Consider the following 57671-nt stretch of genomic DNA (forward strand, 5'->3'; position numbering starts at 1 on the left):
AAATACCGGCGCGACGTAAACAGTAGCGCGACGCCATAGATACCGACGCCGGCAGATTTTTAAGCCATATATCCAGACCAGTCTTCCGAAAGACTGCTGGCAATATCCGGGTGTAGTTGGGAATCTGTTTCCGTGAGCACCGCTGCCTCATTCGGGCGGTCTTTGAGCACATTCTCAATATAAGATTGCACGGCTTCCGGCAATGAAATATCGTGCCCCGCATTCTCGGCGATGAACCAGCGGTGGTCAAGTATTTCGTGGAAAAGTTGCGCGGGCTGTAATTTTCCGCGTAATTCGCGCGGAATAGCTCGTACCGTCGGCTCGTAGACTTTTGCCAACCACTGATGAGCTACCACCGAGAGAGGTTGCCCCTGATTCTCGGGCAGCATCCGGAACTGCTCCATATTATTCATCATGCGCCGCGCCTGTTTTTCTTCTACATCCAAGCCGGTGAGGCGCATTAATTTCCGTGAATAATGCCCAGCATCTACCACTTTCGGGCGGATAGAGAGGAAAGTGCCGTTTCTATCGGTCTTCATAGCTAATTCGCCTACGTCGAATCCCAGCTCATTAAGGCGGCGGATTCTATTATCTACCCGCCACCGCTCCGTGAGGGCAAAGGATTCTTCTGAAGTGAGTTCGTTCCAGAGGGAAGAATACTGAGCTTGGAGGCGATTACCGATAGCAATTGCGTCGAATTCGGTATCGAGAATTCCTCCCGCCTGCAGATCTAGCAGTTCTCCAACTATATTCGTCCGCGCAATATCTACATCGTTTTCCCGCCGGCCGGCAGAGAGAGTAGCCTGCAATGATCCGGTTTCTGCGTCTACTAAATAGGCAGCAAATTCTCCGGCGTCTCTCCGGAAAAGAGTATTTGAAAGAGAAATATCTCCCCAGTAGTAGCCATGCAGATGCAAACGCACAATCAGTACGGCCAAGGCGTCAATAAGTCTATCCACAGTCGAGTGGCGAATAGCTGCCTGCCCGAATACGGCTCGGTAGGGCAAAGAATAGGGAAGATGATGGGTAATAAGTACTGAATTCAGAGCCTCACCACTGGCGGTGAAGCGGTGGGAGATGACGGCGAGTGGCTCTACGCAGGGAGCATTTAGCCGGTTGAGCTGGCGCAACATATCATATTCATGGCGCGCTAAAGCCTCATCTATTTCTTTTACTGCCAAAATCTGGCCATCTAATTTTACAAAACGCACCATGTGGCGTGAGATACCGCGCGGGAGAGCAGCAATTAGTTCCTCTGGCCATTCCCGCAAGGGTAGCTGCCACGGCAAATCTAAGAGAGCGGGAAGCACTTCGGCAGAGGTAATTTCGAGAGCTTCTTCCATCAGGTTCCCTTCCCAAAAATAGAGCAACGGAGGGGCACGCACTGTACCCCTCCGTCTATATTAAAGAGTATTTTCGAGAAAATGCGCACGGACGCGTATTTTCGAAAAGTACTTAGTCGCCGATTCGCTTTCCACTCTTGGCAGAGAAGTAGTGAATATGGGCGGCGTCTGGGCAAATATATGCCGTTTCACCAGTGGCAGGATGTACCTCGGGGGATACTCGTACCGTCATCGTTTCGGATTTATCACCGGAACCGAAAAGATGCGTTTCGTTTTCTGCTCCCACAATGGTGCCGTATACATAGGAATCCGATCCCAGGTGTTCCACAAAGGTGACGCGCAGCGGAATCGCATTTTCGGTCTCGGCACTTACCAGATTAAAGGCTTCTGGGCGGACGCCTACGATTACTTCGGTAGCATTTTCGCCAGTGAGCGCAGAACGTACCGGCGCCGGCAGATTAATGCGCGCTTCTCCGAAGGCGGCCTGCATGCCATCTATTCTCCAGGTGCCCAGATTCATAGCAGGAGATCCAATGAACCCAGCTACGAAAGCATTGGCGGGACGGGCGAACATTTCATCTGGGGAAGCTACCTGCTGCAAAATACCGTCTTTCAAAACGGCAATACGATCTCCCATGGTGAGAGCTTCCGTCTGATCGTGGGTCACATATACGGTGGTGACGCCCAGATTTCTTTGCAGAGCAGCAATCTGAGTACGTGTTTGTACACGCAGTTTCGCATCCAGATTAGAGAGAGGCTCATCCATCAAGAATACTTGCGGTTTTCGTACGATTGCCCGCCCCATCGCTACGCGCTGGCGCTGCCCACCGGATAGTGCCTTGGGCTTCCGGTCTAAGTACTCAGTTAAATCTAATACGGCGGCGGCTTCTTCTACCCGCTTCCGGATAGTTTCTTTATCTACGCCCGCAATTTTCAGAGCAAAGCCCATATTATCGGCCACCGTCATATGCGGATAAAGAGCATAGTTCTGGAAAACCATCGCAATATCGCGATCTTTCGGGCTTACATTGGTCACGTCGCGCTCTCCGATATAGATATTTCCGGAGGTTACGTCTTCTAATCCGGCCAACATACGGAGGGAAGTGGATTTTCCACAACCAGAAGGCCCTACTAATACCAAAAATTCTCCGTCTTTAATTTCGAGATTTAAGGCATTGACCGCGGGATTTTCTGCTCCCGGGTATACTAAAGTGGCGTTTTTGAATGTAACGGTAGCCATCGTTATTCCCTTCACCGGCAGGTACGTGCCGGACGATCCGAGTGAAAGGTGCATGAATGGTTAGAATCAGCACGATAAATACATCGGTGTATTTACTAAGCTTAAGTTTACATATTTGCTTATAGTTGTAAATGCCGCTTTGCGACTTTGCAAGATTTTCGAAAAAATTTGGGGCAGAGAGCGGTGATTTTTGCCGGGTGCTGGAGTGAAAAAGCCACGGTAGAATAAAAGAAAATGACGGGAAAAATCTCGGTGAAAAATAGCGAGTAAGCAACTGGAAAATTATGCAAGTATATGGCTATGAGCTGGTAAAACGTATTGGGCGTGGCGGGGTATCTACCGTCTATGAAGCCCTAGATCCAGCTGGGCGGCGAGTGGCTTTTAAGCGCCTCCATCCGGCGGTGGCAGCAGATCCAGAGGCGCGGGCGCGGCTACGGCGAGAAATAGCAATGTTGCAAAGAATTTCCGGTTCTGGCGTCGCACAAATTATCGATGCGGAGATTGCAGCCGATGAAGTATTTATCGTCACGGAGTTGGTGGAGGGCTTAACTCTAGAAAAAGATGTGGAGATAAACGGCATCTACACAGAAGAAGATTTACTGCGACTCGGGCAGGAGTTGCAGCAGATTTTAGAAAATGTGCATCGCGCCGGCGTCTTACATCGAGATATTAAACCCGCCAATGTGATGATAGGGAAAGCGGGGCCGGTATTAATTGATTTCGGTATTTCCCAGCTAGGAGAAGATACCCGCCTCACGCAGCAAGGATTTTTAGCGCATACTCCGGGATATTGCGATCCGCAGGTATTGCAGGGAGCTTCTCCAGATAAAGAAGCTGATTGGTGGGCGCTAGCTGCCGTGCTCGCCTATGCCGCCACCGGCAGTGCTCCTTTCGGAAAAGGAAATGCCTCAGCCATTATGCAGCGGGTGCTGCATTCGCCACCCTACCTGCCGGGGCTTTCTTCTACTCTGCAAGCCGCTTTCTGCCAAGCTCTGGCAGTAGATTTTACCCAGCGTATTTCCTATGCCGAGCTGCTGGAAATAATTGCCGATCCGCACCAAGCTGCCACATTGCTCACGCCGCTAAAGGCGCCGCAAAAGGTGGAGCAGCCAGCCGTGGCTCCTACTTTGGTGGCGGAAACTGCTCCTAACTGGGGAGCTAGCGAGGATTACGGCACAGACTCCACGGAGTATGCCGGAAACGCTGGTGGAGAATATGGCGAGGAGTATGGCAATAATTACGATGATTCGTACGGCGATACAGGCACTGATGCCTATGGTGCGCCGGATTTACCCGCGACTCTCCGCAGCGAAGCTGCATTAGTACCGCCCGGGGGAGCTAACGCGGCGCCCCGCGCAGAGAATTCGCCCGCAAGAGAGAATTGGCTAATGGCCGGGAACTCCGGAGCAGATAATTTACTAATACAACCTGGTATGGCACTGGCAGAAAACTATTTACCTGCCCTTCCACACTGCCGTCTACAAATACTATTACTGGGGGTAGTCAGCGTCTTTGTGGGGGCAGCTGCGCCGATACCAGGAGGAGCAGCATTCCTAGTGATACTTCTGCTGCTAGATATGATTGGTACTTTCTACCAGAAAAATGTGCGCTATTTTGTGAAGAAAGGCCGGCGGCGAGATGGCTGGGGATGGATAGTCATGCAGCTTCCTATTTCTTTACCGGGGATAATAGTGCGCAGCGTATTCTTTGGGGCGGTTGCCGCCGGTATTTTTTGGGTGCTGAGCTGGTTCTTTTCTACCTATGTGCTCGATTTACAGAACGCAGTACTAATCGGAATAGCTAGCGCCTTAGCGGTTTCTTGGAATTTACCTTTTAATGCGCGGGCCCGGCTAGGATCGCGGTGGCTTTGGCAAGAAATAGCCCCAGAATTCCGCTACCAACTTCTTTGGTGGATAATTGGGGGCGCGCTTGCGGGGGCTGCCTATATTTTCTGGCAGAACGCTCCAGAATTTAATTGGCTGCAATTTCTGAATCTGCCGAGTTAATTTACTATATTTAGAGCGAAAGTAGGAAAACGCTTAAAGTATATTTGTAGTACGGAAAAGCGAGCGAAAAGAAAATTATGAGCGAGAGCAATAAGCTTACGAAGAAAGAACGCCGCGCTGCTACGCGGGAAAAAATGCAGGCATTGCGGGAGCAGGAGCGGAAAAGAGCGAAGCGCAATCGCCTTATAGCTGTAGGTACAGTGGCGTTAGTGCTGGTAATTTCCCTAGTAGTGATTATAAAAATAGTGGGAGCTCATAAAGAAGAAAATTACACCGGTACAGCGCGCGCGGCTGAATTGCAGAATGTGACTGCAGATTACGGGATACCTTTTGGGAAAGACGGGAAAGCAACTGCTGTGCAAGAAGGGTTGCCGCAGGTGGGAATCTATGCCGACTATATGTGCAGCCATTGCACCGTGCTCCATCACGAAGCGAAAGAAGCTTATAAGGAGCATGAAAATGCCGGAGATGTGCAGCTAATTCAGCATCCGGTAGCAATTATGCGTACCGAATTTTCTGAGTTAGGAGCGGCGGCAGTTTTCTATGTTGCCACCTATGCGCCAGATAGTTTCGGAGATTTTAATGATGCACTTTTCGCTAAGTCTTACGACATTATGAGTGAGAAGAGTGAGCCACCGAGCGCAGAAGAGATAGCGCGTATTGCAGCTAAGGCGGGTGTGCCGAAAGATGTAGCAGCTGACCTTCCAGCTTCTATTACGTCTGAAGCGTGGAAGAAAGTAGTGGCCGAATCCAATAAAGTATTTTCCGACCACAACTATAAAGGCACCCCTACGGTTACAGTAAACGGCGAAGAGATAAGCGGCTGGAGTAAAGTAGGAATGCCAGAATTCTTAAAGCAGGTGGCAGCTTTAAAGAAGTAGAGTGATTCCACTTTTGGTAGTCAAGCGGCATTTATAGCTCAGTTATAACGGTTTATAGCTAACGTATAGCTAAGTGGCATTTTTGCGTGGGCTTCTGGCATAATGAAGTGCGCAGGAATGCCGGAGTGGAAAACTGCTCGCTTCTTGCCGATGCCTCCTTAGCTCAGTTGGTAGAGCGCCGCTCTTGTAAAGCGAAGGTCGTCAGTTCGAGTCTGACAGGGGGCTCCACTTTCACGTCGGATTTGATAAGTAGCGTTTGCGTTAGCGAGTACGCCCCAAGGGGGTGTGGAAAACCGTCTGCGTTAGCGGATACAGATTCTTCTACTTTGCCAGTGTTCAATGAGCCATCGGTCGTGGCTCGCGATGATCAATGTGCCCGTCCATTTTGTTAATGCTTCCTCAAGGGCTTCCATGGAGGCTAGATCGAGGTAGTTAGTTGGTTCGTCGATGATGAGGATGGCAGGGGTCGAGGCAATAGCTACTGCGATTTGGGCTCGGCGTTGGTTACCTGCCGATAATTTTGGGATGGACGTGGACCACATTGACGGGTGCAAGATGCCTTTGCCAGCTTCGCCGATTCCGTTGAACCAGGCATCGGTGGTAAGACCAGGGTCGTTTTCTTTGGGTAGTCGCTGGGGAACCAAGCTGACAGGTTTGCCGCGCGTGATCGTCCCGCTTGTCTCAGCCTCCACAGGTGGCTGTGCGGTGTAAATCCAGTTCAATAACGTACTTTTCCCAGATCCGTTTGGACCGGTGACAAGCAAGTGCTCGCCGTAAGCGAGATCGAAACTGACAGCTGCAAGCCGTTGCTTTACCGTTGCTTGCCTGGCGGATACCGCGATCCCTGCGCGATCTGATGGTTGTTCAAACTGGAACGACAAGTCATAGTTGCGAGGTTTGCGCACCTCTTGGCTGGCTAAGGCCTGCAGCCTCTTGTCGTCGTTACGCATCCGGCGTTCAGCCGTCGCGGCTGCACGGTCTGCAAAAAACTTCTTTGCTTTCCCCTCAGCTTTGGCTAGCCGCCCGCCGCCAGAAGCAATCTTTCTGGCTTCCTGCTTGTGTTTTCGTAACTTACGTTTTTCGGCTTGTTGAAGTGCATGTATATCGGCGTATTTGCGTTGGGCTTCTGATTTCTCGGATAAATAGTTGGAATAGTTTCCCGCGCACCGATAAAGGCCTTTTACTTCGCCGCTTCCGTCAGCTTTAGCCAGCGCATCCCACACCTGCGCGTCCATGTCGTAAATAACCGTTGCGGTGTCTTCGATGAAAGCCCGATCATGGCTGCTCATCAGTACCGGGCCGTTCCAGCTAGTGATTGTTTTTGCAAGGAAGCCGATTGCTTCGCCGTCGAGATGGTTGGTGGGCTCATCTAAAATCAACGCTTTAGGTTTCATGATGAGAGTGGCTGCCAGTTCAAGGCGAGCACGTTGGCCAGGAGACAGTGTGCCCAGACTACGCATTGACCCCATGAATAGCCCTAGACCGATTCCGTCCATAACCTCAGAGACCCGAGCATCTAGCGTCCAAATGTCGAGGCTTGCCATTTGGGCAAACAATCGGTCATATTCCCGGCTCACCTCATCAGGAGCAAAATCGCTCTCCAGTCGGGTAGAGGCAGCATAAAACTGGGTAGCAATAGTTCGCAGCGAACTAAGTGCAGAATCGAGATAGTCTTCGACCGTTCCGTTGAATTCTTCAATAACCGGAACGCGGAAAAGCTCGGGCTCCACACCGTCGAATTTGACTGTTCCTGTCTCCGGCATCAGGTCGCCTGATGCGATGCGAAGCAGCGTGGTTTTGCCACACCCGTTGGGCCCGATCAGGCAGGCACGTTCGCCGTCACCGACATGCAAACTGATGTGATCTAACAGCGGTACAGATGAGTAAGAAAAAGAAATATTATCGAGGTTGATTGCAGACATAATGATCTCCAGGACGCAACGGTAGATGGGTAGCGTCTCAGCAGGGCTGAGTAGAGATCACAAAGTCATCGGAATATAACCCCTCGATGCTAAAAAAACGACTGGCGTCAAGCACGCCGCTTTCACTAATTCTAACGGACTCGTTGTTTGGTAGCCACAGAACCGCAGTTACGCCACTCTTTTCTCAAGCCTTAATCAAATAGCTGAAATATCCAGCGCTCGGATAATTCCAATTGCACGTTGAAAAATTGATATAAACCACCTGATCTGTCATCTCTCAAAACACCGTGCTCGTAAACTACAAAACACCGTGGCTCGTAAACTACAAAACACCGTGGCTCGTAAACTACAAAACACCGTGGCTCGTAAACTACAAAACACCGTGGCTCGTAAACTACAAAACACCGTGGCTCGTAAACTACAAAACACCGTGGCTCGTAAACTATAATTATTGGTAAATGCGCTGCGATTCGGATGCTGACTAGCTACTGCAAATCGCCTAGTGGTCGATCTCATCACTCGTGCGGAAGGGAGCGTCATGGCCACAGAAGACAATAGTCGAACTGACGAGCCCAATAGACAGATGCTGATCTACCAGAGCCCAGAGGACACTGTACGTATCGAGGTCCGACTTGAGGGTGAGACGGTTTGGCTTACGCAGCAGCAGATGGCGGAGCTTTTTCAAAGTTCAAGGTCTAACATTGTCGAGCACATTGGAAACATCTACGCTGAGGGTGAACTTGATGAGGAGGCAACCTGTCGGGATTTCCGACAGGTTCGCCGTGAGGGTAGCCGCAACGTGGCGAGGACGCTGCCTCACTACAACCTAGACATGATTATTTCCCTGGGATATCGGGTTAAATCCAAGACTGCTACGCAATTTAGACGTTGGGCAACCGAGAGACTGAAAGAGTACCTCATCAAGGGCTTCACCCTAGATGATGAGCGACTTAAGAACCTTGGTGGTGGATCGTATTGGTACGAGCTTCTCGAGCGGATCCGCGATATCCGTTCGTCGGAGAAAGTGATGTACCGACAAGTGCTGGATCTATACGCAACTAGTGTTGACTATGACCCGAAGAGCGCGGAATCGGTCGCTTTTTTCAAGATGGTTCAGAACAAGTTGCATTACGCTACTCACGGACACACAGCGGCGGAAATCATTTATAGCCGAGCCGATGCTTCCAAACCTTTCATGGGCTTAACGACTTTCAAGGGCAATCAGCCTACTCTTGCAGAGACCAAGGTGGCCAAGAACTATTTGACGGAAGACGAATTAAAGGTGCTAAATCGTCTAGTTTCTGGTTACTTCGATTTTGCTGAAGTGCAGGCTATGAATCACCATCCGATGTACATGAGCGACTACGTCGAGCATCTTGACAATATCCTGGCAGCAACTGGGCAACAGCAGCTTCAAGGGGCAGGAAAAGTTAGCCACCAGAAAGCGATTGACAAGGCAACTGCTGAGTACCGTAAATATCAGGTACAGACACCTTCACAGGTCGAGAAGGACTATCTGGAAACCATTAAAGGGCTTGAATCAAGAGCCAAAAAGGCCGAGCATGACATTCCTGATTCCGACGGATAAGCCGAATTCAAGAAGACGTGAAGACAGATAACTCGTTGACATTGTCTGCACCCCCTAGTGTCGAAATAGCTGGCGGAAGGCAAGAATCGCCCCCGCTAGCCAAAACGTGCTTCGGAATCCGAAAGAAGAGAATTACCCGTGATGGGGTAATGAGGCCCACAAAACTTGCCGAATTGATCTTGAAAACAAAAACCTCCTACTCAGCGGAAGGTTCTCGTTCTCACGTAACAGTTATCAAATCCGACGTCTTTGTCTCCGCTAGAATGTTAATTTTGCTACAAGTACGTGATCATCTTGAGTACGATTCTGTTCGTCGATGCTGCCGGCACGGTTCACGTCAACCGGGATAATGGCTCCCCTCTTGGCCTGGTGAAAGGGGTTAATTATGGCAGTTCGTCTAGGTGAAAGTATTGGGTTAATACCCAAAATATGTTAGTCTCTTCCTAAGAAGATCCACTGATTTTGGAGGAAAATTGAGGACAAGCACGAAAAGAGCGATTAGCCTCTTGATTACCTCGTTGGTGTTTTTGGGGATGATGGTCACTGCCATGATAACCCCCCCTTAAGCGCTAGCGCACAAGAGCAAGCAAGACAAAACGGCAGCGCACAAAAGCAGGTAAGAATCGAAATTTTACCGGAGATTTTCATAAACGAGCAGACGAAGGCCTTCTTCGATTCGCCGCAGGACGTTATCGGGGTAGACCGTACGCTTAACGTTTATGGTGGAAAGCCGCCGGCTAAGGTTCTTGAGACCTGGAAGAATATTGCTTTTCATGTTTACGATGGCGACGGGAACCTGGTTGAGACGACCAAGGGAACCGTCGGGGATCCTGTTCGTTGGAGCGGAACAAAGTATCTAGGCCCATACCCGCAGGGCAAGACCTACACCGTAAAGGTTGACAATTCGACTGTTCCAGAGGGCTACCATTCCTGGTTCACCGCTGAAGCTTCAAAATATACACCTGACCCGACTCCAACCGACGTGATGACCGTAGGCGCTGACAACTATTCGGCTACCAACCCNTAATTATTGGTAAATGCGCTGCGATTCGGATGCTGACTAGCTACTGCAAATCGCCTAGTGGTCGATCTCATCACTCGTGCGGAAGGGAGCGTCATGGCCACAGAAGACAATAGTCGAACTGACGAGCCCAATAGACAGATGCTGATCTACCAGAGCCCAGAGGACACTGTACGTATCGAGGTCCGACTTGAGGGTGAGACGGTTTGGCTTACGCAGCAGCAGATGGCGGAGCTTTTTCAAAGTTCAAGGTCTAACATTGTCGAGCACATTGGAAACATCTACGCTGAGGGTGAACTTGATGAGGAGGCAACCTGTCGGGATTTCCGACAGGTTCGCCGTGAGGGTAGCCGCAACGTGGCGAGGACGCTGCCTCACTACAACCTAGACATGATTATTTCCCTGGGATATCGGGTTAAATCCAAGACTGCTACGCAATTTAGACGTTGGGCAACCGAGAGACTGAAAGAGTACCTCATCAAGGGCTTCACCCTAGATGATGAGCGACTTAAGAACCTTGGTGGTGGATCGTATTGGTACGAGCTTCTCGAGCGGATCCGCGATATCCGTTCGTCGGAGAAAGTGATGTACCGACAAGTGCTGGATCTATACGCAACTAGTGTTGACTATGACCCGAAGAGCGCGGAATCGGTCGCTTTTTTCAAGATGGTTCAGAACAAGTTGCATTACGCTACTCACGGACACACAGCGGCGGAAATCATTTATAGCCGAGCCGATGCTTCCAAACCTTTCATGGGCTTAACGACTTTCAAGGGCAATCAGCCTACTCTTGCAGAGACCAAGGTGGCCAAGAACTATTTGACGGAAGACGAATTAAAGGTGCTAAATCGTCTAGTTTCTGGTTACTTCGATTTTGCTGAAGTGCAGGCTATGAATCACCATCCGATGTACATGAGCGACTACGTCGAGCATCTTGACAATATCCTGGCAGCAACTGGGCAACAGCAGCTTCAAGGGGCAGGAAAAGTTAGCCACCAGAAAGCGATTGACAAGGCAACTGCTGAGTACCGTAAATATCAGGTACAGACACCTTCACAGGTCGAGAAGGACTATCTGGAAACCATTAAAGGGCTTGAATCAAGAGCCAAAAAGGCCGAGCATGACATTCCTGATTCCGACGGATAAGCCGAATTCAAGAAGACGTGAAGACAGATAACTCGTTGACATTGTCTGCACCCCCTAGTGTCGAAATAGCTGGCGGAAGGCAAGAATCGCCCCCGCTAGCCAAAACGTGCTTCGGAATCCGAAAGAAGAGAATTACCCGTGATGGGGTAATGAGGCCCACAAAACTTGCCGAATTGATCTTGAAAACAAAAACCTCCTACTCAGCGGAAGGTTCTCGTTCTCACGTAACAGTTATCAAATCCGACGTCTTTGTCTCCGCTAGAATGTTAATTTTGCTACAAGTACGTGATCATCTTGAGTACGATTCTGTTCGTCGATGCTGCCGGCACGGTTCACGTCAACCGGGATAATGGCTCCCCTCTTGGCCTGGTGAAAGGGGTTAATTATGGCAGTTCGTCTAGGTGAAAGTATTGGGTTAATACCCAAAATATGTTAGTCTCTTCCTAAGAAGATCCACTGATTTTGGAGGAAAATTGAGGACAAGCACGAAAAGAGCGATTAGCCTCTTGATTACCTCGTTGGTGTTTTTGGGGATGATGGTCACTGCCATGATAACCCCCCCTTAAGCGCTAGCGCACAAGAGCAAGCAAGACAAAACGGCAGCGCACAAAAGCAGGTAAGAATCGAAATTTTACCGGAGATTTTCATAAACGAGCAGACGAAGGCCTTCTTCGATTCGCCGCAGGACGTTATCGGGGTAGACCGTACGCTTAACGTTTATGGTGGAAAGCCGCCGGCTAAGGTTCTTGAGACCTGGAAGAATATTGCTTTTCATGTTTACGATGGCGACGGGAACCTGGTTGAGACGACCAAGGGAACCGTCGGGGATCCTGTTCGTTGGAGCGGAACAAAGTATCTAGGCCCATACCCGCAGGGCAAGACCTACACCGTAAAGGTTGACAATTCGACTGTTCCAGAGGGCTACCATTCCTGGTTCACCGCTGAAGCTTCAAAATATACACCTGACCCGACTCCAACCGACGTGATGACCGTAGGCGCTGACAACTATTCGGCTACCAACCCGAAGGAAAACGTAAACCCCATAGCTGAAACGCGTTTCCACCTTGATATAGCCAACGTCGCCTACGCGAAGAACGCGGACGTGGCCAAGGATCTTTTCGTGGTTGAAAACGACAAGGTCACCGGGATAAATACCAAGTACACCGAAGGCACTGACTACGTCATAAAGGCAGTTGCTAAAGACGGAGCAGTGCCCCAGCCGACTCAGGCGGAAGTGGCGAAGCTTACCGATGAGGGCAACATGCCGGCGTACTTCTACTTCATGTACAAAGATAAGAAGTCTTCGCTTAAGAACATCCGCGCAATCGAAGGCAACTTTTCGTACCTCAAGTGGTGGGAAGGAAACGATGGGGTCAACACTTTTGAAAAGTTCAAGTCTTCTAGCGTTTTCGTCGCCACTTTGAACCAGCGTGTTCCAAAAGTTACGTTCTACAAGGCCGCTAACGAGGGCGCTGAGCCCGAGATGCTGGCCTCGATGCAGGTTTATTACGGGCATTCGGCAGCGCAAAACTGCCTGAGCGATGGTACAACCTGCCTGCCAAAGGAGCTTCCTGCCGCACCGGCCAAAGCGGGGTACGCGTTTAAGGAATGGAACACCAAGGCTGACGGCTCTGGCGATGTCTTCGACGCCGACACGGTGGTTAAGGGAGATTTGGCGGTATACCCGATTTATGTCGTCAATACCCCGCCCATGCTTGAGGTGAAGGACGCGACGATTACTGCCGGCGAACAGCTGGATCTGCGCTCACTGATAACCAAGGCAGCTGATGAGCAGGACGGAGCAAACCTGGCCGATAAGGTCGTCATAGAGCAAGGAAATTTCGATAGCTCTAAGGCGGGGGTCTACGAGGTTAAGTACACGCTTACCGACTCTAACGGGGAAAGCGTAACCGCTATCGCAAAGATTACGGTTAAGGAGGCGGCGGCGACAAAACCGACAAAACCGACTAAGCAGGAACAGGCCACCGTCAAGGAGAGCAAAGGCAACTTGCCGACGACCGGTTTTGCTGGAGCTGGGTTGTTGGGGGCTGCGCTTGCTTGTGGACTAGCCGGTGTTGCTATGTCAATGCGGGCGAAAAGAAACAGCTAGTCAAGATATATCCGCTTGATATCAACTAAGTATGGGGTTGGACGCTTCGTTCTGCGACGTCCAACCCCATATTTGTTTTATAAATCTTCGGGTTCTTTTTGCAATCGGGGTTTAAGAATTTTAGCCATTAACCCAAGAATTCTTTGAAAATAGTTGCTGACTAGGGCAAATGCGACTGGATAAACGCATAAACCTATTGGCTGTATGTACATAACAAAACAACAAGCCGGAAGAAGCCGAGATGAACAGTAAAGGTACCCCTACGGTTACTGTAAACGGCGAAGAGATAAGTGGCTGGAGCAAAGTAGGAATGCCGGAGTGAAAAGCTGCTCGCTTCTTGCCGATGCTTCCTTAGCTCAGTTGGTAGAGCGCCGCTCTTTAGAAAATTTAGTTGTAGAAATATAAAGTTTTTTAAGATATCGTGAGCAGAGGTACTTTAAATTTCTACAAATGGGGGCTTCATGGTTCCACGCTTGCCACGGACGGGTACATTTCTTTCCCGTTTTTCCATCTTTTTATTAGCTATTCTTCTTATCATGGGATTGGGTGGAGTTAATGCTACGCCAGCAGCTGCAGCCCCCACAAATGTGTCGATTACTGTAGATAGCGATGCCTATGCAGTAGATAATGCGGGGCAGATCACCAGCGATAATGAGTTTCTCTACGATTCTTCAAAGGGTGAGACTGCCACTGATGCTTATCAGATTGCCTATCGAGGTACCCTCGACATGAAAGGTGTTTGGAATAGCTACAATGCCTTTAAGCTTGGGTGGCTGTTCAGAAATGGTTTTGATAAAACGCGCTACGCGGGAAAAACTTTCAGTGGTGAGTGGGATATTTCTTTCACTGTTGATCCAACGGTCGTATCTGCAAACCCCGATTTCGTCAGCTGTGCGACTGTGCAGGCTGAAATGGAGAAGCAGAATGCTCCCTCTAAATTTGGCGATATTATGCGATGCGAGACTGCTGCATATGATGCAGGCACCGGGAAGTTTACTGCGCATTTCAAATTGCAGCACGCAGATGGCTCGAAGGTGACAGGAGGGGATCTTGAGAAGAGTGAGTATCAGCCTGCCAAACTCGTCCTCACTACCCCTAAGAATGCTCTTTACGTTCCGCAATCTAAATTTGTGGCTGGTAAAACCTTTAAGATGGTGGATCCTACGGTAAGTGGCAAGATGGCAATGGATTATTTCTACGTTGGTATGCCCTTACTTTTTAAGGACACTGCTGATCCGGTTGCATTGACTATGGTTGCTACTAATGACGCCAAGTTTACTTTCGCCAGCCGTGATTCCAGTCGTCAGTTACCGGAGGATATTCTTAAACTTACCCCTGCAGCCGTTACGATGCTGCGCACTGGCGATAAGGTTTCGGCTCCAGAATTAGCACAAACCAGTGTTAAGGAAGACCAAGGTACTTGGAATTTTGAAGGTTGGACTCCTACGGAGGCCACCGTCGATGGAAAGGACCTAAACTTTATTGGGTACTGGAGCTACACTATGAATTCTGCTCCATCTCAGCCTGCGCCTACGCCTAAGCCTGCAGCACAAAAGTTGCCGAATACGGGTAGTTATACTGCTGCACTCATATTATTAGCAGGAGTTCTTGTCCTCTTTGGAGTTGGCGGAATATATAAGCGCCGCCGTAACAACTAGGTAGTTAAATATAACTAAATAAAATTGCTTTGCGGGTCTTCCTCTGCCTGGGGGAAGATCCGCAAATTAATATAGAAGCTTCTTTTTATCTGGTTTGCAGTGCCCAACTCGCCTAATATAGATGTTATGAAGTATAGACGGTTAGGTGATTCTGGTCTTAGCGTTTCAGTCTTGGGATACGGCGCAAATAATTTGGGGCGTAAAGGTTCCGCTTCGGAAGATATTGCGGGTGCCAAGAAAGTTGTGGATGCTGCTCTGAGCGTAGGTGTGACGTATTTTGATACAGCTAACGTTTACGGCTACGAACCTGGGCTATCGGAGAGGCTGCTGGGCGAAGCGTTAGGTAATCGCCGGGATGACGTTGTGATTGCAACGAAATTCGGATTGCCCGTCGCCGGTGAACCGAAAGAATTAGCGCGCGGATCGCGCCGTTATATTATGAAGCAATGCGAAGCATCTTTGCAGCGGCTCGGCACGGATTGGATCGATCTTTATTACTACCATTCTCCAGACCCGCTGACCCCCATTGCGGAGACGATGGACGCGCTGGATACTTTGGTGGACCAAGGAAAAATTCGTTATTACGGAGTATCTAATACTACGGGCTGGCAATTGGCGGACGCTTGGCATCATTCTCGCCTCGGGCGTTTCGTAGCTACCCAAAATCACTATAATCTTCTCGATCGCCGAGCTGAACAGGAAATTGTGCCGGCAGCAGCGCATTTCGGTTTAGGTTTGGTGCCTTATTATCCGCTGGCAGCTGGTATCTTGACCGGTAAATATACGCAGGGAGTGCCGAAAGATGCGCGTTTGCAGCCAGGAGATCCGAAACTAGCGGCCGTTAATATGGAAGATTTGCGCATATACCAAGAGTTTTGCGCCGAACGTAATATGCAACAGGCGGAGGTGGCAATCGCTTGGTTAGCTGCGCAAGCTCCCGTGGCGTCTATCATCGCCGGTGCTACGCGCCCGGAGCAGATACGTGCCAATGCGCAAGCCGTTGAACTGGAATTGAGTGCAGATGATTTAGCGGCCTTAGATGAGATTTTTCCTCGCCCAGAAAAGGTGGCCTTGTTCTAATGGACGATAAGATTGAAGCTAAGCTCTCCGCTCCGCCTTCAAAACAGGATTTGCGGCGAGACGCCATTACCGAGCGCGTCTTAGAAATTGGATCTGTGCGCATAGATACGCTGGTGGACGAATTAGATGTATCGCGCATGACTGTTCATCGCGATTTAGACGCCTTAGAAGCTCGGGGTGTGCTGCGGAAATCTCGTGGAGTAGTGACGGCAGTCGCTTCGAGCCTATTCGAAGCATCAACTGATTATCGTTTGCGCCAGCAGTCGGCAGAAAAACGTGCGATTGCTAAATTGGCATTTGATTTGATCGAGCCCGGAGAAGCGATTGTGCTAGATGATTCCACGACTGGCTTGAATCTAGCTGAGTTATTGCCGCAGAAAGAACCGTTGACGGTTATTACTAACTTTGGGCGCGTGCTCGATATGCTCTACGGCAAAAGAGGCATTTCGCTTATTTCCACGGGTGGAGAGTACTACCAATTGTGCGATGCCTACAAAGGAAATTTAGCGCTTTCGGCTTTGAATCAGCTGAGCGCCGATACGTACCTTATGTCTACTCCGGCCGTCAGCAACGGGGTGTGCTTCCACCAGCAGCCGGAGTTGATTCAAGTTAAGCGAGCTATGTTCCAGTGTGCGAAGAAACGGGTATTAATCGCCGACCATACGAAATTTAGTAAACGGGCCTTGTACTCAATGATGCCGATACATGAATTTGATGTCGTGATTTCCGATTCGAGATTAAGCCGGGAACACGTAACGGAGATTCGGCGCAGTGGCGTGCAACTAATAATTGCAAAAACGCATCCGGGAAAAACTGAAATCAGTTAATCCCGAATGCGCCTGCTTTTGATTCTAAGGAATCGCTATTACAGAGTCGTCAACTTATCGTTGAGAATCTTGTCGGAGAAATTGTTGTATTTCCCAATCTCCCATTCGCCGTTGATCATATCCCAAACTATGGTGTTTAAAAGATCTGCGAATTCTTCATCCAAGATATGGTGATCGGTCCAGATAAGATCTACCACACTCGTATCAACTTTCGACCACATCCGCTTCAACATGGCAGTTGCGCGGCGGGACCATTGTGGATACTTCTCATCGGGCTCCCAAACTGGGCCGTCGCCGTTTCCTTCTGCCCAGCCGCGCTCCCGCGTGCACAGGGCAGCTTCTTGATCATAAGCGGACCAGCCACGCATAGGAATTACGAATGCGCAGGGCCCCTTAGAACCATTCAAAGTGTCGGCGAGAAAATCGGAGAGTTCGATAATTTCCGGAATGGTCGGAACCATCTCAGTTACGTTCTCGTTATGAATATAAGGTTTACCAGTATCGCGGAAACCTTTACGTTTACCGGTACGGAAATCCTCTATATATTCTTCCTTCATTGTGGCGAAGGCACCGTAAGCGCACTGATCTAGGCCTCCAGGTACAACTACATTGGGGATACCCATATCTGGTGCGGCAGTCATACGCACACCAGTCCAAGTCTTCGGCGTCCCGTATACGGAGTCATACATATTGTTGGTCAATTCACCAGGCGTCATATCGACAACAGCAGTGATATCACCGGAGCGAATTAGATCTTCCATCGTGGCGCCCACTCCCACCGCGTGGAAAGTCGAGCAATCCCAGCCGTTCTTGTTGAAGAAGTTAGTAATTCGCATCTGGGTAGGAGTAGTCGTTCCGTAGCTGGTGACAGCAGCAAGCGGCCGATCAATCGGTGAATCTTCCACCTTGGCCATGGCCACAATGCCTGCACAAGCTTGGGTGACAATCTTCGAGGTTACCGCGGTAATACCTTGCTCAGCGGTTGGCGAAACGATGAAAATATCTTTATTGCCTAACCATCCCGATACGTCCGAGGAGGCCATATCGGTCATGAGAATTTTCGGAATACCGAATGGCAGCGCCCGCATCACAATAGATACGGTGGTGGATCCTACGGAACCGGCCCAGCTGATAATACCGTCGCAGCGCCCTTCTTCGTGTAACTTGAGAGCCATCTGTGCGCCGGCTCCTCCCAGTTTTTTAATTGCGTCTGCGCGCGGGCCAGCAAAGACTTCGTCCATATCCAGAGAAGCTAATTTGCCGACTTCGTAGTTGGAAATGTCCGCGAAATCTACGCTGCCACCAAGCGAAAGATCCATAATTATGGGTTCGCCGCCATTGGCACGTACCTGCTTGGCTAGGAATTGAATTTCCGTGCCTTTCGTATTGCACATTCCCACGCATAAAATTACGGGTTTACCATCTTTATTCATCTGTTACTCCTTCGTTACAGGTGACTATTAGTCGTTGAGTATGTTTTTGTATTCATTAGTAATTGCCAAAATTGCTTTTTCAATCGGCATGCGCTCCGCAGCAGAACCGCCGATGAAACCATGCGCAGAAGTATTTTTAATTACGTGCGCTGCTTCGGCAGGGCCTTCGATGGGGCCGCCGTGTGCGAATAGGATGACATCCGGATTCTCTTGGAGAGCCGCATCGAACATTTCCTGGCTGCGTTCGGTGGCTTCTTCGAGCGTCATATCAGATGCGGCGCCTTTAAGCCCACCGACTGTAGAACCGAAGTGTGTGGCGATGGAATGGGCACCGACGCTGGCCATCACTTTTGCCTCTTCAGGCGTAAACGCATAAGCGAGGGTAAACATATCCATCTTTACAGCTGTTTCAATGAATTCGACTTCGCGCTTCCAGCCAATGCCAATCTTATCCATCTGCGCTACGGTTTCATCGCCGTAAATCTTAATCATGAACGGGTTGATTCCGCTCACGCCGGCATCCCGCAGCCGTTCCAGATGCTCTTTATGCGGCAGCAGCGGATTGAAAGCTCCCGACAGAGTCAAAACTGGGGCCTCGGAAACATTGGCGACGATTTCGGGAAGTAGATCGAAAAGAATCTGGTTGATATCGCTGTTTGGCATGAGCGCGGCGAGAGATCCTTGCCCCTTCATCCGCCAATAGCTCGTGGCGGAGGCGATAATCAAATCAGCTCCTCCCATTTCCTGTAGTTTCGCAGATAGTCCGAATCCACAGTTCGGTGCGAATAACGGCCTGCCCGCGTCAATCTCTGCGCGTAAACGGGAGGTAACTTCTTTTGCCGTGTAGAGTTTTGCCATTGCATTCTCCTTTGAATAATCGGGACCGGTTCTTGGATTCCGGTCAGAGTTGGTAGCGATTCAAAAATGCGGACGAATTGGCGTCACGGATTGCGACGACGTCGTCTATTGAAATCACAGGATCGGGGGTCTCCTGCAACTCCGCAATAAGCAAGTCGAGGTTACCCAGTGTTTTTTCGTAACTATATAGGGGCATATCGGATCCGAATAGAATTCGATCAACCGCCCCCGCCCACGTCTTGACCTTCGTAATGAGATCGCGCAAGGGGTAGGTCTGGAAGTTCGGATCGCGTCCAATTACTGAACTGATATCTACATATACATTGGAGTGTTTCCGCAGTAATCCTGCCGTTCGAGAAAAGTCGATACGCCCCGCATGCCCCAAGATGGCCGGCAGTTGCGGAAAATCGCAAAATACTGAGTCAAAGCGATTGACGCTCGTGTACTGATCATTGAGCGGAAGGACGCCGATATCACCCGAGTGAAAAAGGACGGGTTTCTGTGCTTCTTCCAGAACTTTATAAATTGGCCACAGCTGCGGATCGTTTACACCCATATTTTGAAATGCGCCGTGGAATTTTAAACCCTTATGGCCGTTCGCCAGTGCTTCCGCTACAATTTTCGCCGCCTGCGGGCTGCGCGGATTTACACAACAAAAAGGAATCAAACGCTCAGGATATTTGTTACATTCGCGTAAAACAAAATCATTGATGCGTCTAATATGTGCATCAGACAAATCTGGTTCATAGGCAAGAGCCACCGCAATAGATAAATCAATGCTGTTTTTATCCATAGCAGCGATTAACGCATCGGCATCGCAGGAAAGCGAACGGCTGGAATCATAGCCGCTAATCTGCGGTGGAATATCCGATTTATCCCAAATGTGGGTATGGACGTCGACGCGTTTGCTCATTTAACTACTCCAAATACATCTAAAGCGGTTGCTAATTCACTATGCTCGCGAGCTGCTTCTTCTAGTGATATCCCTTCCATATAGGAGTCAATCGCTTGATACATTGCCCGCACGCCGGCAGCTGGCCCTTGCGGATGTCCTTGAATAGCTCCGCCGGCGGCTAAGACGATGTCGGTGCCGAGGTCCTCTAAGTATCTGTGGACAACCCCGGGTTTAACTCCGCCGCCAACGATGGGGAATGCAGGCTTTAAGCCACTCGTTGGCGTGAGCATTTTACGGGCAGTAGCTAGATACGCCGCTTTCCGCATCGGATAGCCGCTGTAAGGCGTATTGATAACTGCCATATCGGCTCCTACAACTCGGGGGAAGAATCCGAGCGCTAAAGCGGCAGACATGCCAGAGGAAGCGTTTTCGTAATAGGTATTAGCCGAGGCATAGTGGCCGAGAATCGGCACATCAAACTTTTCTCGCAATTCGATGACACTGCCGTAACCGACCGCCGCATAGCACACCATGAGTGCGCGCGCTCCAGCGTCGATAGCGCGCTGGGCATTTTCGAATAGGGCCGTGCCTTGCGCAGTGATATTAGGTACGTAGATGGTGCGATGGCCAGTTTCCGCAAAAGCCTGCTCAGCAGCTTTGTTATAAGCGGCTACGCGTTTATCAATCGGGGAAAATTCGGGATCTCCCATGAGCTCGTCGTCTTTGATTAAATCCGGAGCGCCCATGGCAGTTTCGCGGAAGATTTCACTTCCTTGGGCGGGAGTGAGGCCAGTACATGGTTTAATCATATTGAGCAGCAGGGGGCGGGATTCTACGCCGAGAAGTTTTCGCAGTCCTGCTACACCATGCTTAGGGCCGGGGAACTTATCCGTCATCGATGCGGGAAGTTGAATATCGGTGAGTTTTGCCGCCATAGAAGTTGAAGCGTCATTGCCGAGCAGCGAGGTGAAAAGGCGGGGCATATCAGCTCCAATACTCACAGCTGGTAGGGAAAGAGTCGCAGCGTACGTTGCGATATCTTCCTCATCGCTCACCAAATCGCTGGAATCTAAGGCTTTAATATCGACGACTTCACCTTGGTAAGCGTCAATCATTTCTTCTGTTAAACCAGGTACGGCTACCCAAGTTCCAATAGTTTGCCCCACGGCGAAGGCGCGAACTTTCTCTAGCGGATCCACATTAGCGGGGATAGAAAAGGTATATGTCGCGAGGATCGCGTCATTCTTATTATATTCCGGGGACATATTGCTCCTTCTCGTCATTGGGAATGTTACATACGATAATACATTAATCACCGTTCATGTGATAATGATACATGAAAAATGTTATGTCTTGGTAATAAGTTCATTTTAAGTAGTTTTGTGTTAGATCCATTATAAGCGGAGGATAAGACTTATGATAAGACTTATGCGAAAGATTGATACTCGTATTATTTTGCTTGGTACGGCTGGCGGCGCAGTCACTTGGGGGGCTCCGGATGCGGAATCGCCCTGCCGTTATGGGACCTCCACGGCGTTAGTAGTCGATGGAAAAATTTACGTAGTCGATTTTGGTATGGGGGTGGCGCGGCAGCTAACGCGGGCAAATCCACTAGAGCGCCCGGAAGCGAAAATTTTTGCCGATCTGCAGACCTTGTTTATCACCCATATGCATTCCGACCACACTTTGGATTTATCGAATCTGCTGTTGTGTGGATATAACCAAGGGTGGCCGGAGCACCGAGTCGAAGTATACGGCCCGTGGGAAAGGACTCTTAGCCCGTATTTTTATGCGAATTTGCCAGAGCCGGATATACAGACGCCCGGTGCGAAAAAATTTGTGGAAAATCTTTTGGCCGCATTCGAAGCCGAAACTTTAGATAGAGTCTACGGCGCAAATAAACGCGCTCCGCAAGACATGATTGTGGGAGTTGATATTCAGCGTCCGGAAATAATCGGGCGCGATGCTTATGGGGAGTTTTGCCAGTCCGGGGGAGCTGATTCGCAGAGTGAGCGCGCTCAGCAACCGGTAGAGCCGTTCTTCGTATATGAAGATGATCGAGTGCATGTGAGCGCCACCTTGGCGGAACATGGAACTATGTATCCGGCTTTTGCCTACCGCTTTGATACCGACGCTGGTTCGGTAGTCTTTTCCGGCGATACCGGGCCTTCTGAGAATATAATTCGCCTCGCCACCGGCGCAGATGTATTGGTACACGAAGTAGTAGATTCCAATTTTGCTCGTTGGCAATTCGGAAATCCTCCCTATACCCCCAAGCAGCAGCGAGCACTGGATGTGGTATTCCAGAAACACTGCTCGGTAGAAACTGTGGGCTCGATTGCCCAACGCTGTGCAGTGCGCACATTGGTGCTCAACCACTTTGTTCCGGGTCATCTACCTCAAGGATATTGGGCAGCGAAAGTGACGGGTTTCGATGGGCGCGTCATCGAAGGCCGCGATTTAGACACCGTGTATCTTGCGCAAGCTTAGCCAGGTATAGCGCATATAGTGCCGAGCTTCCCGCGTAGAGCCACTTATCGCTTTTGTAGTACCTCTTATAGGCGGCGCCTGCTAAAGAATCTGATCTGTTGCGGAAGCTCTTTTTAATACTAGATGTTCACTAGTTGTCCATAACTTGTATAGACAAGTTGAGAAGAATGTGTAACACTAGTAACAGAAATGAGCAATGAAGCTGACGGGAGGGAATATGGCGCCGAAAAAGCTCAAGCATGAACAAGTAGCTGAGCATATCGAAGCGCTTATCTACGCCGGAGAAATCGCGCCGGGCGATGCACTCCCCAGTGAGTATGTGCTGGCAGAAGAGTTCGCCGTTTCCCGAGGCACAGTCCGCAAGGCACTCTCTAAGTTAAAGAATCGCAAATTAGTGCGCTCTGATCAGGGGCGTGGTTCCTTTGTAACTTTTCATAACCAGCGGATTGATGATCGGCAGGGCTGGGCAGAGGCGCTTTCTTCTGCGGGAGCGGAGATGACGGTGCAAACATTGAGTATCTCCCAAGTTAAAGAACCTGCACTTGCTGCCTATGCGGGTGGTAATGCCGATTTCGTGAAAGTGGTGCGCACTCGTACTCTGCCATCCGGAACGATAGCTTCTTTGGAAACTTCTCTGCTTCCGGCTACGGAATTTATTAGTACCGTGCCCACGCAAGGTTTGGTAGATGGTTCAATTACAAAAACCCTCTATCGGGCAGGATTATTTGTAGAACACGGAGAAGAGCTAGTGGACGTAGTAGTTTTAGATCCCACTAGTGCCGCATTGCTGGGCAGAGAACCTGGTAAAGCGTTTATGCGAGTAGTACGGCGCGCGCTAACTTCGCAAAACTTTTTAGCGGAGCAAGTGACTAGTCTGCTCGACCCAGATCATTTCCGATTCCGCAATGTATTTAATCGCCAGAAAGAAAGGGAAGAGGGATGAAAGATATCACCACCGAAAAAGAAAAACTGGCTCGTGCTCAGCTCTGCCTGCAAACTACTGCCTATGCCGATGCGCTGGGTATGCCAACTCAAGACCTCACTCGGCAAAGCATCGAAGCTGAGTATGGGTTTGTGGATACTTTAGTGGCGGCCGGGCCGGCGCAAGAAATAGCGCACGGTGCCCCGGCGGGCATGGTTACCGATGACACCGAACAAACCTTTATGTTGGCGAAAATTTTGATAGAACACGGCGCAGTACCACCGCTGGAATTTGCCCACGGGTTGCTGGAGTGGGAAAAAGATATGATTGCGCGCGGTTCTCTCGATTTGCTTGGACCCTCTACTAAGCGAGCTATTTCAGCTTTAGAAGATGGCGTGCCTCCCAGCGAAACGGGTAAATACGGTACCACGAACGGTGCAGCGATGCGTATCTCCCCAGTGGGGATAGCCTTCGATCTTGCCGATCGGCAGCGGTTTATGGCGGCAGTGGTACAAGCTTCGCAAGTCACCCACAACACTAATGTAGCTTTACAAGGGGCGATGCTGGTGGCGGGAGCAGTAAGCGCGGGAATTGCGGGTGCCTCTCGGCCGGAGGCATTGGAGATAGGGCTCGACTTAGCGCGCGAAGCTGCTACTTTTGGCAATCAGGTATGCGCTCCCGATATTTATTTGCGTTCCCGTTGGGCTATCCAACTCCTCAAGAAATGCACTTCCCGCGAGGAAATTTTAGATACGCTGTTCAACCAAATCTGCACTTCCTGTGCTTCGCATGAGTCAATTCCGGCTGTAGCGGCCTTGTGTGCTCTAGACGTCAGTGCCAATGAAGTACTTTTGTTGGCGGCAAACGCCGGCGGAGATACGGATACGGTGGGGGCAATGGCCGGAGCAATTCTCGGCGCTTGCGGCGACTCTGCCAAAATCCCACCTGAATCATTAGAACTAGTCACTACTTTAAATTCACTACCGATAGTACAAACTGCAGCAAATCTAGTATCGCTGCGAATTTCTAAGGAGAAATAATGTCTAATACGGAAGCGCCTGCCGAAGGTTGGCGTTCATTACTCGAAGTTGAAGATCGGGGAATTGAACCAATTCCCGCCTCGGAGCAGACTAGCGGCCCGGCCGAACTATTTTGGATTTGGTTTGCTGGAAATATTTCCATCCTCGGTATCCCATTGGGAATCTGGGTAGTAGCTGGAGAGCTGAATTTTTGGCAGGCGCTAATAGCCGGAGCAGTGGGAGCGGTAGCCTCTTTCGCTATCGTGGGTATCGTATCAATCACCGGCCAGCGGGGCGGTGCACCCACTTTGACGCTTTCGCGTGCCACTTTCGGCACGCGCGGCAACTATCTTCCCACCTTTGTAGCCATTCTTTCCCGCTGGGGTTGGGAGACGGTAAATACTGTGACGGCGGCCTTTGCGGCAATTTCCATCGGCACCGTCATTGTGGGTTCGGAGCTCACTCCGCGTAGCCATCCGTGGATTGCAATTGTGGCAGTACTCCTATTCCTCGCCCTCACCTTGGCGGTATCCGGAGTAGGGCATCAGATGCTCGCTGCATTCCAAAAGTGGGCCACCTACATTTTTGGTGTGCTCACCCTAGTGGTAGTTGGCTTCATCGTGGCGAAAGTGGATTGGAGTATGGTGCTGAGCGCGGAAGCTGGCTCTTGGGGCACGGTACTAATGGGTATTGGCGTGGTCGCTTCTGGCACCGGTATTGCCTGGGCTAACTCGGGCGCTGATATTGGGCGTTACCAATCCAAGAAAGTATCTCCGGCTACTCTAATCCTCACCTGTGCAGCTGGTGCTGGTATTCCGCTAATTATTATGATTGGCACTGGCTCGCTGATTGCTATTACCAATCCAGAGTTTGACGCTGGTAACCCACTGGCTTCGATTCCGGCTCTGCTGCCAGCCTGGATGTCAATCCCCTTCTTGATTTCTGCCTTTGCTGGGCTGCTGCTTTCCAACAATATCTCGGTGTACTCTTCTGGTTTAACCCTATTGACTATGGGCATGAAAGTGCGCCGCATCGTAGCCGTAGCTGCTGATTTAATGGTCAGCCTAGTTGGTTCGATGGTATTCCTCTTCCTCTTTGAAAGTTTCTACGACGCTTTCATCGGCTTCATCACCTTGTTGGCAATTCCGCTCACTGCCTGGCTGGGAGTGTTCTTGGTAGACATGATTAAGCGCACTACCTATAGTTCCGACGACTTATTGGATATGACTTCTCGCTCTGCCTACTGGTATAAAGGTGGCTTTGAAGTGCGCGTGCTGGTTTCGTGGCTGGTGGCTTTGGGTGCCGGCTTCCTATTCAAATTCGCACTTCCCGATTCCTTCATTGCCCAGCAGGGGCTGGAGTGGCTGGTAGCCTTGTTGCTTTCTGGTTTGCTTTATCTGGCATTGGGCGGAGCTAAAGGCGCAGGTGTAAAAGAATGAGAATGATCAATACGGGCAGCGTAATCGTAGATCAGGTGATTCGCCTGCCGAAAATGCCGGAGCCGGGCGGGGATGTAATCGCCAACAGTACAGAGCTGGTGGCGGGTGGCGGCCTCAACTCCATGCTAGGAGCAGCGCGCTACGGCATGAAAGTAGTGTACTGCGGCCTGGTCGGTACGGGACCATTCGCCGATATTATTGGGCAGGCGCTGGAAAAAGACGGTATTTCCTCTATTTTTCCGCGCGTACCTGATGCCGATAACGGCTACTGCGTGGCGTTCGTAGAAGATTCTGCAGAACGCACCTTCGTAACTACGCTCGGAGTAGAAGGCGATTTTGGCTATGAACACTTAGCAGCGATTCAGCTAGAGCCGGGTGATTTAATCTATATCTCTGGCTATAGCTTGGCTACTGAATCCAATGCGGTGGGCTTGGCTAAATGGCTCGCGGAGATTCCAGCGGATATTCCGGTGGTGGTGGATCCTTCGCCGTTGATTTCGGAATTGCCGCGCGAGCTCTACGCGCCGCTACTTGCACGTGCCGATATTTGGTCTTGCAACGAGCGCGAAGCGGAAATCTTGGGAGAATCCGGCTCCGATGCCGCTAATGCAACTGCAATCAAGAAATTGCTCAAGAAAGACGCTGCCGTGGTGGTGCGTGCTGGCAATGATCCCACAGTGGTAATTACCGGTGTGGGGGAAGTGGTGGCGGTGCCAACCTTCCCGACCGTAGTGCGCGATACCAACGGCGCTGGTGATACTCACGTAGGAGTAATGATGGCGGCGCTCGCGGAGGGGCATGATCTGGTGGAGGCCGTTCGGCGCGGAAATGCGGCGGCGGCAATTATGATTTCCCGGCCGGGGCCAAATACTGCTCCACAACAGGAGGAAATTAACCGGGTGCTAGCCGGGGCGCCGATAGCGTAAAATGCCGAAGCAGGATTGGTTGCTGAGCGAGTCGGTTTGGTTAGCGCTCCAATCCATTGGATCCGAAGTTGGCCTGATTCCTCGGGCTAGCGGCGGCCTTTGGTATTGATAAGTGCGTCGTTTTCTGTCATTTTGAGGTAGGACTTGAGGAGGGTTTCGAGGCGTTCTTCGTTTGAGTTGAATGGTTTTGGGCGGAAGGCCCGGTCTACTGCTTTGTCTAGTTTGCGGTGTGCGGCTAGGAGCTGCGGGCTCATTGCGAGTGGGTTGTAGTGGTCTGCTAGACAGCGTTCGGGGTGTAGGTTGCGGGCGTCGAGGACGGCTTGGCCGCCAGCGATGATTTCGGCGCGGAGCTTTGCAGAGACTTCCGGTAGCGGGAAGTTATTCCACACCACGGTGTTTGAGAAGCGAAGACGAGATTCTAGTCTGCCGCCGATGGCTTTCTGCCAGGTGATGAACATTGATGAAGAAACTATTCCGAACAGGTAGCCGTCCGGATCTTCAGCGGTGAAGTTTGCATTTCCCGAGATGACATCTGCCCCGAATCTCTGAGTTAGAAAGAATAGGCGTGTTTCCGAAACGTGAGATGGTATGCAAAGGTAGGGTCGCGTGGGTTGCCTACGTTCAGCAAATAAATGTGGACTATCTGCCAGATCTGTTGTCGCCTGTTTTTTGCTGTTGAGCCGAAACTCTCGAACAGCATCCAACCTGTCACGTAAAATACCTGAGTGTTGAATATCTGCTGGAGTGGCGTCTTCTAGCCAGAGGCACCAACGGTCTGCACCATGGAGCAGCTCGCGAGCACCCACATATCTACGTAGGTACTTAGAGGCAATAGAGTCTGCTTTCACTTCGGGGTACTCGTCAACCTCTACAATTAAATTTCCGCCGTCCGTTGGTTGTGATCCTTTGGTCACCTTAGGCACCCACTTTGATAGTGGGGTCGAACGTTTCTTCACAAATAGATTGGGTGCGTCCACCAAGTAGGCATTAATGTTCTTGGCGGGAACTGCGGTGGGTTCGCCTTTAATGTCGGCATAGGTGTAGAGGGTTGCGCTGGTGCGGCGTTTTTTGTCCATGCCAATGATTACGCAGTGTACGGCGGCGGCGTCAGCAGCTTCGGAACTCCATGAGAAGGTTTGGTGCGTAAACTTTATGCGCCAACCATTGCCAAACAGTGGGCCAAATAGAGATGGTACCGGTTGGCCTTGCGTGATCGAATTGGTGGAGACAAAAGCGAACTGACCGTCGCCAACAAACCGGAAGTAGTCTGCCGCCTTTTTATACCAGCCGGTAACGTAGTCAAGGTAGCCGTCGTAGAGGTCACCCCACACCAGTTTCATGTCTTCAGTTTGGTCTACCCCTTGCAGGTACTGGCCGACAAATGGCGGGTTTCCTACAATGCGCACGTGGTCTGAAGGCGGGAAAACTTGCTCCCAGTTGGTGCGTAGAGAGTTGCCCACGTGGATGCATTCAACTTTGTCGAGCGGCAGTGTTTTTGGGGGAGCCCCCAGTGACATTGCGAGTTTCTGATTTGCTTGGTGATCCACCAAGTACAAAGCTGTTTGTGCGATGCGGGCAGGCCATTCCTCAATTTCTATGCCCGCAAAGTTTTCCAGTTTGACGTTGAGATTTTCGCGCTCAAAGAAGAGAGTTCCCCCCCCCCGCACTTGGGTCTAGTTCTTCTAGGCGTTTGAGAATTTCTAGGTCAAGCTGGCGTAGCTCACGGTATGCAACCACCAAGAAGTTTCCACAGCCACACGCGGGGTCCATGATTTGTAGCTGGCCGATTTCGTCGCGCAGTTTTTCGAGTCGTTTTACGTCATGGTAGTAGGTCTTGAACTCTGTGCGGAGTTCGTCAAGAAACAGCGGCTCAATGGTTTTAAGAATGTTGATTTCAGTCGTGTAATGCTCACCTAGTTGCCGCCGGGCTTTCGCGCTTTTCACGGATTGGAATAGTGAGCCGAAAATTGCGGGGCTAATCTCTGACCAGTTGAACATGCAGGCTGCAAGCAAAAGCTCCCGCATTTTTGAATCAAAGTAGGGAATGGAGGTGGATTCTCCAAAAATTCCGCCATTTACGTACGGGAAGCGAGAAAGTAGCGAATCCATGTTCGCGGGCCTGGCGGCCTCCGGCTGATTCATAATCTGGAACAGCATTACTAGCTGTGCACCGAGGTCTGTGCCGTCCTCGCGCGTTCGCTTTTCTAAGAACTCGTAAAAGAGGTCGCGCTCCCACATGCCTGAATCGTCACCATAAAGAGCAAACAGTAAGCGGATTAGGAATACGGAGGATTCGTGCTCAGAGTACCCGGTTTTCTCCAGTTCTGAATAGAGGCGCCCCATGATTTGCGCGGCCCGAATGGAGGCTTTTTCTTGCTCTACTGAGCCGAAAGCACGGGTTTGGAAACCAGCGAGGAACGCCAAATCCTCTGCGTGCAAAGGCAGTTCCTCTAGCGGAAATTGGACGGTGTCGGTACCGTCCTCGGCTTTAATATCGAGAATTCGAATCGTTTTGAAATCGGAAGTAATCACGCGGCTGGGGCGCTCAATATCGCCTAGAGCTTCCATGTAGTCCAGAGCTTGAGCTTCAGCAGCCTCAAGATCCTTCCCCGCGGATTTCATCTCAATCAGAGCTAGGCCCGGTATCAACGCATCAATGAAACCTTGCCTGCCGGTTGAGGTTCGTTTCGCGCGCTTTTCGTACAAAGCTGCCTTGGTTTGCGTAATCCCGAATGCTTCCAGCAAGTCTCTGATAAACGACTGCGCTTGCTGGCGCTCATCCCCCGGCTCGTCAATCCAATCTGCAACAACCTTTGTGCAGCGCCTGCGGATCTCATCGAGTGAAAGTGCGGTAGCCACATTGCCTCCCTAATTGTCTAACGCAATACTAGCCGGGGTCACGAATAATAATAACGCAATATTAGCCGGGGCCCCGGACAATAATTTGGAAGCGGAGCAAGGCAGGCGCGCCTGCGCACGTGCCCGCGAGAACCTCTCACAAGCTTTCCACTCAACTTCTCAAAGTGTTATGTTGAGTGGGAAGTTAAGTGGGAAGCTAAATGGGAAGTTGAAGACGCTTCCCAGCTAGAGTTTTCCATCTCGCTGAGCGTTTCTAACCTCCGGCCAAACGAGGTTGTTATAGACGAAATCGAGTTGGCCGCTACGAACGCGGCCTTGTTTACGCGGGTGACCTCCACATAGGCTGTCGCCTGGTGATGGTAGTGGGCGAGAACCGAATTTGATAGGAGATTGGCTGATGCAGCGGAACCTCACATTTGAGAGTGGCTTGCCGCGCGATGGTGCGGAACCCGTGGAAGAGAACCCTGCCGCCGTAAAGCCGGAGCGCAGTGTGCCGCAAGCAGTCCCTGAGGACTCGCTGCTACCCGCCGCGCTCAAACTGCCACAAGACCCCGACGCGGACGAATGGCTGGATTTCTTCCATACACTCTCGGAGAAAACGAAAACCGAAAGGCGTGACCAGCTGATGGTGGAAGGGCTCCGCGCTGGTCTGACCCTCCAAGCATTGGGAGACCTGTACGGTGTGTCTAGGGAGAGAGTACGGCAGATTGCGGCGAGCCAAGGCGTCAAAACTCGGCAGTTGCGTGAGGAAGCAAAACAGCAGCGAGATCGGCATTGGCGCCGCGTGGAGCGACATATTTATGCTGTCTCGTTGGCGCATCCGGAGCTCACCATCGAGGAACTTGCCGAGTGGGCAGAATCCGACGAAGCCTCTGTCCGTAAGGCGTTGGGGCATCGCCGGGCTGTACATGAAGTCGCCTACCATGACTGGGGCGGCGGAGTCACCGACGAGGAGCTCATAGACGGGCTGCAGCGCTGGGCCACGGAGAGCTACATCCACACGGGCGATTCGTTCAGCGAATGGGCCCTAGAGCATGGGCTACCGAGCAAGCAGATTCCGATGATGCGCTTCGGTAGCTGGAATAACGCCCTGCGGCGTGCCGGACTAGATCATCTTGTGCAAGACCGTGGTGGCCCTCGTCCCACCATTTCTGACGAAGTGTTGTGGGCAGCGATGCTGCAGTTCTTCTGTGACGATGTCGAGAAATACACGTTTTCGGGGTATGAGGAGTATTGGAAATCGCGCGGTCTGCCGTCGGCGAGTACCATTCGCGTCCGCCTTGGAAGTTGGAGCGACGTGAAGACTCGCGTGCGCCAGCTTATGCGGTACGCCGTTGCGCCAGATGGTACGTGGGGATGGGGCGAAGCTGTGCTCGCCATTCACCCTGAGCAGCATCCCCGCACTGTGGTGTCCAAGGAAATGGTGCTAGACGCGCTCCGCGAGGTGGCGGCATATACGACGGGGCCATTAACTGTCGCGCTCTATGAGGAGCATCGTGCCCCTACTCATCCGAGTGCGGCGGCGGTGCAGTCGCGCTGTGGCTTCTGGGTAGATGCGCTGCACGACGCAGGGCTGCGGGACCGCATGTCTACTCGAGCTCGGCGTAATTGGAATGCGCGAAAAGGTTCGAAGGATTGCGAAAATAGCTGAGGGGCTGTCCGCGGGTTGAATTATTTAGCGTATGAAAGCATATTTTATATATCGGCCAATCCACCGCTATCTAATCTAAACCTTAATCTACCTGTGGTTTGAAAATAAACTGTTTAGTGCCGTCGTCTTCTACTTCTAGTGCAGTCACTCCGTAGACGTCTTTAATGAGCTCGGGGGTGAGGATTTCTTTCGGTACACCTTGAGTGTAGAGATGCCCGTCTTTAAGAATAATTGCCTGATCGCAGTAGCGAGCCACCAGGTTGAGGTCGTGCAAAATTATCACTGCAGTATCGCTGACTTTTTTGATAATGCTCAGAATTTGATGCTGATATTTTATATCAAGATGGTTGGTAGGTTCGTCTAAAAGTATGCATTTACACTGCTGAGATAGGGCGCGAGCAATAAGTACGCGCTGGCGTTCTCCCCCGGAGAGAGTATCTATATAGCGATTTTGGGCATAGTCCATACCGACTGCGGTGAGAGCCTCTTCCGCAATTTTTCGATCTGCCGCTGAGTAGCCTTGGACGTCTTTCCGATGCGGTGCACGGCCGAGCAAGACGATGTCGAATACGCGCGCTCTATCCATATCGTGTTCAAATTGGGAGACGACGGCAAGGCGTCTAGCGACTTGCCCGGGGCGCAGTTTTTTCAATTCCTGGCCATTGAGGATGATTCTCCCCTCCGATAGAGGTTGAGCTGCAAACATAGCTCGCATAAGGGTCGTTTTTCCCGAACCGTTCGGCCCAGCGATACCTAAAATTTGCCCTGGAGGTACCGCAAAAGTGATATTCGCAAGGACTTGGGTGTTTTCAAAACGAACCCCAGCGTTTTCTATCTGGAGGGGAGAATCATGCATGAGTTTATTTCCCTAATTCTTTCAGCTGCTTAGCAAGCTCAAAGGTGCCGTAAATCGCGGTTGGTGAAGCGTAAGCCACAGCTGATTCCGCATAGATAATGTGGTTGTTCTTGACTGCTTTCATATCTTTGTAACCCGGAATCTTGGCCAGCCGCTCTAAGGTGCTTTCTTTGGTAGCTCCGCCCATACCGGTGAGCACAATTATCACATCTGGATCAGACTTGACGAAGGCTTCCGGAGCAATAGGCCCTTGATGCGGGTGGTAATTCGGGTCGATAGCGGTGACGAGATCGAGAGTTTTATTGATTTCTCCCATTACTCCCTTATTGCCGTAGCTAAACAACTCGGCGTCATCTCCGTAGTAGTAGGCGTAGGCCACTTTGCGCCCTTTCCCAATTTTCTCTTTACTTATCTGATCTAGCTGAGATTTTAGTTCCGCAACGTTCGCATCGGCTTTCTTCGAAGTGCCGGCAATCTTTCCTAGTTGGGTTACTTCATTCAAAATCGTGTCAAAAGATTCGTTCTCCGGCTGTTCGGGATAGAAATAGGAGCATTCAGCGGCATCTACTACGGCCGGAATTCCTTTTTCAGCTACGGCGGCCGGATTGGTATTTTCAGAGCTAAATCCACCACCGTAGGCCAAATCGGGCTGCAGTTTCATAAGTGCTTCCATTGAGATTGACTCATCGGAGAGCACCTGAATGCCGTCTGCCTTTTTCCCAATCCAAGCGGGTGCTGCTTCTCCCCATTCGTTGGCACGGGCAATAATGGAATCTTCTGCTCCGGCGGCAAACAGATAAGCTAAGCCAGTCACGCCCATTGAGACGATTTTCTGGGGGTGCTTCTGGAAAGTAGTTTCTACGCCGCAGTTTTTAATGGTAATAGCGCCGTCTGCTTCGTTATTATCGGCGTTATTGGTACCGGAACAGGCGCAGAGTACGCTGGCGGCAAGAGTAAAACCTATGGCACTAGTGAGTATCTTATTTTTCATTTTCTGATTTTCCTTTCTTATTTGGAATATTTCTTGATTAAGCTCATCAGCATTGGGGTACCGACTAGGGCAGTCAGAATTCCAATCGGCAGTTCGGCGGGTCTAATTACTACGCGCGTGCAGGTATCGGCAACCACGATTAACAAGGCTCCGCACAGAGCAGCTACCGGCAGGGCGGCGCGAGTAGTGGCACCTACCAGTTGTTTAGCTATATGGGGGACAACTAGCCCTACGAATCCGATTGCTCCAGATAGAGATACCAAGATCGCTACGGTAAAAGCCACGACGAGGAAGAGAAGATTCCGATAGAGGCGCGGGCTGGTGCCTAGCGAGATTGCTGCATCGTCGCCCAGATTGAGAATATCTACGCGCCTGCCCCAGACTAAGAAGCAGAAGAAAGCACCGAGGACGGCACTGGTAGCTAAAGCGACGTCGTGCCAGGTGGCATTGGATAGCGATCCAAGGGTCCAAAATAGTACCGATTTAGTGCCGGCAGCGTTTTTTGCCATTAGGGTTATCAGGCTGGTCAGCGCCGAAAAGAGGTAGGTCACGGCCATGCCGGCAAAGATTATCCGCGCGGGGGTGATTCTGCCACCTGCCGAAGCCAGAATAGTCACTAAAGTGATGGCGCTCAGTGCGCCCAAAAAAGCGCCGAGTGTGATTCCCAATGCGGAGAGGAAGGTGTTTGCCGTCCCTAAAACGATTACAGTGGCGGCGCCGGCGGAAGCGCCCGAAGAAATACCGAGAATATAGGGATCTCCGAGGGGGTTACGTAGGAGCGACTGGGTAATTAACCCGCATATTCCTAATCCGGCACCGATAACCGCGCCTAGCATTGCGCGGGGGAAGCGCACCTGGCTAATAATTTTCAAATCGACGTTATCAGCGATGTTATTAGTAAGGGTGGCTTGGATTCCTTTTAAGGCTGCCGAGAGAGGAATATCGGTAGCTCCCACAATAATTCCTGCTATGAGGGCACAAATCAGGAGCAGAAAGAGGGTTATTTCTAATAGAAAACGTTGCCGAGAAGTGGTCAGCATGGTGCAACTATTTCTCCTAATTTTCCTTTTTCACTTAGATGGCAAATACTTCGTGCGTGCCGGGAACTGGACATCTGGCCCACCACATCTCCTTGTAAAACGTAAAAGTGCGGAATGAGTCCGCAGCTAATAACCGAGAAAAATTTATTAGGCAAGCCTAACCTTACGTAATATAATGTATATTAGTCAATGAAAATTAGGTGTTGAATTGAGAATCGGCGCAGAGAAAAGGTAGAAAGCTATGCTCACCAAGCAGAGATTAGTGATGCGAGCTGCAGGATTGTCGATATGGTTGCTAGTTCCAGCTATTTTGGCGGGGCTCATCGTCTCGGCGTTATACATCGCTGCAGCGATATGCAATGCATTGCTTTTTACGGAATTACTCGGTGCTCGCTATATGCCTAAAATGGTGGGCTTAATTGCAGCCATCGTCGTACTGCTTTTAGTCCGCCCTTTATTCGAAGTTTGCGGCCAGCTCTTACAAAATCGAGCTGGCTTAGTTGTGAAAAGTAAGTTGCGGCAGGCACTTCTAGCTGAATTAGAAGCTCGCGGGCCGATGCGCGCCGGTTTAGGGCGTTCCGGGCAAATCCAATCAGTGCTTAGCGATGGAGTCGAAGCAATAGAGCCCTATTTTATAAAGTATTTCACCCAGCTAGCTGTCACGGTAGTGACGGCGGTAGTTTTGACCTGCGTCATTGCCACTATTAGTCCCCTAATAGCTGGAATTTTACTGGCATGTGGGGTGGCAATTATTGCAATTCCACGCCTCTGGGATAAGGCGCTGGCGAGCCGAGGGCGCTCGCATTGGATCGCTTATGAGAACCTCAATGCCGATTTCGTGGATGCAATGATGGGGATGTCTACTCTCAAATCATTCGGAGCAGCGCAAAATCACGGCCAGAAATTGGAGCGGCAATCCCGCCAACTTCTTTCTTCAACTATGGGGCAGCTCCGCCTTTCTTTAGGAGAAACGGGCTTATCGGGAATGATGAAAGTGCTCGGGCCGGCTTTGGGCTTGGTGGTAGCATTCGCTTTAATTAGAGCCGGCTCTATGCCGCTGTATTCACTATTCCTGATTACGCTGCTATCTATTGAACTGTTTCGCCCTTTTACAGCGCTTTCTTCCTGCTGGCATGAAGCATTCTTCGGAATTTCGGCGCTCCCGGCGATGAGCGCACTTTTTGAACGGACGGTTTGCGCTCCTGCGAGGGCAGAGTCGGTGGCTGTATTGGCTAAAACGGCTGTATCGGCTAAAACGACTGGCCTTACGCGCGCGGGAGAATCAGCAGCATCGCCTGCAGTGATGCGGCGCAGTCAGATAGGAGATCTTCCGCAAAGCAGTACCGTAGCTTTTATTAACGCCAGTTACACCTATCTCGGAGCTACTGAGCCAGCTCTCAAAGAGGTCAATTTTGCAGCTTTTGCTGGGCAAACTACCGCTCTAGTTGGCCTATCTGGTTCGGGAAAATCTACCGCTTTGGGTTTGCTTATGGGTTTTGATCGCCCCAGCAGCGGCACAGTCATGATTGGAGGTATTCTAGCTGCAAATTTAGATATTGCTCAGACTGTGACGCTCGTGCCGCAAGACCCCATAATTTTCCCCGGCACAGTCAGATCAATTCTCGCAGAAGCTAATCCACACGCCGATGCGGCGGATATGATGAAAGCACTGACTTTGGCCTGCGCCACGAATCTCCATCGCGAAAATTCTGCCACTTTAGCGGAAGATAGTGTGCTTGATTTAAATATTACGGAAAATGCGCGCAATTTATCGGGAGGGCAAAAGCAGCGTTTAGCAATCGCGCGGGCACTTATCCGCCAGTGCCCGCTGCTGGTACTCGATGAATCAACTTCCGCACTCGATACCCAGACCGAGACTTTAGTTTTAAGTAATATTCGCCAAGCCTACCCAGATTTAACTTTAATTTTCGTCACTCATCGCATTGATACTGCTGCGCAAGCAGATCAAGTAGTGGTGATGGGGAGCGGGCAAGTGCTTTGTGCCGGTGAGCCAAGGCTATTGGCACAGGGTAATAATGCTTGGGCAGAGCTAATTGCCGCACAGTTAGGAGTACAGCAATGAGTTCCCCAATCTTTCGCGATTTTTTTGCATTGTTGAAAAGACTCCGTGAGTGTCTCCCGCTTTTTTTGGCCTCCACTATCGTCACTGCTTTGGCGCAAATAAGTGTAGTGGGGGTGGCAATTGGTTCAGTCTGGGCCTCTACGCAGTTCATTCTCAATCAAAATGCCTCTTTAACTCCCGTATTGATTTTAGTGTTTACCCTAGTGGCTGTGCATGCGGTGAGTACCTTATTCGAAGTCTGGTGGTCACATGAGGTCGCCTATCGAATTCTGCACACATTTCGAGTGCATATTTACAGCGCTATTGAGAGAATTGCCCCGCTCGGATTGCAAGGAAAACGTACCGGCGATATCGCATCGGCAGCTATGAACGATGCAGAGCAACTAGAATGGTTCTATGCGCATACTGCTTCTACCGCAATATGCGCAGTTTTCAGCCCCACGATATTTATAGCTTTCTTAGTTGCTTTAATTGGCCCCTTGGGGTTAATAATGGTCATTCCGGTGGCGGCTATGATTATATTTCCTTTTTTCCTCATGCCTCTACAACGCCGGCAAGGTAAAGAGCTCCGCACTCAATTAGTGCAGTTGCGAATTGCAGTACTGGATTCCATTCAAGGCCAGCGCGAATTGCGCTCGCTCGGGATGGTGCCGAAGCAGAATCAATTGATACTCGATTTGACGCGCCGGATTCAAACTATAAAAAATGCGCAAGCTATGCGTAAAGCGGGAGAATCAGCTTTCGCTATGATTGCCACTACCGTGGGCTCCACGATATTGCTCGTAGTGCTAACTGGCTGGGTGCTCGCTGGGAGTTTAAATCCCGCTTTGCTACCAGTAGCGGTGGTTTTGGCGGGATTGACGCCTACCCCTGCGAATACATTAGTAGGGATGCTGGGGCGGGTAGGAGAAATTGGTGCTTGCGCACATCGCATAAATACGATTCTCAATGCCGAAGATCCGATTCCGGCCATTGCGGAGCAGGAATATGATTCCTATCCGCACGAAGAAAATCACTTAGTGGTCGATAAAGCAGTATTTTCCTATCAGGAAAATAATCCCGTGATTGATGGGGTGAGCTGCACCGCCACTCCGGCCCGTTCGATTGCGATTGTAGGGAAATCTGGAGCGGGGAAGACTACTCTGGCCAACTTAGCTATGCGCTATCTTGACCCGCAGGCGGGAATGCTGCGTTTCGATGGAAAAAATCTGCGCGCTTATGCGCCTAATGAATATCGGGAGCACCTAGCGCTTGTGCCGCAAGATTGCCATATTTTTGCCGGAACCGTGCGAGATAATTTAGTGCTAGCTAATCCGCAAGCTACTGACGCTGATATTTGGCAAGCCTTGGATGAAGCAGATATTGCCGAATTGATTAGAGAGCTTGGTGGCCTAGAAGCGAAAATTGGCGATCGGGGCACCACCCTTTCCGGGGGAGAACGCCAGCGTATCGGGATAGCCCGCGCCTTTTTGCGCAACCCCGATATGCTTATTCTCGATGAACCTCTGGCTAATATCGATCCTTTCTTAGAGATATCTATTGCCGAGAATATTCGCCGTGCGCGGGCGGAGCGCACCACCGTAGTTATTGCACACCGTTTAGCTTCTATTCTTATCGCCGATTACATAATCATGCTGGACGATGGAAAAATAATAGCCCAAGGTACACAGCAAGAGCTGAGAAATAATCCGGCCTATAGGCGTCTGCTCGGCCAGCAAATTGCGTGAATCGGGGAGATAGTTTTATTGCTTTTTAAGCAATCTTTTTATTGCGAGTTAGTTATCTTCCTCGTCATCGAGAATAATCGTGGGGCTAGATACGGCAGATTTGAAATTTAAGAGTTCACTGGGAATCGGATGCCAGATACCGGGAGTAGATATATATCGGTGAATTGCCGACCAAGCTGCTCCGAAGCTAGGTGCATTACTTCCGGAAATTGAGCACTCGACGCGGAGCGGAGAAAGCCGTTCGCGCAGGCAGCTGCGGTTTAATTCCTTAATGAAAGAGTGCTTAAAATAAGGGAAAAGGGCGCGTAGATAGCCGCCGACAAGAATTTCGGTAGTGTCTACTAAATTCACGTAATTAGAAACAGCTCTTCCTAGTAAGGTGCCGGTAGTGTGTAGAGCGGCAACTGCATTTTTATCTTTTCGAGCGAGCGCTGCCTGGAGATGGCCATCGGTGGAATTGGGCGGTAATCCCGCGAGTTCGATAATAGCCATTCGCCCGGCATAGGCTTCTAGGCAGCCGGCGCGCCCGCAAGTGCAGATTTTTCCGCTGTCGCTCACAAAAGTATGCCCTAATTCTCCTCCCCAGCTGGTGGGATGATCTGGGAATTTTCCTTGTGCCATGTGGGTGGCACCTATACCGTTTTGCCCGCCAATATAGATGAAATCTCCATTTACAATTCCATCTTTTTGCCGGAAGTATTGTTCGGCTATTCCGGCGGCCGTAGCGGAATTAAGAAGGGTAATGGGGGTGTGGGTAGTGTGGCATAAATCTTCGAACTGCGCAGCTATATTAGTAGCTGGCCAGTTCAGGCTGGGAGTATCCACTATACTCGTGCCTTCGCTGTTTATTAGCCCTGGCATGGCAAGCGTAATTCCGACTAAGTTAATTTGGGCGTGCTGAATTTGCTCCACAGCAGTTTTTATAATGTGGTGAGTGGTTTCTAGGATTTTCGTAAAATCATTGCTTGAGTATTCAATATAATTTTCAGCAATTACTAGCCCAGCTAAATCGACGGCTTGTAGATTAATAGAAGTGCGATCCAGTTCAATGCCGATTGCAGTATGAGTGCGTTGAGCTGGTGCAAGTGGTATAGCGGGCCTTCCAGCTCCATTTACTACTAGTTCTTGCTCCGTGACCATTCCGCATTCAATTAGGTAATCCACTAAGCGAGTGACTGTAGAGCGATTTAATCCAGTGATCTGGGATAGGCGGGCACGGGAAAGTGATTCATTTCCCGTGATTACGTGTTTTAGCAGCAGACTTAAATTGAAATCTCGTAGCGAGGTAGAGCGAACCCCACTTCCCACTCGTTGTTTTTCTCGTTTAGGGGCTTTGATTGAATTTGTGGAGTTACTTTGCCCAAAATAATCATCGGCGATCGAATCTCGCTGCTTCACCATGCTTAAAGTATAGCGTATGGCGCGGGAGAGCTTAGGCCGCACTTAAATATCCTATAAGTTGCCTTAAACAACAATAGATCGATTTGTTTTTGCAATAATGAGTTTTTATTTTTAGAAAATTTTGTCGCCTTAGATAAAAAAGTGCACGTCAAAACGGGTTTTATAAAAATTTTCTGAATTTTAAATTGATGTATAAAAGTAATTGACAGTTTCCTTCTCGGCTAGTATGTTGTTTAGTAATACAAAATGTCAGTGTTGACAGGAGGCGCAGTTAATGTCAGTAAAACTTGTAGCTGGTGTTGATTCTTCAACGCAAGCTTGCAAAATTATGATTCGTGATTTGTATACTGGCAAACTTGTTCGCTCTGGTATTGCGCGCCATCGAGCCGGGACGGAAATCAGCCCGGATATGTGGCTAGTAGCTTTTCGTTCCGCTCTGGAGCAAGCTGGTGGCTTGCAGGATGTAGTAGCTTTATCAATTGGCGGGCAGCAGCACGGTATGGTTGCCCTCGATGAATATGGGCAGACAGTTCGGGATGCGATTCTTTGGAATGATACTCGTTCTGCAGCAGATGCATGCGATTTAATTAAAGAAGTTGCCCCTACAGAAGCTGAAGGGCGAGAGTTCTGGGCACGAGAAGTCGGCACAGTACCGGTCGCTTCTTTAACCGTTTCAAAATTGCGCTGGATGGCACGAGAAGAGCCGCAAAATATAGCGAAAACACGCGCAATCGCTTTGCCGCACGATTGGCTTATGTGGAAGATTACTGGGCAGACGGAATTAGATGAACTGTACACCGATCGCTCGGAGGCGTCGGGGACGGGATACTTCTCGCCGGTAGATAATTCTTATAAGCCGGAGATACTGAAATTGGCAGCGGGAAATCATGCCGAAAATATTTCTCTTCCGAAAGTGGCAAAACCCAACCAAGTAATTCGGGAAGCCAAAATAGCCAGTTATAAAGTATTGGTTGGCCCAGGATGCGGCGATAATGCAGGAGCAGCCCTTGGGCTGGGGCTGGAACCAGGTGAAGTGGCGATGTCCCTCGGTACTTCGGGCGTAGTATCCACTATTTCTAATAAACCTACACAGGATATTACGGGCTATGTATGTGGATTTGCCGATGCTACCGGGCGAGCGTTGCCGCTGGCGTGCACGCTCAATGCTTCACGGGTAATTGATCATTTCCGTAATATCTTGGGGCTTTCTTATGAAGAATTTTCTAGTGCTGCTTTAGCGGCTCCGCCTGGAGCAGAGGGATTAATCGTCATTCCATATTTTGCGGGCGAACGTACTCCGAATTTCCCTACCGCTACTGGATCCCTTTTGGGAATTAATTCGCGAAATCTTACTAAAGAAAATATCGCGCGTGCTGCCATTGAGGGAGTTTTATGTGGTGTGGGTGCTGGTATTAACGCCATGCGCAATATCGGAGTAGCAGTGGAAAGAATTACCTTAATAGGAGGTTCTTCTCAAGGAGAAGCAATTCGTAAAATTGCTCCGGCGGTGCTCGGGCTTCCAGTCAATGTGCCGGAATTTGGGGAGTATGTGGCGGACGGAGCGGCAAAGCAGGCGGCATGGATTTATGCCGGAGATGAATATGCTGCGGCGTGGGCGCCACTTCTCACTTCGGAATATTCTAGTGCGCATATTCCTTTCGTGATGGAGCGCTACGAGGAAGCTAGAAATAATTTTGTGTGTGAGGAGCGAGAAATCTATTTATAAATTTTTTGAATGATGCAGGTAGGTGTCAGCATCATTCAGTATCAACCATTGAAATATTCAAAGGAGAAGACAGTGGAGATTCCTAAAACTATGCGGGCCAGCGTATTGCGCGAAGTAGGCGTAATTGAAATTGAAGAACGCCCTGTACCGAAACCCCAGGCAAATGAAGTGTTAGTTAAGGTAGCGCAAGTGGGCGTATGCGGCTCCGATGTGCATTATTACCAGCATGGGCGTATTGGTGATTTTGTGGTGGAGCAGCCGCTTATTTTAGGTCATGAAGCCAGCGGAGTGATTGTAGCGGTCGGCTCGGGAGTAAATCCGGAGAGAATCGGGGAGCGTGTATCGATAGAGCCGCAGCGTTCGTGCCGGAAGTGTGAATTTTGCCGATCTGGGCATTACAACTTATGCCCTGATATGGAGTTTTATGCCACTCCACCTATTGATGGAGCTTTCTGCGAGTATGTGACGATTGAAGAAGATTTCGCTTTTGCATTGCCAGATAATATATCGGATGCGGCAGGTGCCATGATGGAACCGCTGTCGGTAGGTATATCTGCTTGTCAAAAGGGCGGTATTAAAGTAAATGATACTGTCTTGATTGCAGGAGCTGGCCCGATTGGTATTATGACCCTACAATGCGCTTTGGCCTTCGGTGCTGGGCGAGTAGTGGTATCTGATATTAGTGAAAACCGGCGGCAAATGGCTCTATCTTATGGAGCTACCGAGGCGGTAGATCCCCGCACCCACAACCTTGATGATCTTGGAGCAGAAGTATTCATTGATTGCTCGGGCGCGGAAGCGGCAATTACGGCTGGTATTCGTGCTACCCGTTCGGGTGGAACAGTAGTATTTGTAGGCTCAGCAGATGTGATTCCGCTTTCGGTACCGGAAGTGGCTATGCGAGAGCTCAATGTGACCGGTATTTTCCGTTATACCCAAACTTGGCCGATTGCTCGGCATCTTCTCGCTTCCGGAAAAGTAGATGTAGATTCACTCGTCACTCATGCATTTGGTTTAGATGAAGTGGAGTTAGCTCTTCAGCCCGAATCCACACCTAACTCTTTGAAGCGGGTAGTTATTCCATCCGTGAGGACGGTTGAAAATCATGAAAGATAAATCCCCTGCTAGTGTTCCCATCCTTTCGGTACGCCATATCTATAAAGGATTTTCTGGCGTGCAGGCGCTTGCAGATGTAGATTTCGACGTAGAGCGGGGTAGTGTGCACGCGCTATGTGGAGAGAACGGTGCCGGAAAATCTACCTTGATGAAGTGTATCAATGGGCTTTATAAAGCTGATTCGGGTGAAATTCACGTCAACGGTAAAGAGGTGCATATTAAAAATCCTCTGGAGGCGCGGGAATTAGGTATTGCCATGATTCCACAGGAGCTTAATTTCGTGCCAGATATGTCGATTGCCGAATTCTTCTTTCTAGGGCGGTTGCCGAAAAAAGGGATGTGGATAGATTGGCGATATATTAACGCGGAAGCGCGGAAGATTCTAGCGGAAGAAGGCTTGGCATATGCGCCGAGTAAAAAGCTAAAAGATCTCACTATCGCCGAGATTCAGATTCTGGAAATTGCGCGTTCGGTGTATCACAACGCCGATGTAATTATAATGGATGAGCCTACTTCGGCTATTGCAGAAAAAGAAGTAGCAGCACTGTTCCAAAAGATTGCCCACCTCAAAGAAAACGGTAAATCAGTCATCTATATTTCGCACAAAATGGATGAAGTATTTACGATTTCGGATCATATTACGATTTTGCGTGATGGTTCAGTTGTGAGTACGCAGCCAGCGGAAGACATCGATCTAGATACCGTGATTTCACAGATGGTAGGGCGGGAGATTGATCGTAACGCTTACCCGAAGAGTCATATTCCTTCTGATGAATTGCTTCTGGAAGTGGAAGACCTCTGCTCTGATCGCCTTTTTAAGGATGTGTCGTTAAAGGTACATAAAGGTGAAGTAGTCGGTTTAGCCGGTCTAGTCGGTGCAGGGCGTACGGAAGTGTTGGAAGCAATTTTCGGTATGGCTGGTACAAGTAGCGGCACTATAAAAGTGCACGGCAAAGAATTCACTGCGATGACGCCGAAAAAATCGATTGGAAACAATATCGGACTTTTGACCGAAGATCGCCGTTTACAAGGTATCGTGCCGAAAATGAGCTTGCGGGAAAATACCACGCTTGCCAAGCTGAAGCAGTTTATTTATGGCGGGCTGGCTCGCATTAAGAAAGAGCGGGAAGTTACTAGTCGTTTATTTACGGCTATGAACGTCAAAGCACCCCATATGGATGTGGCAATAGATACGCTCAGTGGCGGTAACCAACAAAAGGTATTGCTGGCGCGCTGGCTTGCAGCTGATTCTCAACTTTTGCTCCTCGATGAGCCGACGCGGGGAATTGATGTGGCAGCAAAATTTGAAATTTACTCAATTATCGACAACCTTGCCGCGGAAGGGCGGGGAATTCTTGTGGTCTCTTCAGAGTTGCCAGAACTTATTGGGTTATGTGATCGCATTTATGTGATGGCAGCGGGGCGGGTTCAGGCAGAACTCCATGCAGACGACGGATTTGATCAAGAAACAATTCTTAGTTACGCCATGAATCGGGGAAAATAAAATGAAAGAAAAATTAAGGCATTTTACGAGCGGAAAATACACGATTTTCTTAGTGCTGATAGTTTTCGTAATTATCGCATCACTTTTGAATGAAAACTTCCTGGCACCGAATAACGTAACGAATATTCTGCGGCAAGTATCGGTGATTACGATTATGGCGCTGGGAGCTATGGGTCTGATTATTGGCGGCATGATTGATCTTTCCGCCGGATCCGTAATGGCTTTTTCCGGTGTAGTGGCAGTAATGGTCTACAAAGCGACCGGCAGTATGCTGCTGGCTATTTTGGCGGGAATCGTGGTAGGTGCCGCCTGTAATTTAGTGAGCGCATTCTTTGTGGCTACCTTCGACACCCCAGCATTTATTGTAACGCTGGGAATGATGATGGTGGCGCGCGGAGCAGTATTGCAGATTACTTCGGGGCAGAATCTTTTGCAGCTAGGTGACTACGTAAAGCTAGGTCAAGGGTCGTTAGGTTCTATTCCACTTCCCGCTATTTTCCTAGTAATTGCGGCAGTAATCGTGTGGTACCTAATGTCGCAAACTCGCTTTGGGCGCGGTCTGTATGCAGTGGGCGGCAATATGGAAGCTGCCCGGGCATCTGGAATTTCAGTGCCGAAAGTGCAGTATCAGGTATTTCTTATGAACGGAGTGCTGGTAGGTTTTGCGGGCGTGCTCTTTATGTCGCGGGTAAATGCCGGACTTCCTAATGCAGGCGTGGGCTACGAGTTGCAAGCGATTATGGCTCCGATTATTGGTGGTACCAGCTTCTCAGGCGGTATTGGTACTACGACCGGTACTATTGCCGGTGCGCTAATTGTGGGCATATTGAACAATATTATGAACCTGATGGGAGTGAGCTCCTATATTCAGCAAATCGTGATGGGCACAATTATCGCTGTAGCAGTTACCTACGATGTGTGGAGTAAAAACAAGAAATCGACTCGCCATATTTTGGTAGAAAATTCTGATGAAACAGCGGCTGGCGATACAGCAGCAGAATCTCTGCAGCAGCGAAAGAGCTTAATGAATCATATTAGGAAATAGCAGAAGTGGCACTTGCTGCCAAGTACCTAATTTCTAAAAAATAACAACAAAATAGAGAACTCAATTGCGAGTTTTCGTGAAGGGAATAACGATGAAAAAGATGAAGACTCTGCTTTCGTCAATCGTCGTAGCAGCACTGGCAGTGGGCATGACGGCGTGCTCCGGCTCAGATAATGGAAAATCCGCGGGAGGCAAAGACGGCGCGACTTATCGAGTTGCATATGTTGCGCGTGCTCAAGCAGATTCCTATGCAGCCTGGCTGGCAGATGAGATGAAGAAAGCGGCAGAAAAGTATCCGGATATCAAGCTGGAAGTTTTCGACGGTCAGGCAGATGACGAAACCGAAAACAAGATGATTGAAAATGCGGTAGCAAATGGTTTCGATGGAATTATTGTGCAGCCGAATAATGGAGAAGCCCAGCGTGCTTATGTAGAACAAGCAGTTGCGGGTGGTCTGAAAGTAATTACTACCAATGCCAAGATTGATAATATCGAAGGATCCTCCACGGTTGATTCAAATCCTTATGATCAGGCTGCAGGTGTAGCAAAAGTAGCATTGGAAAAAGTACCGAAAAATGCGAAAGTTGTGGTACTACTCGGACCAGCTGGTAACTTCCACTCCTCAGAGCGTCGGGTAGCTTGGCAGAAAGAATTCTTCGATAAGCGCCCCGATGTAAAGATCATTGCAGAAGATATTGCGAACTGGAATAAGAATGAAGCAATGGCATTTATGGAAGATTGGACTACTGCGCACGGCAAGATTGATGCAGTAATCTCCATGAACGATAATATGGCTGCTGGAGCTATTGAAGTAGTGAAGAACGATAAGAATTATGCTGATATGCAGGCATATGGAACAGACGGTGTACCTGAAGCTACTTTGCTTATTAAAGAAGGCAAGCTGACGGCCACGGTACTGCAAGACGCCAAAGAATTAGCAGAGCTAAATATGGCAGGAATGCATGCTCTGCTTACGGGCGAAAAGAAAAAGGTTGAAGACTCTATAAGCAATCCGCTTATTGATTCTTCTAATGTGCAGAAGTATATAGATCTTTATACTGAGCTGAAGATGATTAAATAAAACCCCTTAGTAAAATGAAGCAAATAGCCCGGTCTGGCACCTACCAGACCGGGCTATTTGTTAGTACGTGACTCATATCATGGAAAAAAAGATGCAGAGCTTGGGGATTTCGCAGTATGCTTATGGCAATTTGGGTCAAAATAAAAGTGACGCAAGATATCAGAGAACGGAGCATAAATGCAGGTCGCAGCAGGCGAAAAAAGCAGACCAACCGCGCAGGCAATAAATCCTCCTTTGGAAGTTGATTCTTTTCCTTCCGGAGAGATAAACAAATCGATGGCGAATCAACTCCCCGATGATGATTTCTCTTTTGGAGTGGTTCCCGATTCAAGCCGACGTTCCTTTTGGGCCGTCGGCTTTGTTATGCTTGGCTTCACTTTTTTCTCGGCTTCTATGTCGGTCGGAGCGAAACTAGGTATTGGCCTCGATCTGAATGGTTTTATTGCCGCCGTTACTATCGGCGGCTTAATTTTAGCCACCTTTACCGGTTCCCTCGCTTATGTGGGTGCCAAGACGGGCATGGGAGTAGATGAGCTGGCGCGGCATTCTTTCGGCAAATATGGCTCTTTCCTTCCTTCTTTCCTCATTGCCTTTACCCAGATGGGCTGGTTTGGAGTCGGGGTGGCTATGTTCGCTATCCCCACGGCGGAACTGCTCGGCATCAGCCCTTGGCCAATTCTGCTAGTAGCGGGTGGGCTCATGACGGCTTCCGCTTATTTCGGAATTAAAGCCATCGAAATCGTTTCCTTTATCTCTGTACCGCTCATTGCCGTACTGGGGAGCTACTCCATGGTTACCGCCACGGCGGCCGGCGGCGGACTCTCCCGCATCTTTGCCGGCAGCACCGGAATGCCGGTAATGGTAGGAGTAGGCCTTGTAGTCGGTTCCTTTATCTCGGGCGGCTCAGCTACTCCGAATTTCACTCGCTTCGCTAAGACTCCGAAGTCGGCAGTAATTACTACCGTGATTGCCTTCCTGCTCGGCAATACTTTAATGTTCTCCTTCGGTGCCGTAGGCGGAGCTTTCACCGGGAAAGACGATATCTTCTACGTAATGATTGCGCAAGGGTTGGCACTGCCCGCGCTCATTGTACTCGGCGCCAATATCTGGACCACTAATAACAACGCTCTCTACACCACCGGCCTTGGATTCGCCAATATGACGAAACGCCCGAAGAAACCGCTCGTAATCATCGCCGGTGTGCTGGGCACACTGTGTGCGCTCTGGCTTTACGATAACTTTGTAGGCTGGTTGAGCTTCCTGAACGCCACTTTGCCTCCAATCGGTACCATTCTCGTGGCTGATTACTTCTTAAACCGGGCGCGCTACAGTGAAGAAAATACGATGCAGGTATCCTGGCCAGCAGTAATAGCCGTCTTCACCGGTGCGGCCGCCGGCTGGGTGGTTCCCTTTGGAATCGCTTCCCTCAATGCGGTAGTGGTAGCTCTCCTCAGCTACGGTATCGGTATGGCAATTACCCGAAAAGGAAAGTGAAAACAGTGACCAAGCAAATTTTTCAGAATCTTCTGCTGGATGGCACCCGTCTCTGCGATATGACGGTGGAAGATGGGATTATTACGGATCTCTCTCCAGCCGGTTCTACACTGGCTGTGCCAGAGGCGAATGCGGCGCAGAATGCATCCACGAAAGCGGCGGAGATACATGATCTGAGTGGAAAACTCATTCTGCCCGGCATTGTAGAATCCCATGTGCATCTCGATACCACTATGACGGAAGGCGATCCGCATCCCAATGAATCTGGCACTCTTTTTGAAGGCATAGAGATTTGGTCGGAGCGGAAAAAGAAGCTGACAGCTGCGGACGTGAAAGAGCGGGCGCGCCGTGCGATTCGCCAGCAGGTGCGCTTTGGTGTGCAGTACATTCGCTCGCACGTAGATATTAATGATCCCAATTTGACGGCTCTGCGGGCGTTAATAGAGCTGCGGGAAGAACTAAAAGATATAGTCACTCTCCAGCTGGTGGCTTTCCCGCAGGAAGGCATCGAATCTTTCCCGCACGGGCGCGAGTTGCTGAAAAAAGCAGCTGAGTTGGGGGCAGATGCAATCGGGGCGATTCCGCATTACGAATTCACGCGCGAATACTCGGTGAGTTCCCTCAATTATGCCTTCGATCTAGCACAAGAGTATGGCCTCCTGATGGATGTGCATTGCGATGAGATTGACGACGAAGCTTCGCGCGGCTTAGAAACTCTAGCTACGCGCGCTTTCGAAGCCGGAGTGGGTGAAAAAGTTACCGCTTCGCACACCACTGCGATGCATTCTTATAACAATGCTTACTTTGTGCGTCTGCTACGTCTACTGCAAATGAGTGGAATCAATTTCGTCTCTAATCCGATGGTAAATACTCATTTGCAAGGGCGGGTAGATACCTATCCGAAACGGCGCGGAGTGACGCGCGTAAAAGAGCTAACTGCCGCCGGAATTAACGTATCTTTCGGGCAAGACGATATAGTCGATCCGTGGAATCCGCTAGGCACTGGCTCGCTGCGCGATGTGACGCTCATAGGCCTGTACGTGACCCAAATGATGGGCGCCGCGCAGATAGATAACTCCTACCGTTTCATTACTTACAATGGAGCGCGCACGCTTAATCTGCAAAACTACGATATCGCTCCCGGGAATCCCGCTAACTTTATCGTATTAGATGCCGATTCGTGGCGGGAGGCGCTCGCTTTCCATGCTCCGGTGCTGGAATCTTACCGGAACGGTAACTTAATCTATGAAGCTAGCGCCCCACAGCGTCTCTGGCATTTTTAAGTAGCTGCCTTCGCAGTTACTTCACCTGCCTTCTCAGTCACTCTACTTGCCTTCTCAGTCACTCTACTGTCACTGATTTTGCTAAGTTGCGCGGTTTATCTACGTCATAGCCGCGCGCGGCGGCCATTTCGGAAGCAAAAATTTGCAGTGGCAGTACGGTGACGAGCGGCATCATCAAGGTTGGAGTGGCTTGCGGTACCCAGAATATATTGCGGGCATATTCTTGGACGGCGCTATCTCCTTCTTCCGCAATTACTATAGTGCGAGCTCCGCGCGAACGTACTTCCTGCAGATTTGCTAAAGTTTTTGCGTGCAGTTCGGGGCGCCGGCGCGTGGGCACAATAATGAAAATTGGTAAATCTTCCGTCACCAAAGCAATCGGCCCGTGTTTTAACTCTCCCGCGGCAAAACCTTCCGCATGCAGATAGGCTATTTCTTTCAGCTTTAATGCCCCTTCTAGGGCAATCGGATAGCCTACATGCCGACCGAGGAAAAGCACGGAATCTTCTTGTTGAAGTTGGCGAGCAAGCGCGCGGATCTCTGCTTCTTGCTGCAGCACTTTTTCCATTCGCGCCGGCATTTTATTAAGTTCTTCGAGGTATCCGGCAATTTCATCACGGTACTTATTGCCGCGAATCTGCGCGAGGTAGAGCCCGAGTAAATAAGCTGCCGTAATTTGTGCTACAAAAGCTTTCGTAGAAGCCACGGCAATTTCTGGCCCAGCGTGGGTGTAGAGCACAGCATCAGATTCCCGAGCAATGGTAGATCCGTAGGTATTTACGATGGCCAGTACTTTTGAGCCTTGTTCGCGGGCATGGCGCATAGCCATAATAGTGTCCATCGTTTCCCCCGACTGGGAAACAGCCACAATAAGCGTTTTTTCCGATACCACTGGGTCGCGGTAGCGGAATTCGGAAGCGAGCTCCACTTCCACCGGAATTCTGCACCAATGTTCAATTGCATAACGTGCCACTTGACCAGCGTAGAAAGCCGTACCGGCCGCAATTACAATTATTTTATCTATCGTGCGCAGCACCGATTCTTCGATGCGCATTTCATCTAAATGTAAGCTTCCCTCTTGTACGCGTCCGCGCAGCGTCTCAGCCACTGCGCGCGGCTCTTCGTGAATCTCTTTATCCATAAAAGTGCGGTAGCCGTCTTTTACGGCAGCGGAAGCATCCCAATCTACTCGATATTCGCGCCCTTGCCGCTCTTTCCCTTGGAAGCTGAGCAGCCGCACGGAAGTAGGAGAAAGCTCAACCACTGTATCTTGTGGTACTTCTAAAGCGCGGCTAGTTTCCGAAATAAAAGCGGCAATATCGCTGCCCAGGAAGTTTTCACCTTCTCCTAATCCCACTACTAAGGGGGAATTGCGCCGAGCAGCGGCAATGATTCCGGGATTTTCTCTATCCAGAGCCACTAGCGTAAAAGAACCGCGGAGAATCTGCACAGTTTTTAAGAGTGCGGAAGTCAGGGCGGAGGCAGAAGTATCTCCCATATCTTGCAGCTGTAAAGCGAGCAGATGAGCCACGATTTCGGAATCAGTGGCTGATAAGGGGCTGATGCCGCGTGCCTGTAATCCGGCCGCGAGTTCTTGATAATTCTCAATAATTCCGTTGTGTACTATTGCCACCCGTCCGTCAAAAGAAAGATGGGGATGGGCATTAGTGTCGGTGGGAGTGCCGTGGGTGGCCCAGCGAGTATGCCCAATAGCGGCGGCGGCGGGTGGAAGCGGCGCAGTTTCTAATTCTGCGCGCAGGTTATCTAAACGGCCGGCTTTTTTCCGCACTTCTAGCCCCGCAGCTCCGGCCACTGCCACTCCAGCAGAGTCGTATCCGCGGTATTCTAAACGGGCTAATCCGGAGATTACCGTAGTGAGCGGGCGTTTTCCGTCTTTATTTCGGCCGGTACCCACCGGGGCACCTACATATCCAACAATTCCACACATGCTAGCTAAAATAGCTCAGGTGGCGAAATGAGAAAAGTATATTAGAAAAAAGGTGATGAATTTCTACTATTGAATTTCTACTGCTGCGCCTTTTCCACATCCGCATCGACCCAGTCGAAAGTGCGGGTAACTGCTTTCTTCCACAGTCGGTAATTGCGGTTATATTCTTCCTTATTATCTCCCGGCAGCCAGCGCTTGCCTTCTGCCCAGTTAGCTTCGACGTCTTTTTCGCCTTCCCAGAAGCCTACCGCGATTCCAGCTGCATAAGCTGCACCCAGAGCAGTAGTTTCCAGTACTTCTGGGCGAATAATGGGTACGCCTAGCTGGTCGGCTTGGAATTGCATTAATAAATTATCGCGCGTCATGCCGCCATCTACTCGCAGCTCCGCTAAATCAATTCCCGAGTCGGCAACCATCGCGTCAAAGACCTCTCGAGCTTGGAAAGCGGTTGCTTCCTCTACCGCTCGCGCAATATGTGCCTTCGTATTGTAACGAGTCATCCCGACTATTGCTCCCCGGGCATCATCTTTCCAATACGGAGCGAAGAGGCCGGAAAAAGCGGGGACAAAATAAACTCCGCCGTTGTCTTCCACACTCTGGGCGAGTTCTTCTACTTCTGCAGAATCGGAGATGAGCCCGAGGTTATCGCGCAGCCACTGTACTAAAGATCCGGCGACGGCAATAGACCCCTCCAGAGCGTAACGAGGAGCTTCTTTTCCAATCTTATAAGCCACGGTAGTGATGAGGCCGTTCTGAGAAAATACCGGAGTTTCGCCGGTGTTCATCAGTGCGAAGCAGCCAGTGCCGTAGGTATTTTTTGCCATTCCTTTTTGGAAACAGGCTTGCCCGAAAGTAGCGGCTTGCTGATCGCCGAGAATTCCGGCAATAGGAGTATCGATAAGCAGCCCATTTTTCCGCCCGTAGCCATAGATTTCGGCCGAGGAGCAGATTTCGGGCAGCATCTGCATAGGAATTCCGAAATCGGCGCAAATATCTTCTCGCCACTGCAGCGTGCGGATATCCATCAGCATGGTACGGGAAGCATTGGTTACGTCAGTCTTATGTACACCGCCGTTCACGCCGCCGGTCAAGTTCCACAGCACCCAAGAATCGGTATTTCCAAAATAGAGATCGCCCGCTTCGGCTTTGGCGCGCGCTCCCTCCACGTTATCGAGAATCCATTTAATTTCCGGGCCGGAATAGTAGGTGGAAAGATCGAGTCCGCAAATATCTCGATACTTCGATTTTCCTTCTTTTCCGCCTAACTCTCGGATAATTTGTGCAGTGCGGGTATCTTGCCAAACAATTGCGTTGTATATCGGCTCGCCCGTATTTTTATCCCAAACTACCACCGTTTCGCGCTGATTAGTGATGCCGACTGCCGCTATCTGGTGGCGATTTACTTCTGCGGATTGCAGAGCCAGAGCCACACATTCGCGTACGCTTTCCCAAATTTCGAGAGCATCGTGCTCCACCCAACCCGGCTTCGGGAAAATTTGTTCGTGTTCACGCTGGCCAGAACCTACTATCTGGCCGGCATGGTCAAAAATAATTGCCCGGGAGGAAGTGGTGCCTTGGTCAATTGCCATTACATAGCGAGGTGCAGCAGTAGTCATTATCTTTAATCCTTTAGGTTCGGGTAGAGCGAATAGTAAAATCCGGCGCAGCTATTTCTGGCAGCATTACCAGGAATATCTTCCATCTCTGCTCCCATGGAGAGGTGGAAAACACCGGGATATTACAATCCTGCAAGTAGTGTAAACCAAATAAGTATATTTAATCTACTTATTTGCTTCTGCTAATGCCAAGACTCGTTTAGCGAGGGCGTTATCGCACACTAAATCGGTGACGACGCCGGCGCGGAGTGCACCGAGTAGCGGATAGGCTTTGGCTTGCCCAGCCGCCAAGCAGAAACGCCGCGGAATTTGCCGCAAAACATCTGGGGTGGCGCCGGTAGCGCGTTTATTGAGCTCAATATCTTTCCAAGAACCGTCGGCGCGGAGTAATACAGTGCAGACATCTCCCACCACTGCGTCTTTTTGTAATTTTATTAACTCTTCCGGGCTGAGGTATCCGGCCGCGTAGACGCGGGAGGGAATCTCGCCTTTTAAGGAGCCGACGCTGAATATCGCTAAGGAACATTTCTCTTGCCAGTCCAGTACTCGCCGGACGGCTCGTTCTTTCCACATTGCTTCTTTCAGCGCTGGATCGTCAAAAAAAGCCGGTACCGGAAAATGGACAGTATGCGCATTCCAGCGTTCGGCTATTTCGTTGAGGATATTACTAATATGGTTTAGGCCGGAAGTTTCGGGTGAGGCTGCGCCATTGAGCTGCACAAGAGTGAGTGAATCTAAATCTTTGTGTTGAATGTGCTGAGCCATTTCACTAGTGGTATTCCCCCAAGCAATTCCCACTACGTCGGCATCTTTCACTAAATAACTCACCATCTGAGCAGCTACTTTAGTTACATTGCTGAGCACTTGACTCTGGGTCTGCTGTGGTGAGCAATTTACCACTTGCGCGCGAATCGGGAATCTTTTTTCTAATGCGGCAGCTAGGCGCGAATCTGGTAAATTTACTGGGCACACTTGAATGCGCACTATGCCGCTAGCGCGGGCATAGGAGATAAGCCGCGATACGGTGGAGCGAGAAATTCCCATCCGGGTGCGGATAGTTTCCATCGTTTCGTCTTGTACGTAGTAAGCCAGTGCCGCCTTGTAGGCGAGTAGATCGCGTTCATCGTGGATATTACGGAATTCGTCACTCGAATTAGCGGCGTTTTTCGGCATAAAATTTCACTCCAATTTTCGCTTTCTGCACATTTGTGCTTATTGATGAATAATAGTGCTATTTTTTACAGATGCAAATATATTTATAAGAGACAGGACTAAACGAGGGAGTTAACACACATGTCCGAAGCAATACTGAGTGCAGCCAGCCGGCAAGAATCGCTCACTGCAATGGCAGATGAGCAAGGGCTGGATATTTTAGTAATCGGCGGCGGAATCACTGGCGCTGGAATAGTTTATGACGCAGCTCTGCGCGGGTTGCGAGTGGGAATAGTGGAAGCGCAAGACTGGGCTTCTGGTACTTCATCCCGCTCTTCCAAGTTAGTACACGGCGGTTTGCGCTATCTGTACCAGCTAGATTTCAAGCTCGTACACGAAGCACTCGCCGAGCGCGGCCTGCTCTTGGAGTACACGGCTCCGCATCTCGTAAAGAAGATGCCGCTTCTCTGGCCGTTTAAGCACCGCGTAATTGAGCGTGCATATTCCACCATGGGAGTAGGCCTCTACGATGTGATGGCACAAATGGCTTACTGTGGTTCGGTGCCGATTCAGCGCCACCTCACTCGCAAAGGCGCTTTGGAAACTGTGCCCGATTTGCGGAAAGATGCTTTGATTGGCGCGATGGTTTATTACGACGCGCGAGTAGACGATGCCCGGCTCACCTTGAACCTAGTGCGCAGCGCAGCACAGTATGGCGCTTTCGCTGCTAATCGCACCAAGGTAGTGGCGATGGATAAAGACGGCACTGGCCGAGTGGTAGGAGCTACTCTCCGCGATTTGGAAACTGGCAAAGAATATAAGGTGCGTACACGGAGCATTATTAATGCTACTGGCGTATGGACGGAAGAAAGCGAAGCGATGGGTGGCACCCAAGGTGGACTGCGCGTATTAGCTTCGAAAGGTATTCATATAGTGGTGCCGAAAGATCGAATCAAAGGCAGCACGGGTATGTTTGTGCGCACAGAGAAATCGGTACTCTTTATTATTCCGTGGAAGCGCTATTGGATAATTGGTACCACCGATACGGAGTACACAGAGGATCTGCGTAATCCGGTGGCTAATAAAGCTGATATTCGCTACGTGCTTGAGCACGCTAATCAGGTGTTACAAGATCCGCTTACGGAAGACGATATCATTGGTACTTTTGCGGGGTTGCGCCCGCTGCTCCAGCCGGGAGTAAAAGCGGGCGGCGGTTCTACGAAAGTATCGCGTGAGCATACGGTAGCCGAAGCTGCGCCCGGATTAGTAGTAATTGCCGGTGGAAAGCTCACCACTTATCGAGTAATGGCAGAAGACGCGGTAGATTTCGCGCTAGGAAATCGAGCAAAGCAGCTGCCTTCGCTTACGAAAGAGACTCCGCTTCGGGGCGCTGCTGGGTATCGAGCTCTGTGGAACCGGCGGGAGCAGATAGCGCAGGAATCTGGGCTGAGCCTCGACCATGTAGAAGATTTGCTCGATCGCTACGGTACGGATATTGAGCTCATTCTGGAATCCATTAAGAAGGATCCGGAGCTGGGCAAGGAAATTCCGGGAGCGGAAGAATACTTAGCGGCTGAAATTGCTTTCGGAGTGACACACGAAGGAGCCTTGCATCTGGAAGATACTCTTTGCCACCGCACGCGGCTTACCTATGAAAAGCGTGATCGTGGCTTAGAAGCTGCCAAGAGCATTGCAGACATTATGGGTGGATTACTGAAGTGGAATAAAGAGAAGAAGCAGCAAGAGCTGGCCGCTTATGAAGCGCGCTGCAAAGCGGAAGCGGCTGCTGCACAAGTAGAAGATGAAGCGGAATCTCAGCGTATTCGCGATCATCACGGTGAAGTAACGCCCATGTAAGCCTCCCTTATAGAGGGTGGATGTATAGAAAAGGTTCGCGCCGTCCGCTAGGGCGGCGCGAATTTTTGTGTTGTTATAAGAGACTATCTATTTGTTATAAGAGGCTGCCTATTAATTAATAAATATCTAGAATTAGATTTGTGCATTTTTCAAAGCGGATTAGCCAGTTAGAAATTAATTCTCTGACGCAAGCGGTAAAGAGAGCGCACGAGGCGGGGATAGAGGTGCAAAATATCAGCGATTCTAATCCTACGCGACATGCGCTGGCACCCGCCGGAGTGCCTGGCCCTTACGTTGCCGATCCGCGCGGTCCTTTCCGGGCGCGCCGGCAGCTTGCCGCATTTTTATCTGCACAGCAAGGTAGAGAAGTAAATCCAGAAAATCTTTATCTCCTCAGTTCCACTTCGCAGGCCTATAGTTGGCTTCTAAAATTATTTTGTGACCCCGGGGAGAGTATTTTTGCTCCCTGCCCTGGTTACCCGCTCATAGAGCAGTTAGCGGCACTGGAGGGAGCGCGGCAAAAGAATTATTTTCTCCACTTCGCCGGGCAGTGGTTTATAGATACGGCGGAGTTGCACCAGCAACTAGCAGCTGCCGCTCCGGAGCTGCGCCCGCGCGCGTTAGCAGTAATTAATCCCAACAATCCTACTGGTTCTTATCTGCACGGCGGCGAAAGAGCAGAAATTTTAGAAATTTGCCGGCGTTACGATCTGCCACTTATTGCAGATGAAGTTTTCTTTTCCTATTCTCTGGGTGCGGAGGCGGATCTGCAGGCAGGTGGAGTGCAGCGGTTTGCGGGAGAAAAATCTGTGCTCACTCTGGCTTTAGATGGGTTTTCAAAAAATTTGGGTGCTCCGCAAGCTAAACTGGCTTGGATTGAAGTGAGCGGACCGACTGATTTAGTAGCTGCCGCCCAAGCTCGCCTAGATATAATTGCCGATGCTTATTTACCGATGAGCACATTGATTACGGAGCAGCTGCCGGAGCTTTTAGCAGAAATACCTGCGCAAATAGATAGGATTCGCGCTCGTACGTGCACAAACCTCGCTACTTTACAGCGCTTAGTTACTTCCAGCCGCCAGCAATCTTTGAGTATCTATTTACCCGAAGGAGGCTGGAGTGCTCTTCTCCGTTTTCCATCCTATTTAGACGAAGCAGAGCTAGTGCAGGAGCTTATTCGCCGCGCCGAGCTCGCCGCGCAGCCGGGATATTTCTTCGATTTACCCACTCCGGGATTTTTGAATATATCTCTGTTGCCAGATCCGGAGGTTTTTACCTCCAATCTGCAGCAAGTGGTGGCAATAATCGATGATTTACTCAGCTAAAAGGCACTAAGCCTAGGAAAAGTACTAATCAGAAGATATTAATTTGCAAAGTATCAATTGGAGAGCGGGCGGATTTTTTGCTTCAAATCTGCGAGTATATTGCAGATTTTATAGCGCATAGGGTGCAAAATAATTTCTCGATAGGGAGGCACTGCTACTGTTTCGGTGGCAAATTTAGTTTTGAAAGTATTTAGTGTACGCAGGTGTGGAGCTAAATCAGAGCCAATTCCTAGCAAATCTAGGCTAGTTACCCCGCTGGCGGCCAGCTCATTTAAGGAATACCAGAGTAAATAATCAGGAGCGAGGTGCTGCTGCCCGGTGCGAGTAGAGGCGGCAAAGTAATAGCTGGCACGCTCGCCATATATCGTAAACATCGCCCAAGCCTGCACTTTTCCTTCTTCCCGGTAGGTGAAGAGACGCACCGGGAGTTTGGCGGAAATACTTTTTTCCGCCGGCGCGGAGCGCAACGTATCTAAAAAGCGGAAATAGAAATCGGATTTTTTAATAGCAAAAGTATCTCTTTTCCCGGTTTCTTCCATAATTGCCATGAGTTCTTGGTAGCTCTCGGCGCTAATAAAGGTCTCGTCTTGGCATTCGCCCGGGCATTCGCGCAGCGCTTTATTGATATCGCGCCGCCCTCGCTTCTTCATGCGTTTTTTAATATCATCTGCATCTCCGCGCAAATCTATCTGCACAGTGGTGTCATAAGAAATTTGCTGGCAATCGGGTACTCCGAAATCAGTGAACGAGCTCAGCCGTAAAAAATCTATACTTTTATCTCGCTGCTGCACGTAGTTTTTCAGGTCGGCAGTAAATTCTGCTTCTACGGCTTTCCCGGGGAGACGATTCCAGATAGGGGCGCCGCGACTCCACAAAAAATTCAGCCGTTTAATTCGGTAACTTTTTAACTTAAAAACGGCTGTGTATTCTGCTTTCTGCCATTTCAGAGCGGTATCTTGAAAAAGTTCTCGCCCGGGTGCCAGCGCATCGATGCTATCCCAGTACGGTGTAGCTTCAAAAGCGTAGTTATAGCCCTCTGCTACTTGGCGGGCATATTCTTCCTCGGTAATTGGAGTGATAGAGGAAGAGATAGTTGTGTCAGCGGAGAGATT

General features: G+C 50.1%; 45 protein-coding genes and 1 tRNA gene (2 of these 46 running past the window's edge). 28 read left to right on the forward strand and 18 right to left on the reverse strand.

Translation table 11 applies throughout. The annotated features are described in order from the left end of the window. Window positions 1-59: 59 nt before the first annotated feature. Together BQ7117_RS01260 and BQ7117_RS01265 are read right to left on the reverse strand one after the other, a co-directional pair. Window positions 60-1343 (reverse strand): DUF4032 domain-containing protein, encoded by a 1284-nt coding sequence (locus BQ7117_RS01260; protein WP_073995844.1) that lies wholly within the window; start codon window positions 1341-1343, stop codon window positions 60-62. 112 nt (window positions 1344-1455) lie between these two features. Then, the gene (locus tag BQ7117_RS01265) at window positions 1456-2583 is read right to left on the reverse strand and encodes an ABC transporter ATP-binding protein (RefSeq protein ID WP_073995845.1); all 1128 of its coding nucleotides are present in this window, start codon (window positions 2581-2583) and stop codon (window positions 1456-1458) included. 284 nt (window positions 2584-2867) lie between these two features. On the opposite strand from BQ7117_RS01265, the gene BQ7117_RS01270 reads away from it, so the two are divergent. The 3 genes from BQ7117_RS01270 (at window position 2868) to BQ7117_RS01280 (ending at window position 5698) form a co-directional block, all read left to right on the forward strand. Beyond that, window positions 2868-4589 (forward strand): serine/threonine protein kinase, encoded by a 1722-nt coding sequence (locus tag BQ7117_RS01270; RefSeq protein ID WP_073995846.1) that lies wholly within the window; start codon window positions 2868-2870, stop codon window positions 4587-4589. A 77-nt stretch (window positions 4590-4666) separates the two neighbouring features. After that, complete coding sequence (locus BQ7117_RS01275; protein WP_073995847.1) at window positions 4667-5470, forward strand: DsbA family protein; 804 nt, start codon at window positions 4667-4669, stop codon at window positions 5468-5470. Between the two features lie 152 nt (window positions 5471-5622). Next, a tRNA-Thr gene (locus BQ7117_RS01280) sits at window positions 5623-5698 on the forward strand. A gap of 74 nt (window positions 5699-5772) precedes the next feature. Here BQ7117_RS01280 and BQ7117_RS01285 read toward each other — a convergent pair. After that, a complete protein-coding gene (locus BQ7117_RS01285; protein WP_073995848.1) occupies window positions 5773-7392 on the reverse strand; it encodes an ABC-F family ATP-binding cassette domain-containing protein in 1620 nt (539 codons plus the stop codon). 502 nt (window positions 7393-7894) lie between these two features. Here BQ7117_RS01285 and BQ7117_RS01290 point away from each other — a divergent pair. From BQ7117_RS01290 to BQ7117_RS01315, 8 genes are all read left to right on the forward strand, one after another. Continuing rightward, window positions 7895-8980: a virulence RhuM family protein gene (locus tag BQ7117_RS01290; protein ID WP_237563027.1), complete on the forward strand. Its 1086-nt coding sequence runs from the start codon at window positions 7895-7897 to the stop codon at window positions 8978-8980. A gap of 285 nt (window positions 8981-9265) precedes the next feature. Then, window positions 9266-9385 (forward strand): DUF4314 domain-containing protein, encoded by a 120-nt coding sequence (locus BQ7117_RS07970; RefSeq protein WP_143273939.1) that lies wholly within the window; start codon window positions 9266-9268, stop codon window positions 9383-9385. 676 nt (window positions 9386-10061) lie between these two features. Then, complete coding sequence (locus tag BQ7117_RS01295; RefSeq protein WP_237563027.1) at window positions 10062-11147, forward strand: virulence RhuM family protein; 1086 nt, start codon at window positions 10062-10064, stop codon at window positions 11145-11147. A 285-nt stretch (window positions 11148-11432) separates the two neighbouring features. After that, window positions 11433-11552 carry a DUF4314 domain-containing protein gene (locus BQ7117_RS07975; RefSeq protein WP_143273939.1) on the forward strand — a complete coding sequence of 40 codons (120 nt, stop codon included), beginning with the start codon at window positions 11433-11435 and terminating at the stop codon, window positions 11550-11552. A 580-nt stretch (window positions 11553-12132) separates the two neighbouring features. Further along, window positions 12133-13257, forward strand: coding sequence for a bacterial Ig-like domain-containing protein (locus BQ7117_RS01300; protein ID WP_143273940.1), 1125 nt, complete (start codon window positions 12133-12135; stop codon window positions 13255-13257). 536 nt (window positions 13258-13793) lie between these two features. Beyond that, a complete protein-coding gene (locus BQ7117_RS01305) occupies window positions 13794-14915 on the forward strand; it encodes an SHIRT domain-containing protein (protein ID WP_237563028.1) in 1122 nt (373 codons plus the stop codon). Window positions 14916-15041: 126 nt separating this feature from the next. Then, on the forward strand, window positions 15042-15995 hold the full coding sequence (locus BQ7117_RS01310; protein WP_073995852.1) for an aldo/keto reductase: 954 nt from the start codon (window positions 15042-15044) through the stop codon (window positions 15993-15995). Then, the gene (locus BQ7117_RS01315) at window positions 15995-16822 is read left to right on the forward strand and encodes a DeoR/GlpR family DNA-binding transcription regulator (RefSeq protein ID WP_073995853.1); all 828 of its coding nucleotides are present in this window, start codon (window positions 15995-15997) and stop codon (window positions 16820-16822) included. The genes BQ7117_RS01310 and BQ7117_RS01315 overlap by 1 nt, the downstream gene beginning before the upstream one ends. A 38-nt stretch (window positions 16823-16860) precedes the next feature. Here BQ7117_RS01315 and BQ7117_RS01320 read toward each other — a convergent pair whose 3' ends face one another. Genes BQ7117_RS01320 through BQ7117_RS01335 form a run of 4 tightly spaced genes read right to left on the reverse strand, consistent with a single transcriptional unit; the run spans window position 16861 to window position 21273 of the window. Beyond that, window positions 16861-18255 (reverse strand): Tm-1-like ATP-binding domain-containing protein, encoded by a 1395-nt coding sequence (locus BQ7117_RS01320; RefSeq protein ID WP_073995854.1) that lies wholly within the window; start codon window positions 18253-18255, stop codon window positions 16861-16863. Window positions 18256-18282: 27 nt separating this feature from the next. Beyond that, window positions 18283-19113, reverse strand: a complete 831-nt coding sequence (locus BQ7117_RS01325) for a phosphoenolpyruvate hydrolase family protein (protein ID WP_073995855.1) — start codon at window positions 19111-19113, stop codon at window positions 18283-18285. Window positions 19114-19156: 43 nt separating this feature from the next. Then, window positions 19157-20026 (reverse strand): amidohydrolase family protein, encoded by an 870-nt coding sequence (locus BQ7117_RS01330; RefSeq protein WP_073995856.1) that lies wholly within the window; start codon window positions 20024-20026, stop codon window positions 19157-19159. Beyond that, entirely contained in the window at window positions 20023-21273 is a 1251-nt protein-coding gene (locus BQ7117_RS01335) for a RuBisCO large subunit C-terminal-like domain-containing protein (protein ID WP_202613012.1), read from the reverse strand. The genes BQ7117_RS01330 and BQ7117_RS01335 overlap by 4 nt, the downstream gene beginning before the upstream one ends. A 151-nt stretch (window positions 21274-21424) precedes the next feature. Here BQ7117_RS01335 and BQ7117_RS01340 point away from each other — a divergent pair, with 151 nt between their 5' ends. From BQ7117_RS01340 to BQ7117_RS01360, 5 genes are all read left to right on the forward strand, one after another. Then, complete coding sequence (locus tag BQ7117_RS01340) at window positions 21425-22498, forward strand: MBL fold metallo-hydrolase (RefSeq protein WP_084789800.1); 1074 nt, start codon at window positions 21425-21427, stop codon at window positions 22496-22498. A 217-nt stretch (window positions 22499-22715) separates the two neighbouring features. Continuing rightward, entirely contained in the window at window positions 22716-23441 is a 726-nt protein-coding gene (locus tag BQ7117_RS07885) for a GntR family transcriptional regulator (protein WP_073996922.1), read from the forward strand. Beyond that, window positions 23438-24460 (forward strand): ADP-ribosylglycohydrolase family protein, encoded by a 1023-nt coding sequence (locus BQ7117_RS01350; RefSeq protein ID WP_073995859.1) that lies wholly within the window; start codon window positions 23438-23440, stop codon window positions 24458-24460. The genes BQ7117_RS07885 and BQ7117_RS01350 overlap by 4 nt, the downstream gene beginning before the upstream one ends. Next, complete coding sequence (locus BQ7117_RS01355; protein WP_073995860.1) at window positions 24460-25878, forward strand: purine-cytosine permease family protein; 1419 nt, start codon at window positions 24460-24462, stop codon at window positions 25876-25878. Before BQ7117_RS01350 ends, BQ7117_RS01355 begins: the two co-directional genes overlap by 1 nt. Continuing rightward, a complete protein-coding gene (locus tag BQ7117_RS01360; RefSeq protein WP_073995861.1) occupies window positions 25875-26804 on the forward strand; it encodes a PfkB family carbohydrate kinase in 930 nt (309 codons plus the stop codon). The genes BQ7117_RS01355 and BQ7117_RS01360 overlap by 4 nt, the downstream gene beginning before the upstream one ends. Window positions 26805-26890: 86 nt before the next feature. On the opposite strand, the gene BQ7117_RS07625 is transcribed toward BQ7117_RS01360, so the two are convergent. Beyond that, complete coding sequence (locus tag BQ7117_RS07625; protein WP_202613013.1) at window positions 26891-28471, reverse strand: DNA methyltransferase; 1581 nt, start codon at window positions 28469-28471, stop codon at window positions 26891-26893. Further along, window positions 28443-29663, reverse strand: coding sequence for a type IIL restriction-modification enzyme MmeI (locus BQ7117_RS07630; protein ID WP_143273941.1), 1221 nt, complete (start codon window positions 29661-29663; stop codon window positions 28443-28445). Before BQ7117_RS07630 ends, BQ7117_RS07625 begins: the two co-directional genes overlap by 29 nt. 397 nt (window positions 29664-30060) lie before the next feature. Here BQ7117_RS07630 and BQ7117_RS01370 point away from each other — a divergent pair, with 397 nt between their 5' ends. Beyond that, a complete protein-coding gene (locus BQ7117_RS01370; protein WP_073995862.1) occupies window positions 30061-31314 on the forward strand; it encodes a homing endonuclease associated repeat-containing protein in 1254 nt (417 codons plus the stop codon). An 82-nt stretch (window positions 31315-31396) separates the two neighbouring features. Here BQ7117_RS01370 and BQ7117_RS01375 read toward each other — a convergent pair whose 3' ends face one another. The 3 genes from BQ7117_RS01375 to BQ7117_RS01385 are packed head-to-tail and all read right to left on the reverse strand — an operon-like array spanning window position 31397 to window position 34201. After that, window positions 31397-32170: an ABC transporter ATP-binding protein gene (locus tag BQ7117_RS01375; RefSeq protein WP_073995863.1), complete on the reverse strand. Its 774-nt coding sequence runs from the start codon at window positions 32168-32170 to the stop codon at window positions 31397-31399. Window positions 32171-32174: 4 nt separating this feature from the next. After that, window positions 32175-33161 carry an ABC transporter substrate-binding protein gene (locus BQ7117_RS01380; RefSeq protein ID WP_073995864.1) on the reverse strand — a complete coding sequence of 329 codons (987 nt, stop codon included), beginning with the start codon at window positions 33159-33161 and terminating at the stop codon, window positions 32175-32177. A gap of 17 nt (window positions 33162-33178) precedes the next feature. After that, a complete protein-coding gene (locus tag BQ7117_RS01385; RefSeq protein WP_073995865.1) occupies window positions 33179-34201 on the reverse strand; it encodes a FecCD family ABC transporter permease in 1023 nt (340 codons plus the stop codon). A 241-nt stretch (window positions 34202-34442) separates the two neighbouring features. Between BQ7117_RS01385 and BQ7117_RS01390 the strand changes: the two genes are divergently transcribed. Together BQ7117_RS01390 and BQ7117_RS01395 are read left to right on the forward strand one after the other, a co-directional pair. Next, on the forward strand, window positions 34443-36284 hold the full coding sequence (locus BQ7117_RS01390) for an ABC transporter ATP-binding protein/permease (RefSeq protein ID WP_073995866.1): 1842 nt from the start codon (window positions 34443-34445) through the stop codon (window positions 36282-36284). Beyond that, on the forward strand, window positions 36281-38011 hold the full coding sequence (locus BQ7117_RS01395; protein WP_073995867.1) for an ABC transporter ATP-binding protein: 1731 nt from the start codon (window positions 36281-36283) through the stop codon (window positions 38009-38011). The genes BQ7117_RS01390 and BQ7117_RS01395 overlap by 4 nt, the downstream gene beginning before the upstream one ends. 48 nt (window positions 38012-38059) lie before the next feature. On the opposite strand, the gene BQ7117_RS01400 is transcribed toward BQ7117_RS01395, so the two are convergent. Next, window positions 38060-39412, reverse strand: a complete 1353-nt coding sequence (locus BQ7117_RS01400) for an ROK family transcriptional regulator (RefSeq protein ID WP_143273942.1) — start codon at window positions 39410-39412, stop codon at window positions 38060-38062. A 274-nt stretch (window positions 39413-39686) separates the two neighbouring features. Here BQ7117_RS01400 and BQ7117_RS01405 point away from each other — a divergent pair, with 274 nt between their 5' ends. The 7 genes from BQ7117_RS01405 (at window position 39687) to codA (ending at window position 48661) form a co-directional block, all read left to right on the forward strand. Then, entirely contained in the window at window positions 39687-41138 is a 1452-nt protein-coding gene (locus BQ7117_RS01405) for a xylulokinase (protein WP_073995869.1), read from the forward strand. Between the two features lie 72 nt (window positions 41139-41210). Beyond that, window positions 41211-42254, forward strand: a complete 1044-nt coding sequence (locus BQ7117_RS01410) for an NAD(P)-dependent alcohol dehydrogenase (protein ID WP_237563029.1) — start codon at window positions 41211-41213, stop codon at window positions 42252-42254. Beyond that, window positions 42244-43758, forward strand: coding sequence for a sugar ABC transporter ATP-binding protein (locus tag BQ7117_RS01415; protein ID WP_073995870.1), 1515 nt, complete (start codon window positions 42244-42246; stop codon window positions 43756-43758). Before BQ7117_RS01410 ends, BQ7117_RS01415 begins: the two co-directional genes overlap by 11 nt. 1 nt (window position 43759) lies before the next feature. Further along, window positions 43760-44803, forward strand: coding sequence for an ABC transporter permease (locus tag BQ7117_RS01420; protein WP_073995871.1), 1044 nt, complete (start codon window positions 43760-43762; stop codon window positions 44801-44803). A gap of 91 nt (window positions 44804-44894) precedes the next feature. Next, a complete protein-coding gene (locus BQ7117_RS01425) occupies window positions 44895-45884 on the forward strand; it encodes a sugar ABC transporter substrate-binding protein (protein WP_202613014.1) in 990 nt (329 codons plus the stop codon). 177 nt (window positions 45885-46061) lie between these two features. Further along, the gene (gene codB / locus BQ7117_RS01430; protein WP_084789803.1) at window positions 46062-47378 is read left to right on the forward strand and encodes a cytosine permease; all 1317 of its coding nucleotides are present in this window, start codon (window positions 46062-46064) and stop codon (window positions 47376-47378) included. Then, window positions 47375-48661, forward strand: coding sequence for a cytosine deaminase (codA, locus tag BQ7117_RS01435; protein WP_237563030.1), 1287 nt, complete (start codon window positions 47375-47377; stop codon window positions 48659-48661). Before codB ends, codA begins: the two co-directional genes overlap by 4 nt. A gap of 58 nt (window positions 48662-48719) precedes the next feature. Here the strand turns inward: codA and glmS are convergent, their stop codons facing one another. From glmS to BQ7117_RS01450, 3 genes are all read right to left on the reverse strand, one after another. After that, window positions 48720-50609, reverse strand: a complete 1890-nt coding sequence (gene glmS, locus BQ7117_RS01440) for a glutamine--fructose-6-phosphate transaminase (isomerizing) (protein ID WP_073995872.1) — start codon at window positions 50607-50609, stop codon at window positions 48720-48722. 77 nt (window positions 50610-50686) lie between these two features. Next, the gene (gene glpK / locus BQ7117_RS01445) at window positions 50687-52225 is read right to left on the reverse strand and encodes a glycerol kinase GlpK (RefSeq protein ID WP_073995873.1); all 1539 of its coding nucleotides are present in this window, start codon (window positions 52223-52225) and stop codon (window positions 50687-50689) included. A 165-nt stretch (window positions 52226-52390) separates the two neighbouring features. Continuing rightward, window positions 52391-53398, reverse strand: a complete 1008-nt coding sequence (locus tag BQ7117_RS01450) for a sugar-binding transcriptional regulator (protein ID WP_073995874.1) — start codon at window positions 53396-53398, stop codon at window positions 52391-52393. 120 nt (window positions 53399-53518) lie between these two features. Here BQ7117_RS01450 and BQ7117_RS01455 point away from each other — a divergent pair, with 120 nt between their 5' ends. Together BQ7117_RS01455 and BQ7117_RS01460 are read left to right on the forward strand one after the other, a co-directional pair. After that, complete coding sequence (locus BQ7117_RS01455) at window positions 53519-55234, forward strand: glycerol-3-phosphate dehydrogenase/oxidase (RefSeq protein ID WP_073995875.1); 1716 nt, start codon at window positions 53519-53521, stop codon at window positions 55232-55234. A 140-nt stretch (window positions 55235-55374) separates the two neighbouring features. Continuing rightward, on the forward strand, window positions 55375-56559 hold the full coding sequence (locus BQ7117_RS01460; protein ID WP_073995876.1) for a pyridoxal phosphate-dependent aminotransferase: 1185 nt from the start codon (window positions 55375-55377) through the stop codon (window positions 56557-56559). A gap of 53 nt (window positions 56560-56612) precedes the next feature. Here the strand turns inward: BQ7117_RS01460 and BQ7117_RS01465 are convergent, their stop codons facing one another. Then, window positions 56613-57671, reverse strand: partial view of a GNAT family N-acetyltransferase gene (locus BQ7117_RS01465; RefSeq protein ID WP_073995877.1) — the 3' portion only. It continues 3 nt past the right edge of the window; the window shows 1059 of its 1062 coding nt (coding positions 4-1062); its start codon lies beyond the right edge, outside the window; the stop codon is at window positions 56613-56615. After that, window positions 57658-57671: the final stretch of a DegT/DnrJ/EryC1/StrS family aminotransferase gene (locus BQ7117_RS01470; protein WP_073995878.1), read on the reverse strand. Its footprint extends 1231 nt past the window's final position; the window shows 14 of its 1245 coding nt (coding positions 1232-1245); its start codon lies off the right edge, out of view; its stop codon occupies window positions 57658-57660. Before BQ7117_RS01470 ends, BQ7117_RS01465 begins: the two co-directional genes overlap by 17 nt.

This window comes from Arcanobacterium urinimassiliense (assembly GCF_900119495.1).
GTDB classification, from domain to species: Bacteria; Actinomycetota; Actinomycetes; order Actinomycetales; family Actinomycetaceae; genus Arcanobacterium_A; species Arcanobacterium_A urinimassiliense.

Coding starts and splice junctions, on each gene's coding strand:
- BQ7117_RS01260 (WP_073995844.1), bottom strand. CDS start 1,343: ATGGAAGAAGCTCTCGAAATTACCTCTGCCGAAGTGCTTCCCGCTCTC.
- BQ7117_RS01265 (WP_073995845.1), bottom strand. CDS start 2,583: ATGGCTACCGTTACATTCAAAAACGCCACTTTAGTATACCCGGGAGCA.
- BQ7117_RS01270 (WP_073995846.1), top strand. CDS start 2,868: ATGCAAGTATATGGCTATGAGCTGGTAAAACGTATTGGGCGTGGCGGG.
- BQ7117_RS01275 (WP_073995847.1), top strand. CDS start 4,667: ATGAGCGAGAGCAATAAGCTTACGAAGAAAGAACGCCGCGCTGCTACG.
- BQ7117_RS01285 (WP_073995848.1), bottom strand. CDS start 7,392: ATGTCTGCAATCAACCTCGATAATATTTCTTTTTCTTACTCATCTGTA.
- BQ7117_RS01300 (WP_143273940.1), top strand. CDS start 12,133: ATGACCGTAGGCGCTGACAACTATTCGGCTACCAACCCGAAGGAAAAC.
- BQ7117_RS01305 (WP_237563028.1), top strand. CDS start 13,794: ATGGGATTGGGTGGAGTTAATGCTACGCCAGCAGCTGCAGCCCCCACA.
- BQ7117_RS01310 (WP_073995852.1), top strand. CDS start 15,042: ATGAAGTATAGACGGTTAGGTGATTCTGGTCTTAGCGTTTCAGTCTTG.
- BQ7117_RS01315 (WP_073995853.1), top strand. CDS start 15,995: ATGGACGATAAGATTGAAGCTAAGCTCTCCGCTCCGCCTTCAAAACAG.
- BQ7117_RS01320 (WP_073995854.1), bottom strand. CDS start 18,255: ATGAATAAAGATGGTAAACCCGTAATTTTATGCGTGGGAATGTGCAAT.
- BQ7117_RS01325 (WP_073995855.1), bottom strand. CDS start 19,113: ATGGCAAAACTCTACACGGCAAAAGAAGTTACCTCCCGTTTACGCGCA.
- BQ7117_RS01330 (WP_073995856.1), bottom strand. CDS start 20,026: ATGAGCAAACGCGTCGACGTCCATACCCACATTTGGGATAAATCGGAT.
- BQ7117_RS01335 (WP_202613012.1), bottom strand. CDS start 21,273: ATGTCCCCGGAATATAATAAGAATGACGCGATCCTCGCGACATATACC.
- BQ7117_RS01340 (WP_084789800.1), top strand. CDS start 21,425: ATGATAAGACTTATGCGAAAGATTGATACTCGTATTATTTTGCTTGGT.
- BQ7117_RS07885 (WP_073996922.1), top strand. CDS start 22,716: ATGGCGCCGAAAAAGCTCAAGCATGAACAAGTAGCTGAGCATATCGAA.
- BQ7117_RS01350 (WP_073995859.1), top strand. CDS start 23,438: ATGAAAGATATCACCACCGAAAAAGAAAAACTGGCTCGTGCTCAGCTC.
- BQ7117_RS01355 (WP_073995860.1), top strand. CDS start 24,460: ATGTCTAATACGGAAGCGCCTGCCGAAGGTTGGCGTTCATTACTCGAA.
- BQ7117_RS01360 (WP_073995861.1), top strand. CDS start 25,875: ATGAGAATGATCAATACGGGCAGCGTAATCGTAGATCAGGTGATTCGC.
- BQ7117_RS01370 (WP_073995862.1), top strand. CDS start 30,061: ATGCAGCGGAACCTCACATTTGAGAGTGGCTTGCCGCGCGATGGTGCG.
- BQ7117_RS01375 (WP_073995863.1), bottom strand. CDS start 32,170: ATGCATGATTCTCCCCTCCAGATAGAAAACGCTGGGGTTCGTTTTGAA.
- BQ7117_RS01380 (WP_073995864.1), bottom strand. CDS start 33,161: ATGAAAAATAAGATACTCACTAGTGCCATAGGTTTTACTCTTGCCGCC.
- BQ7117_RS01385 (WP_073995865.1), bottom strand. CDS start 34,201: ATGCTGACCACTTCTCGGCAACGTTTTCTATTAGAAATAACCCTCTTT.
- BQ7117_RS01390 (WP_073995866.1), top strand. CDS start 34,443: ATGCTCACCAAGCAGAGATTAGTGATGCGAGCTGCAGGATTGTCGATA.
- BQ7117_RS01395 (WP_073995867.1), top strand. CDS start 36,281: ATGAGTTCCCCAATCTTTCGCGATTTTTTTGCATTGTTGAAAAGACTC.
- BQ7117_RS01400 (WP_143273942.1), bottom strand. CDS start 39,412: ATGGTGAAGCAGCGAGATTCGATCGCCGATGATTATTTTGGGCAAAGT.
- BQ7117_RS01405 (WP_073995869.1), top strand. CDS start 39,687: ATGTCAGTAAAACTTGTAGCTGGTGTTGATTCTTCAACGCAAGCTTGC.
- BQ7117_RS01415 (WP_073995870.1), top strand. CDS start 42,244: ATGAAAGATAAATCCCCTGCTAGTGTTCCCATCCTTTCGGTACGCCAT.
- BQ7117_RS01420 (WP_073995871.1), top strand. CDS start 43,760: ATGAAAGAAAAATTAAGGCATTTTACGAGCGGAAAATACACGATTTTC.
- BQ7117_RS01425 (WP_202613014.1), top strand. CDS start 44,895: ATGAAAAAGATGAAGACTCTGCTTTCGTCAATCGTCGTAGCAGCACTG.
- codB (WP_084789803.1), top strand. CDS start 46,062: ATGCAGGTCGCAGCAGGCGAAAAAAGCAGACCAACCGCGCAGGCAATA.
- glmS (WP_073995872.1), bottom strand. CDS start 50,609: ATGTGTGGAATTGTTGGATATGTAGGTGCCCCGGTGGGTACCGGCCGA.
- glpK (WP_073995873.1), bottom strand. CDS start 52,225: ATGACTACTGCTGCACCTCGCTATGTAATGGCAATTGACCAAGGCACC.
- BQ7117_RS01450 (WP_073995874.1), bottom strand. CDS start 53,398: ATGCCGAAAAACGCCGCTAATTCGAGTGACGAATTCCGTAATATCCAC.
- BQ7117_RS01455 (WP_073995875.1), top strand. CDS start 53,519: ATGTCCGAAGCAATACTGAGTGCAGCCAGCCGGCAAGAATCGCTCACT.